We start from the raw sequence: 55,768 nt of genomic DNA on the forward strand, positions 1-55,768 counted from the left end.
CTTCGGCAAGACCGCCTATATCGAGCGCGCGCGCAGCGTCTATCAGCGCACCATGGGCTCGGTGCTGTCGCCGTTCAACGCCTTCCTGCTGCTCCAGGGCATCGAGACCGTGGCGCTGCGCATGGAGCGCCATGTCGAGAACGCCCGCAAGGTCGCCGAATTCCTCCGCGTCGATCCGCGCGTGGCCTGGGTCAACTACACCGGTTTTCCGGACAGCCCCTATTATCCCCTGGTGCAGAAATACCTGAATGGCAACGCCTCCTCGCTGTTCACCTTCGGCATCAAGGGCGGCATGGAGACCGGCAAGACGTTTTACGATGCGCTCAAGCTGATCACGCGCCTCGTCAATATCGGCGATGCCAAATCGCTCGCCTGCCACCCGGCGTCGACCACCCATCGGCAGATGTCCGCGGAGCAGCAGCGTGCAGCGGGTGTGCTGCCGGAGACGATCCGTCTGTCGATCGGCATCGAGCATGTCTCCGACATCATCGAGGATATCGACCAGGCGCTGGAAAAGGCCTGCCCGTCGGCGCGCCGCGAAGCTGCGGAGTAGGCGGCGCCGTCCATGACGATCTTGTTCGACAAGGATCAGGTCATCGCGGGCCCGACGCTGGTGCCGGCCGCGCACGAGCTCGCGCGCGATGCCGGCGCCGAGCTCACCATCGGCCTCGTCAACAACATGCCGGATGCCGCGTTGAAGGCGACCGAGCGGCAGTTCATGAAGCTGCTTCAGGCCGCAGCAGGCTCGCGCCGTATCCGTTTCCACTGCTTCTCGCTTCCCAGCGTGAAGCGGTCGCCGGAAGCGAAGTGGCATGTCGAGAGTGAGTATTCCAGCCTTTCCGATCTCGAGCGCGGCAAGTTCGACGGGCTGATCGTAACAGGCGCAGAGCCGATCGCGCCCGAGCTCGAGCGGGAGCCGTACTGGCGCGACCTCACGAACCTGATCGACTGGGCCAAGGCCAACACGCGTTCGACGATCTGGTCCTGCCTTGCCGCCCATGCCGCGGTGCTGCACCTCGACGGCATTGAACGGCAGCGGCTGCCGGCCAAATGTCACGGCATTTTCGCTTGCGACGTCGTGGCGGACGATTCACTGACGCGCTCTGCGCCTGCGCCGCTGAAGGTCTCGCATTCACGTCTGAACGAGATCGCCGAAAGCGACATCGTGCAGGCCGGTTATCAGGTGCTGACACGCTCGGAGGAGGCCGGCGTCGACGTCTTCGTTCGCCAATATGCCAGCCGCTTCGTGTTCTTCCAGGGCCACCCGGAATATGACGCGCTGTCGCTGCAGCGCGAATATCTGCGCGACATCGGCCGCTACCTCGCGCGGGAGCGGGAGAACTATCCGCGCCTGCCGGTGAGTTATTTTGACGCAGCGACGGAAGAGAAGCTGGCTCGCTTCGAGCGGAAGGCGGCACACCAGCGCCATCCGGCGCTCACCAACGAACTGCCCGCGCTGAACCTGCGCGCCGATATCGGCGCAGGCGAGGCGGCGGCAATACTCTTCCGCAATTGGTTGCGTTATCTCGGCGCGGACGCCGACGCGCCGATGTCGGTGCGCTAGCCGAGGCGGTCTTGGTTCAGCGTTAGGATTACCCGGGCGTTAGGCTTGTCTCGACCTGCGCACGAATTTTTCAGTAGAGCAAGAAGGCATCACGGGAAACGCAGTCGTGTGGTCGGCACTCCAGGGACGCGTGATCAATCGGCTGGCCCGGCATTTCCGCGCCGCGCCGCACCGGCTGCCTGCGCATGCGCCGATGGTGAGCTTCACGTTCGACGACGCCCCCGATAGCGCCGCAGGCGAGGGCGCCCAGCTTCTGGAGCAACATGGCGGCCGCGGCACTTATTACCTCGCCGGCAGCCTGATCGGTCAGCCGTCGGAGCATTGGCATGGCCTGTCGGATGACGCCATCGTCCGGCTCCACCGCGCCGGGCACGAGATCGCCTGCCACACCTTCTCGCATCAGAGCTCGGCCACGCTCGACGAGGCCGCGATGGCGCGCGAGATCGAGCGAAACCGCAGCCATCTCCACGGCATCGATGCCTCGATCACGCTGCAGAATTTCGCCCATCCCTATGGCATCGCCTCGGTGTGGCGCAAGCCGCAACTGGCAAAAGCCTTCCGTTCCGCGCGCGGCATTCTTCCCGGCGTCAATAGCGGCATCATCGACCTCCAATTCCTGCGCGCCTCGCCCTTGATCGATTGCGAGATCGACGAGGCGGGGGTCGATCGCTATTTCGACGAGGCGGTCGCAAGCGGCGGCTGGCTGATCTTCTACGGCCACGACGTCACCGACAGGCCGAGCCCCTATGGCTGCACGCCGCATCTGATGCGTCACGCGCTCGACGCCGCCGCCAAGCGCAACATGCCGATCGTGACCGTCGCAGAAGCGCTGCGACGGATCGGGGCGTAGAGGGTTTAACCTCTCCCCGCTTGCGGGGAGAGGTCGGATCGCTCTTGCGATCCGGGTGAGGGGGTACAGGCCCATCGGCATTCTCATGCGCGGAGAGAAGCCCTTCACCCCAACCCTCTCCCCGTAAGAACGGGGAGAGGAGAAGAAGCAACGGTACAAGCCCCCGCAAACAGTCTTGCCACGCCCGCCCCAGCGTGCGACTGGCCTTGCGACGAATCTCACGGCCTGATCTGCTCCGCCCATGTCCGCTCCCTCCAACGCTCCGCTGCCTGCGCCGACCAACGGCCGCGACGCCCTGTCGGTGCTGCATTCGGTGTTCGGCCTGCCGGGATTCCGCGGCGCGCAGGGCGAGATCATCCGCCACGTCACAGACGGCGGCAATTGCCTGGTCTTGATGCCGACCGGCGGCGGCAAGTCGCTGTGCTATCAGCTGCCATCCCTGCTGCGCGAAGGCTGCGGCATCGTGGTCTCGCCGTTGATCGCCTTGATGCGCGACCAGGTCGCCGGCCTGATCGAGGCCGGCGTCAACGCCGCCGCGCTGAACTCGTCGCTGACGCCGCAGGAGGCGTCCGACATCGAACGGCGCCTGCTCGCCGGCGATCTCGACCTGCTCTATGTCGCGCCGGAACGGCTGGTCACGCCGCGCTGCCTGTCGCTGCTGGCGCAGGCGAAGGTGGCGTTGTTTGCGATCGACGAGGCGCATTGCGTCTCGCAATGGGGCCACGACTTCCGGCCTGAATATGTCGGCCTTTCCGTCATCGCCGAGCGCTTTCCCGACGTGCCGCGGATCGCGCTGACCGCGACCGCCGACGAGCTGACGCGCAAGGAGATCGTCGAGCGGCTTCAGCTGACGGGCGCGCCGCAGTTCGTCTCCAGCTTCGACCGGCCCAACATCCGCTACGAGATCGTCGACAAGCGCAATGCGGTGTCGCAGCTGAAGGAATTTATCCGCGAGCGCCACATGGGCGATGCGGGCGTGGTCTATTGCCTGTCGCGCAACCGCGTCGAGGAGGTCGCCGCCGCGCTTGCCGAGGGCGGCATTGCAGCGCTGCCCTACCACGCCGGGCTCGACGGCAGCGTTCGCTCGCGCAACCAGGACCGCTTCCTCAACGAGGACGGCATCGTCATCGTCGCGACCATCGCCTTCGGCATGGGCATCGACAAACCCGACGTGCGCTTCGTGGCCCATCTCGACCTGCCCAAGAGCATCGAGGCCTATTACCAGGAGACCGGGCGCGCCGGCCGTGACGGCAAGCCGTCGGCGGCATGGATGGCCTATGGCCTCTCCGACATCGTGCAGCAGCGCCGCATGATCGACGAGTCGGCGGGATCGGAGGATTTCAAGCGGGTCTCGATCGGCAAGCTCGACGCGCTGGTCGGCCTCGCCGAGACGCCGCATTGCCGGCGCCGGCGCCTGCTCGCCTATTTCGGCGAGATCGTGATGGGCGAGAGCTGCGGCAATTGCGACAATTGCCTGACCCCGCCGAAGATGCGCGACGGCAAGGTGCTGGCGCAGAAGCTGCTCTCCTGCGTCTATCGCACCGGGCAACGCTTTGGCGCCATGCATTTGATCGACGTGCTGATCGGACGCCTGACCGAGAAGGTCACGCAGTTCGGTCACGACAAGCTGTCGGTTTTCGGCATCGGCCGCGAGCTCAACGAGAAGCAGTGGCGCACGGTGCTGCGGCAATTGGTGGCGATGGGCCATTTGCGGAGCGACAGCGAAGCCTACGGCGCGTTGAAGCTGACCGAGTCCTCGCGCGGGGTGCTGCGCGGCGAGACCGAGGTCTGGCTGCGCGAGGAGGCGCCCGGCACGCGTGTTCGCGCCAGCCGCGCCAAGTCGCGACGCGGCGATCTCGCGCCCGCGGCCAGCGCGCCGCAAGGCGACGTCGACCCTGAATTGCGCGCGCGCCTGCGCGCCTGGCGCTCAGAGGTCGCGCGCGAACGCGGCGTGCCGGCCTATGTGGTGCTGCACGATGCAACGATCGACGGCATCGTCCGGGCCTGGCCGACGACGCTGGACGAGCTTCGCAACGTGCCGGGGATCGGCGACAAGAAGCTCGAGCATTACGGAGATGAGCTGCTGCAGATCGTCAGGACGAGGTAGAAAGAGGGAGAGGGTTGTTGCGGCGGGCAACCACGAGACTGCGCCAAACGCCTCGCTGTGGTTATGGGTCCCGGGCTCGCGACTTCGTCGCGCCCCGGGACGACAGTGATGTATGACGCGTGAGAGTGACGCCCTCACTCACCCATTTCGAAACGCATACGCATAGCCGTTCAGCGCGGGCGCGCCGCCGAGATGGGCGTAGAGGATCTTCGCGCCCTTCTCGAAATAGCCCTTCTTTGCGAGATCGATCAGGCCCTGCATCGACTTGCCCTCGTAGACGGGGTCGGTGATCATGCCTTCGAGACGCGCGGTGAGGCGGATCGCCTCCTTGGTCTCCTCCGACGGCACGCCGTAGGCGGGGTAGGCGTAGTCCTCGATCAGCACGACGTCCTCAGTGACGAGGTCCTTGCCGAGCTCGACGAGCTTGGCCGTGTTCTGCGCGATCTCGAGCACCTGCGCCTTGGTCTGGGCGGGCGTGAAGGAGCCATCGATACCGATGACCTTTCGCGCACGGCCGTCCGCCGCAAACCCGACCAGCATGCCGGCATGGGTGGAGCCGGTGACGGTGCAGACGACGATGTAATCGAACTTGAAGCCGAGCTCGGCTTCCTGCTTGCGCACCTCCTCGGCAAAGCCGACATAGCCGAGGCCGCCATATTTGTGCACGGAGGCGCCGGCGGGAATGGCGTAGGGCTTGCCGCCCGCGGCCTTCACTTCCTCGATCGCCTGCTCCCAGCTCCTGCGGATGCCGATGTCGAAACCGTCGTCGACCAGGCGCACGTCGGCGCCCATGATGCGCGAGAGCATGATGTTGCCGACGCGGTCATAGACGGCGTCCTCGTGCGGCACCCAGGCTTCCTGCACCAGGCGGCACTTCATGCCGAGCTTGGCCGCGACGGCCGCGATCATGCGGGTGTGGTTGGATTGCACGCCGCCGATCGAGACCAGCGTATCGGCATTGGAGGCGATCGCATCGGGGATGATGTATTCGAGCTTGCGCAGCTTGTTGCCGCCATAGGCGAGACCGGAATTGCAGTCCTCGCGCTTGGCATAGATCTCGACATTGCCGCCGAGATGTTTTGACAGCCGCTCCAGTTTCTCGATGGGCGTCGGGCCGAAGGTCAAAGGATAGCGCGGAAATTTGTCCAGCTTCATGGGTCATCCCGAGTGGCGTTGGTGTTGGCGGCTCCCTAGCATCGCTTTGGGAAAATGTGCTCTCGAATGTTGCGTCAATATGCGCAACTTCTTGCGAAAATGGCGCTGGCAGCTAATATTCCTTCCAGAATAGTTCACATTTGTGAAAGTTTCTTTCATGGCTACCCGGCTCGACCGCACCGACCTCAAGATCTTGAGATTGCTGCAGAATAATGGCCGGCTCAGCAATGCCGAGCTGGCCGAAACGGTCGCGATCAGCCCCGCCACCTGCCATCGTCGCACCCAGCGCCTGTTCGAGGACGGCTTCATCGCCACTGTCCGCGCCATGGTCGCGCCGAAGAAAGTGGCCAAGGGAACGCTGGTGATGGTCGGGGTCGTGCTCGACCGCTCGACGCCGGAGAGCTTTGCCACCTTCGAGCAGGCGATCGCAAAACTGAAATTCGTGCTCGACTGCCATCTCGTCGCCGGCGACTTCGACTACTTCCTCAAGATCCGCGTCGGCGACATGGAGGATTTCAACCGCATCCACGGCGAGCAGCTAATTGCGCTCCCCGGCGTGCGCCAGACCCGCACCTTCTTCGTGATGAAGGAAGTCGTCGACAACGCGCCGCTGGAGTTTTGAACGCCGCGCCGCTACTGGACGGTGATCGAATAGGTATCGACGTCGCGGCTGCCCCTGCCGGTGATCATCTCGATGGTGAAACTATCCGGGCCGTGGTAGCCCGGATTCGACCGGTAATTGACCTCGAAGGCCTTGATCGGCCGTCCGGTACACGGCGTGCCGCCGCCGCGGGCGAAGCGGTTAATCTCGATGCGCGAGTCCACGGTGCGCGTCGTCAGCTTGCCGTGCTGCGGCTTGGTCAGCAGCTTCACCATGCCGCCATTGCCCTCGCAGTTCTTTCCCCACGAGCGGTAGTGATGCATTCTGACCGTCGTTCCGGAAGGGACCGTCCGATCGAATTGCATCGCATGTGCCGGTCCGATTGTTGCCCAGAGTAGGCCCAGCATCGCGATCCAGGCTTCAAATTTCATTCTGTGAGCTCCCCAGCATCACTGCAATGTCAGCATATCGCAGTTATCCTGCCAAGCCACCTCGGCCGCCCGCCAACTTCACTTGCCTTGCGCGCACACACGCGAGCCTCGCCGCCGGAGTTTTGAGCAGGGGCAGTTCCAGCCACTTGATGCGCGATCCGCATCATGAGAGATTCGTGCGATGCAGAAATTCCCCTTCCGCCAGCACAATCCGGCCGGGCCGGCCTATCGGCGCGGCTGGGTCGACGAGGCCGTGGCCGCGATCGAGGCCGACCAGTGCCGCACCGCCGACACGCATCTGATCCGGCTGATCGTGCCGGCGCTGTCGGGCATCGACATCTATCTGAAGGATGAGTCCACGCATCCGACCGGCAGCCTGAAGCATCGCCTCGCGCGCTCGCTGTTCCTTTATGCCCTCTGCAACGGCCACATCCGCGAAGGCACGCCCGTGGTCGAGGCCTCGTCGGGATCGACGGCGGTGTCGGAAGCCTATTTCGCGCAGATGATCGGCGTGCCCTTCTACGCCGTGATGCCGCGGACGACCTCGGCGGAGAAGATCGCCGCGATCGAGCATTATGGCGGCAATTGCCATTTGATCGACGATGGCCGCGCGCTCTATGCGGAAGCCGCCGCGCTCGCCGGCCGGCTCGACGGCCATTACATGGACCAGTTCACCTTCGCCGAGCGCGCTACCGACTGGCGCGGCAACAACAACATCGCCGAATCGATCTTCACGCAGTTGCAGGGCGAGCCGCGCCCGCTGCCGGACTGGATCGTGATGGGCGCCGGCACCGGCGGCACCTCGGCCACCATCGGACGTTATCTGCGCTATCGGCAATATCCGACGCGGCTGTGCGTCGCCGATGTCGAGCATTCCGCCTTCTTCGACTGCTTCCGCACGCAGGATCGTTCGCATGTTTGCGAACGCCCCTCGCTGATCGAGGGCGTCGGCCGACCGCGCTGCGAGCCGTCCTTCGTGCCCGGCGTGGTCGACCGCATGATGAAGATCCCGGATGCGGCGACGATCGCGGCGATGAACGTGCTGTCGCGCCGGCTGCGTCGTCCGGTCGGCGGCTCCACCGGCACCAACTTCCTGGCGCTGTGCCGGCTCGCCTCGGAGATGCGCCAGGCGAACGTCACGGGATCACTGGTGACGCTGATCTGCGATTCCGGCGAGCGCTACCGGCAGACCTATTACGAGCCCGCTTGGCTCGCCGCACGCGGTCTCGATCCGGCGCCGTTCGAAGCGGCGCTGTCGTCGTTCCTCACCACAGGTGAGCCACTGACGCTGGACGTCGACGATGTCGTCAATCCGCAAAGCGTGCTAGGCCCCACGGCGTGATAGCCGAGATCTCCCTGGGATTTGCGAAAGGGCAAGGTCGTCACGGCAACTTCACTTGCCTTGCGGTCTCCTGCGGGTGACGGTTGCCTCTTCTCAATGAGGAGATCCCGCCGTGCGCCTTCCCATTCTCGATCCGAAAGACCTGAGTGCTGAGCAGAAGCCGCTCTATGACGACATGCAGGCCGGCATCAAGGACCACTTCAAGGGCTTTGTGAACATGCGCGAGGACGGCGCGCTGCTCGGGCCCTGGAATCCCTGGATCCGCGAGCCGCGCTTCGGCAAGCCGGTGTGGGAGCTGGTCAAGGCGATCGCGTCGAACCCGCTGCTGCCGGCCGCCGTGCGCGAGGTCGCGATCCTCGTCACCGGCTCGCATTTCCGCTCCGGTTACGAGCTCTATGCCCATGTGCTGGTGGCCGAGCAGCGTGGCCTCTCCGACGAGAAGCTCGCGACCATCGTCGCCGGCCAGCGGCCGGTCGATCTCACCAAGCAGGAAGCAGTCGCCTACGACATGGCCTCGGCCCTGGTGAGCGGCGGCGTGCTGCCCGAGCTGACTTATCGTGCGGCCGTGAAGGAATTCGGCGAGCACGGTGCGGCCGAGCTGTCCTATCTCGTCGGCGTCTACTGCATGGTCTCGGTCACGCTCAACACGTTCGACGTGCCGGTGCCCGAGTAGACGGCAACTGCTGCCGTCACTCCGCTGCCTTGTTTGCAGGGGGCGGGGGCATCCAGGCTATGCAGCGGTTGCGGCCCTCGGCCTTGGCCTGGTAGAGGGCATGATCGGCCGCGACCATCAGCGCATCGATGCCGGACATGCTGACGGTGGCCTCGGCAATGCCGATGCTAACGGTGAGGCCGAACTGCACCTTGTCGGCAAAGACCTGCGTGCTCATCACGCGCTTGCGGATGCGCTCGGCTACCGTTCTCGCCCTGGACAGGCTGGTTTCGGGCAGCAGCACGGCAAATTCCTCGCCGCCGAGACGGCCGACGATGTCCGATTTCCGCTTGCCCTCAAGGCAGGCGGCCGCAACCGCCTTGATCGCCGCATCGCCCACGGCATGACCGTGGCGATCGTTGACCGACTTGAAGTGATCGATGTCGAGCATCAACACGGAGACCGAGCGATAATAGCGTTGAAAGCGACTCCATTCCGCTTCGAGGTTGTGGAGGAAGTGGCGGCGATTGTGGAGGCCGGTGAGCGGATCGGTGGTGGCGAGCGTCTCCAGCATTGCGGCCTTTTGCGTCAGATCGGTGATGTCGACATAGGTCAGCATGCGCCCGCCATTCGCCATCGTGGTGCAATGGGCCCGGATGCGGCGTCCGTCCGGCGTCTGCAGGTCGCGTACGTGATCGCCGGCCTTGACCTCCTCTACGCGACGCGCCGGAAACTTCGCGAGCTCGCTGTTCGGAAGATTGGGCGCGCTGGCGCGATGCAGACGTCGGACCAGCGAGGAATAGGCCGGGCGGCTCGCCGCCTCGTCTTCGCTGACCTCCCAGAACCGCCGCATCCGCCGGTTCATGAAGGTGGCGTGCAGGTCGGCATCGAGCAGCAGGACTCCATCCTGCACGTTCTCCAGCGCATCCCGCAGCAGCTTCAACTCGTCGGAGGTGCGCACGATATCGGTGACGGGCGTATAGGTCAGCATGCGCCCACCGTCGGGCAGCGGCGTGACCTGAACGCGTACGACATCGCCATTGGTTCGGCGCACGTCGATTGGGGTTGGATCGCCCGACTCAATCACACGGACGCGCTCCGCTATCAGTGCATCGAGGTCCGGGTCCGGCACCTCATAGGCGCCGGTATCGCGCCCGTGATGCAGCAGGGTGAGAATGGATGGATTGCTGTCGGCAACCTCGTCGGGCAGGCGCCACATCTGACGAAACGACCGGTTGATCAGCCGCGCCCTCAGGTGAGGATCGAGCAGCACGATGCCGGTCGGCACATGATCGAGTGCGGCGCGCAGCGCCAGCATCTGGCTGCGCATCAACGCGTCGGACGAGCGTTCCCGTTCCTCGCCGGCTGCTGGCTCGATGCTGTTCGGCTGCTCGAAGGCGACGCCGGCCTGACGGTTCGATCGCCAGATCACGCGGCAGGTCAGGATCTCGCGCCCCGCGAGCCGGAGCTGGAAGCGCTCGGGTACGCCCAGGCCACTCTCCATCTCGAGCGTCGCGGCCTCCTCGGTCAGGCGGCGTACCACGCAATCGATCGACGACTGGCCGAAATTGAAAAAGATCTTCCCAGCAAGGAACGTCCGTTCCGAAACCAAGCGGGACATTCGCGGCCTCCAAAGCGAATACGACCGAAGAGCCGGCGTAATTTCGCGCAAGCTTCTTTGCGGCGATGTAACGCAATCGATGTTCCGGAATGAGGATTAATGATCGGTTGACGGCGATGCGGAATGCTGTCCGGCCGGTCAAGCGCTGCCGCCGTGCCTGAGCGAAAATTCCTTGCGAATGCAGTCAGTTGCGCACCGCATAGAGCGGCGTTCGCAACGTCAGCTGGTACGACGGCTTCGGCATCCAGGCGATCTGCGCGGTGATGCCGAACAGGCGGTTGTCATTGTCGTCCATGCGATCGAGGTCGAGCCGCAGGACCGGCTGGGTGAAGGATTCCGCGAGCGTCCGGCCCGCGAGCTGGGCACCGGCGAACGACTGCATGCCGAGGCGCCCGGTGAACTTCCAGTTGCTCGGCCATTGGTAATAGCCGCCGGCATAGAGGATCGTGTTCGGCCGGATCGTGGCGAAGGGGCTGGCGACGGAGGCGGTGGTGTATTGCAGGCCGGCCAGCCAGCCCCGTGTCTCGTCCTCGTCGAGCGCGTAGTCGAATTCCAGGATGTTGTTGAAGGAATTCGTCATGCCCTGCTCGTTGGGCACCGACTGCGTCAGGGTCGATTGCAGCGTGATGGTCGGGATCTTGCCGCCATTCTGCTGGTAGAGATCGGCCTGCACGCCGATGTTCCAGCTCGTGATGTCGAAGGACGACCAGCCGCCACCGATATCCGTCGTCGTACCGGATACGCCGCCGTAAAGCGAGACGCGGTCGCTGACGTCGACGGTCAGCGGCAGGTCGATCGCAATCGATTTCGCGGCCGGCAGTCCGTTCGGCAGCGTCGTGCCTCGTTGCGCCGCCAGGGCTTGGAATGCGGCGGACAGCGAGGTGTTGCCGAAGCCGAGCGCGAGCGTGCCTGCGGGGATCGTCGCATAGATGGTGCGGAGATCGAGATAGATGTTCGGGACGGTCGGCTTTGCAGGCTCGTCCTCCTCATCGTCGGCGGCGAAGGCGCCGCCAGCCGGGATCGCCAGACACAGCAATCCCACCGCGGCAGCGCGCAATGCCGGACGACGGGATTGGCGGCTAAGAGGCACGTGACGATCCGACGCGTGGCGATTTGGGGGCAAGACCGTTGTTAGATGGAACGTGATCGCTCGCTTGGTCAAGCGCTATCCGCAAGCAATGGACGGCGTGGACGTGTGCGGTTACCCTGCCGTGATCGCACTGACACACTCGCCCGCCACAGTGCTGGCCGAACAATGGAGGAGACAGCCATGAACACGTCACGCCGCATCCTGCTCACCGGTCTGGCGGGGCTCGCCGTTGCTCCCACTGCTGCGGCGGCTGTACCCACGGCCGAGCCCGGCGAAGTGACGGTTGCGGAGGAGCGCTTCGCGCGCACGATCGCGGCGGCGCATGCGCCCGACCTCACCTGTGCATGGCAGGCGGAGCGTTATGCGGACGCGCACTGGCCGGAATATGTCGGGGCAGCGCGCGCGGTGATCGGCGCGCGCGTGTGATTGGGCTCTCACCTCTTCACCGCCCGCCGCACCTGCTCGCCGATCTGCGACAGCACGAGCTGTGACTGCGGCAGGACTGCGCCCATGGCGTGGAAATTGTGGACCATCCCCTCGTGGCAGACATGCTCGACCGCCACCCCCGCGGCGAGCAGCTTGCGCGCATAGGCATTGCCCTCGTCGCGCATCGGGTCGTACTCGGCGGTGTGGATGATCGCGGTCGGCAGGCCCGTGAGGCGTGTCGCGCGCAACGGAGAGACGCGGGGATCGGCAGTATCGATGCCGTCAGGCAGATAATCGGAAAGATCGGCTTCGATCGTGACGCGATCGATCAGATGGCCGTCGGCAAAGGCCTCGCGCGAAGGCGAGGTCTCCTCGAAATCCAGCACCGGACAGATCAGGCACTGGGCGGCGATGGAGAGGCCGGCGGTCTGCGCCGCATTCTGGCAGACGATCGCCGCGAGTGTAGCGCCGGCGGAATCGCCGCCGATGACAAGGCGGTCAGCGTCGATGCCGAGCGATGCCGCCTCGCGCGCCACCCATTCGGTGGCGGCGATGGCGTCCTCGACGGCTGCGGGGAACCTGTGCTCGGGCGCGAGCCGGTAGTCGACCGACACGAGGCGGCAGCCGGTGGCATGCGCCAACGCCGCTGCGATGCGCTCATGCGTGGCAATGCTGCCGGCGACGAGCCCGCCGCCATGAAAGAACACGAAGCCCGGTGCGGGCACCTCGGCGCCTGCCGGCGTGTAGAGGCGATAGGGCAACTCGCCGCCGGGGCCGGGCAGCATGCCGTCGGACGTCGTCACATCCGGCGCCTCGGCGCGGGCGAACTGCATCAGCTTGGCCAGCGATTGCCGCCGCACCTCCACGCTCGGCCGGCTCCGCGCCTGCGGCGCAGCCACGGCCATCATGGTCAACAGACGCTTTGCGAGCGGATCGAGCGGCATGGGGCACTCCATATCGTGGTCAGCATTATAGCGGGTTTGCTCTGTCTTACCCTTTCCTCCGGAGAGGGGTGGCTAGCCCCGCAGCAAATCGTTTAGAAATTGGGACAATAGTGCCCGCATCTTTGCAAGGGGAGGCCGGTCATGGCCGAGATCAAGAAGCCCATCGACTACTCGCCGAGCTGGACCTTCTTCGAGGGCAAATGGCACGACGGCAACGTGCCGATCATGGGCCCGCGCACGCATGCGGCCTGGCTCGGGTCCGTCGTGTTCGATGGCGCCCGCGCTTTCGAGGGTGTTGCGCCCGATCTCGACCGTCACGTCGCTCGCGCCAATCAATCCGCGATCAATTTCGGCCTGAAGCCGGCGGTCGATACCGACGCCTGGCTGACGCTCGCGAACGAAGGCATCGCGCGCTTTGCGGCGAATGCCGAGCTCTATATCCGTCCGATGTACTGGGCGCAGAACGGAAGCGGCGGCGGCGTGCTGTTCGACCCCGAGACCACCAATTGGTGCCTGTGCATCTACGAAGCGCCGATGCCAAAACCCGTCGGCAACGCCATCACCTTATCGCCGTTCCGCAGGCCGACGGCCGAATGCGCGCCGGTCGAAGCCAAGGCCGCCTGCCTCTACCCGAACAATTCGCGCGCGCTCGCCGAAGCTGCTTCGCGCGGCTTCCAGAACGCGCTGATGCTCGACATGCTCGGCAACGTCGCCGAGTTCGGCAATTCCAACGTGTTCATGGCCAAGGACGGCGTGGTGTTCACACCGGTGCCGAACGGCACCTTCCTCAACGGCATCACGCGCCAGCGCGTCATCAGCCTGCTTCGCGCCGATGGCGTCACCGTGGTCGAGAAGACGTTGCGCTACGCCGACTTCCTGGCCGCCGACGAGATCTTCTCCACCGGCAATTTCGCCAAGGTCGCGCCCGTGATCCGCATCGACGAGCGCGAGCTGAAGCCGGGCCCGTTCTACACCAAGGCGCGCAAGCTCTACTGGGACTTTGCGCATGCCGTGAAGATGGCGGCATAGGAGCCAGTCCCTCCGTCATTGCGAGCGCAGCGAAGCAATCCAGAGTCTTTCCGCGGGCAGTCTGGATTGCTTCGCTGCGCTCGCAATGACGAGTTGTGGAAGCATCGCAAACCCGCCAATGCCAAGCTTGTGTCGCGTGCTTATCAGCCGCGCCGCCGAAACCGGCTGAACTGAAACGCCTGGCTCGAACCCCACGGCGTGTGATGCGTCTCGCTTCGCGTCTCGACCAGCTCGAAGTCCGGCCCGAGCTCGGCCCCAAGGCTCGCGCTGTCATGGCGCTGCACCGGCAAGCCGCTGCATTTCTCGGGACCGTCGGGTGCAAACGTCGCAATGATGACGTGGCCGCCAGGCTTGACCGCCGACCGCAGGCGCTCCACGTAAGCCGCCCTGTCGCGCGGATCAGTCAGGAAGTGAAACGCTGCGCGATCGTGCCAGACATCGTAGGTCCTGGCCGGATGCCATGTCGTGGCATCGGCAACGATCCAGTCGACGGTCGAAGCGGCCTGACCGATGCGCTTCTTCGCCGCCTCGAGCGCATTGGCAGAAAGATCCAGGACGGCGACGTCGCGATATCCGTCCTGCAACAGCGCAGCGGCCAGCCGCGATGCGCCGCCGCCGATGTCGATGATGGCCGTGTCACGATCTGAGCCGGCTGCGCGAATCATCGCGAGCGAGATCGCGGGGCTATCCTGATACCAGCTGACCTCGGCCTCGCCCTTGGTGGCGTAGACATGGTCCCAATGCGTGCTTCGGTCAGACATGGCTCGCCCTCCCGCATACAGGGGGCCGGCGTGAATGAAAGACTATTCGTCCTTCTTCGACATCCGCTCGAGGCGCTCCTGCATTTCCTTCATCTGCTGGCGCAGCTCGTCGATGTTGCTGTCCTTCGGCGCCTCGGCATTCGCATCGGGCTCCGGCTCGGGAGTGGTCGCCGGGCGGGGCGCAGCGAACGGCTTGAACATCGAGAAGGTCTGCTGGAACAGCTCCATGTTGCGGCGGACTTGCTCCTCCAACGGAGCAAAAGGAGTGCCGGACAGCGTATTGGCGATCTGCTTGCGGAACTTCTCCTGCTCCTGGGTCAGGGTCGCGATCGACTGCTCCAGATATTTCGGCACCACCATCTGCATGCTGTCGCCATAGAAGCGGATCAGCTGGCGAAGGAAGGTGGTCGGCAAGAGGTTCTGGCCGGCCTTGTTCTCCTGCTCGAAGATGATCTGGGCGAGCACGGAGCGGGTGATGTCGTCGCCTGTCTTGGCGTCATAGACCAGGAAATCTTCGCCGTCCTTGACCATGGCGGCGAGGTCTTCCAGCGTCACATAGGTGCTCGTTCCGGTGTTATAGAGCCGGCGGTTCGCGTATTTCTTGATGGTGGTGGGTTGGTCTGATTTCGCCATGGGCTCTCACTTGCAAACGCGGAGAACGGGAACCTGTCGGGCAATGCCGCAGGGCGGGAAGAGTACGCAACGCAACAAAATAAGCATTTTCAAAGGGCTCACGCTACCGTTTTGTGCGGCACGGTTAATTGCAGAGCAAGATCGTGCTTGCGAAAACGCCAAGAACGCTATTTTGAATGCGCTGCGGCATGAATTCGGTGCCCAGCCGATTGACATGCCTCAACGACGTTAACAGGATGGCTGACGAGACTGGCGATCGCTTTCCAGCCCCGCCTGCCCCCATCACAAGAACCTCAAGCCCCAGGAGATGCCCATGTCAGACGATGTCGTCATCGTCAGCGCCGCCCGCACCCCGGTCGGAAGCTTCAACGGAGCGTTCGCGACCCTTCCCGCCCATGACCTCGGCGCCATTGCCATCAAGGCCGCGCTGGAGCGCGCCGGCATCGAGCCCGGCCGGGTCTCCGAAGTCATCATGGGTCAGATCCTGACCGCCGCCCAGGGTCAGAACCCGGCCCGCCAGGCGTCGATCGCCGCCGGCATTCCGGTGGAGAGCCCGGCCTGGGGCGTCAACCAGCTTTGCGGCTCGGGCCTGCGCACGGTTGCGCTCGGCTACCAGGCGCTGCTCAACGGCGATTCCGAGATCGTGGTCGCCGGTGGACAGGAATCCATGAGCATGGCCCCGCACGCCCAGCATCTGCGCGGCGGCGTCAAGATGGGCGGCCTCGAGCTGGTCGACACCATGATCAAGGACGGCCTGTGGGATGCCTTCAACGGCTACCACATGGGCAACACCGCCGAGAACGTCGCGCGGCAATGGCAGATCACCCGCGCCCAGCAGGACGAGTTCGCGGTCGCCTCGCAGCAGAAGGCCGAGGCCGCGCAGAAGGCCGGCAAGTTCAACGACGAGATCGTTCCCGTCACCATCAAGACCCGCAAGGGTGACGTCGTCGTCAGCGCCGACGAATATCCGCGCCATGGCGCAACGATCGACGCGATGGCCAAGCTCAAGCCCGCCTTCGAGAAGGACGGCACCGTGACCGCGGGCTCGGCCTCGGGCATCAACGACGGCTCCGCCGCCGTGGTGCTGATGACCGCCAAGCAGGCCGCCAAGGAAGGCAAGAAGCCGCTCGCGCGGATCGTGTCCTGGGCGCAGGCCGGCGTCGATCCGAAGATCATGGGCTCGGGCCCGATCCCGGCCTCGCGCGCCGCGCTGAAGAAGGCCGGCTGGAGCGTCGGCGATCTCGATTTGATCGAAGCCAATGAAGCCTTCGCGGCACAGGCCTGCGCTGTCAACAAGGACCTCGGCTGGGACACCTCCAAGGTCAACGTCAACGGCGGTGCGATCGCGATCGGTCATCCGGTCGGCGCATCCGGCGCACGCGTGCTGGTGACGCTGCTGCACGAAATGCAGAAGCGCGATTCGAAGAAGGGCCTCGCCACGCTGTGCATCGGCGGCGGCATGGGTATCGCCATGTGTGTGGCGCGCGACTGATCTTACACGCAGCTGACGCGTGCGCCGCACACGTCAGCGCGTGCGTTGCACGCGACTAAAAAGGCGGCGGTTGCAAATCAAATATTCTTCGCAACCCGATAAGCCTCGACTAAAGAGAAACGCCCGGCTCGATGCCGGGCGTTTTGTTCTTGATGTCCGTCAAACCAACCGCATAATCCCTAGCTAAAAACGATCACGTCAGAAAAGTCCGAAGAGTCCAAGGAAGAGGGAAGGAATACGACATGGCACGTGTTGCACTGGTGACGGGTGGTACGCGGGGCATCGGAGCTGCGATCAGCAAGGCGCTGAAGGCGGCCGGCTACAAGGTCGCGGCAAGCTATGCCGGCAACGATGCGGCGGCGGAGAAGTTCAAGGCCGAGACCGGCATCGCCGTCTACAAATGGGACGTCAGCAATTTCGACGCCTGCGCCGAAGGCGTGAAGAAGGTCGAGGCCGAGGTCGGCCCGGTCGACGTGCTGGTCAACAATGCCGGCATCACCAGGGACGGTGCCTTCCACAAGATGAGCCTCGAGCAATGGAACGCCGTGATCGGCACCAATCTCGGCTCGCTGTTCAACATGTCGCGCCAGGTGATCGAAGGCATGCGCGGGCGCAAGTTCGGCCGCATCATCAACATTTCCTCGATCAACGGCCAGAAGGGGCAGTTCGGTCAGGTCAATTATTCCGCAGCGAAAGCCGGCGAGATCGGGTTCACCAAGGCCCTGGCGCTGGAGAACGCCAAGGGCGGCGTTACCGTGAACGCGATCTGCCCCGGCTACATCAACACCGAGATGGTGCAGGCGGTGCCGAAGGACGTGCTGGAGAAGGCGATCCTGCCGCTGATTCCGATCGGCCGTCTCGGTGAGCCCGAAGAGATCGCGCGCGCCGTCGTGTTCCTCGCCGCGGATGAAGCCGGTGCCATCACCGGCTCGACGCTGTCGGTCAACGGCGGCCAGTACATGGTGTGATGCGATCGCATCACGCAGGCTGATATTGTCCACACCGTCATGCCCGGGCTTGTCCCGGGCATAACGTCCTGTCATTCCGGGGCGCCGCGATAGCGGCGAACTATGGTGCGCAATTGCGCACCTGAGAATCTCGAGGTTCCGGGTTCGGCACTTCGAGCCATCCCGGACCGACGAGGCCTTCTGCAATGACTCCCCGCACCGCCACGCTGATCGGCTTGACCGCGATCCTGATGTGGTCGCTGCTGTCAGTGATGACGGTGGCGACCGGAAAGATCCCGGCGTTTCAGCTCGCTGCGATGACGTTTGCGATCGGGGGGCTCGTCGGTCTGCTGACCTGGATCGGGCGGAGCGAGGCGGCGAAAAGCCTTAAGCAGCCGCTCGTCGTCTGGGTCGTCGGCGTCGGTGGCCTGTTCGGCTATCACGCGCTGTATTTCCTCGCGCTGCGCTTCGCCCCTCCGGCGGAAGCCGGCCTCTTGAATTACCTGTGGCCGCTGTTGATCGTGCTGTTCTCGTCGTTCCTGCCGGGCGAGCGGCTGGCGGCGCACCACATCATCGGCGCCGTGCTCGGCCTCGTCGGCACGGTGCTGCTGTTCGCCGGCAACACCTCCGGCTTCGCCCCGGGGGCCGTGCCGGGATTGATCGCAGCCTTCATCGCGGCGTTCGTCTGGGCGACCTATTCGGTGCTGTCGCGCCGGTTGAAAGCGGTGCCGACCGACGCGGTCGCAGGCTTCTGTCTTGCCACATCAGTGCTCGCCGCCTTGATGCATGGTCTGCTTGAAACTACGGTCTGGCCGGAGACGGGCTTGCAATGGCTCTCGGTCATCGCGCTCGGCATCGGCCCGGTCGGTGCCGCCTTCTACGCTTGGGACATCGGCATGAAGCGCGGCGACATCCGCGTGCTCGGCGCGGCCTCCTATGCGACGCCGCTGCTCTCGACGGGATTCCTCATCGCTGCCGGCTTCGCCAAGGCCAGCGCCAACATCGCCCTTGCTGCGATCCTCATTGCCGGGGGCGGCCTGATCGCGGCCAAGGACATGGTGCTGCGGAAGCGCTGATTGGAGTGAAGCTACGGCTCCCAGCTGGGCGGCGCGAGCTCGAAGCCCGCGAACTCGAAAGCGGGCGCCACGGTGCAGCCGACCAGCGTCCACTCGCCCGTGGTTTCCGCCATCTGCCAGGCCAGCGCAGGCACGATCGCCTGCGGCCGCTCACCGCCGATCAGGTCGGTGCCGAGCCGCACCTCGTGCTGCGAGCAGCCGTCATGGGCAATGCGCAGCGTCAAGGGGCTGCCGGCGTAATAGTGCCACGTCTCCACTGCATCGACGCGATGCCAGTGCGAACGCTCGCCGCGCGCGAGCAGGAAGTAGATCAGAGTCGAGCGCGAACGCCCGTTGGCGTCCGTGCTCTGGTCGCGAAACGTCTCGCGATAATGTCCGCCTTCGGGATGCGGGCGGAGCTCGAGGCGTGCGATGATCTCGGCTGCAGTCGGCATCGATCCTCGTCGGGATGTGTGCTTCAGGACTTGTTCTTGCGCTCGCGCAGCTCGCCGAACACCGCAGCGGGATCCGCGCCCTTCATGTGCAGCTTGGCCGCGACCGCCGGTTCGTCGGCGCGCAGGAAGACGTTGGCGCGCTTCTCCTCACCGAGCAGGGAAGGAATGGTCGGCTTGTTCTCGGCGCGGAGCTTCGTCACCTCCGCAGCGCGCGCCTGCAGCGCCGCGTTGTCGGGCTCGATGGTGAGCGCGAACTTGACGTTGGAGGCCGTGTATTCGTGGCCGCAATAGAGCTTGAAGTCGTCGGGCAGGGCGCGCAGCTTCAGCAGCGAATCCCACATCATCGGATAGGTGCCCTCGAACACGCGTCCGCAGCCGATCGAGAACAGCGTGTCGGCCGCGAACACCGTCTTCTCGTTGTCGAACACGTAGGAGATGTGATCGAGCGTATGGCCGGGCGTCTCGACGACACGCGCCAGCAGATTGCCGATCTTGACCACGTCGGCATTGGCGACGCGCAAGTCGACATTTGCGATCTTCGTGGTCTTGTCGTGCGGCGCGACGACGCGGCAATTGTATTTCTGCTTGAGCTCGGCGACCCCGCCGACATGATCGCCATGATGATGGGTGATCAGGATGTCGGTGAGCTGCCAGCCCTCGCGCTCCAGGGCCTTGAGGATCGGGCCGGCCTCCGGCGCGTCGATCGAGGCCGTCGCTTTGGTTTCCACATCGTGGATCAGATAACCGAAATTGTCGTTTAAACAGGTGAAAGTACGAATTTCGGCGGCCATGTCATCTCCATCGCGCTCAGCCCCGTCCGACAAATATGGCGTTAACGTTGCGCAGGCAATGCAATATTCCGCGCGCAGCGGCGCCCTCGCGCATGTTACATTGCTGTCATGACCATCGACGTCGTCGACCTCCGCGAGTTCTATTCCCGCCGCCTCGGCATCGTGGCGCGGCAAATGATCAATCGCGGCATCAGGCAGCGCTGGCCCAACGCCGAGGGCCAGCGCGTGCTCGGCATCGGCTATCCCACACCCTATCTGGGGTTGTTCCGCGAGGACGCCGAGCGCTGCCTGGCCTTCATGCCGGCGGCCCAGGGTGTCCTGAAATGGCCGACGGGACGGCCAGCGCTGGCCTCGCTGGTGGACGAATTCTCGCTGCCGCTCCCCGAGGCGGCGGTCGACCGCATTCTCCTGGTGCACGCGGTGGAGATGTCGGACGATCCGGCCGCGCTGCTGCGCGAGGTGTGGCGCGTGCTGTCGCCGTCCGGGCGCGTCATCGCGGTGATTCCGAACCGGCGCGGGGTGTGGACCCGCACCGACAGCACGCCGTTCGGTCACGGCCGGCCCTATTCGCGCTCGCAGATCACCGAGCTGTTCCGCCAGACCTGGTTCACGCCGACCGCCTGGGGCGAGGCGCTGTTCATGCCGCCCTACGCCGGCGGCTGGGTGCTGAAATCGGCGCAGATGTGGGAGCGCGCCGGCGCCGCGCTGTCGCTGCCCTTTGCCGGCGTCCACATCGTAGAGGCGACCAAGCAGGTCTACCGCGCGATCCCCGCCAAGCGCGAGCGGACGCGGCTGATTCCCTCGCTCGCCAAGCCCGTGCTGGTGCCGTCCTCGACGACGGTGACGCGCAGCTAGCTTCACCTCTCCCTACGGGAGAAGTGATCCGTGCCTGCGGTTCTCGCCGATTCAGCCGATCGACATCCTCAAAAACAAATCGTCCCGGCGAGGCCGGGACGATTCAAGTCGGAAAGTCAGAAAAGCTTACTCGCCCGAGGCGACTTCGTCGCTGGAAGCGACTGGAGCGGCCTCACGCTCCGGGCGCGGGCCATGCGGCCGGCGCCGCCGGCGCGGATAGCGCTCGCCGCCACCGCCACCCTCGAAGCCGCCCTGACCGCCGTTCACCTGTGGCTGCGCGCCGGTGATGAAGGAGGGCAGACGATCGACGCCGCCGGCATCGGCGATGAGGGGCTGCGGCTGGTTGGCGGGTTGCGGCTGCGGCTGATACTGCGGCTGCGGACGGTGATCGCGTTCGCGGTGCTCGCGCGGCTGCTGATTGTCACGCTGATAGGGCTGATTGTGCTCACGCTGGTGATGATCGCGCTGGCCGTCGCGGTCGCGCATGAACGGCTGCTGCTGAGGCTGCGGGACGAAGCCGGGCTCCTGGCCGAAGGCCGAGAAATTCTCGCCGTCGTCGTCGCCGTCCTCGCTGCTGGCGACGGGCTCATCGCCGCGCGGCTGCTGATTCTGACGGAACTGCTCCTGGGCCGCCGCGATCAGGCGGAAATAATGCTCGGCGTGCTGGTAGTAGTTCTCGGCTGCAACGGGATCGCCGGAGGAGCGCGCGTCACGCGCAAGCTGGAGATACTTTTCGGCGATGTGCGAAGCGGTGCCGCGAATCTTGATGTCGGGTCCATTGGACTCGTAGACCCGGGTCATCGGGTTCTGGCCGCGCCGGTTGTTGTTGTTATTGTTGTTGCGGTTGCGCATCCGCTGCTTGTTTTGACCGTTTCTCATGTCCTGCCTTTAATTCCAGCCCTAAAGGTTGCACGCATTACTGATTGCTAGGAGTGACCTGGTGACAGCGGTTCACACGACTCGCGCGCACCGCACGCCAGCGGATCCAACCCTGCCGATGTTCGTCGACCATCGCGTTCAACAAAGACGCGTTCCCCACCCGCCAGCATTCATCGCCAGCGAACCCATTCATTTCGCCTGCCGAAACAAGCCCAGCTTTCTTGCGTTAGTCTTCAGGCGCAATATCAGGCTTTCGTTCACGTTGCGGTCGGAGAGCAGCGCAGCTCACTGGCCAATCGCGCTCAACAGGACCTGCGGCTTGGAACCTGTAAATCAGTAAAGCTCTCGCCCGAGAGCCCGGCTTTCACCCGTAGGTCTACGGGGCCGGCACCGATGTGTTGACCGGAACGTAGTCGTTCCCACGGGATATTCCAAGAGCTTTTTGCGGGCCAATCCGGCTTTTATGGGGGCATTTTTCGGGCCGAAACGGCCCGCGGAATGCCCGCCAGGTCTGGCTTGGGTGGCCTGTCCAATGACAACGCGGCGGCCCTCATCAAGGTTTCAATATTTTGGGCCTGGCCCTGTCCGGCCTCGACGACCAGGGCGCCGCCGGGGGCGAGGCGCTCGCTCGCCTGCGGGATCAGGGTGCGGTAGGCATCATATCCGTCGTTGCCGCCGTCGAGCGCCAAATGCGGGTCGTGCTCGCGCACCTCGACACTCAATTTCGGAATTTCAGCCGAGGGAATATAGGGCGGGTTCGAGACGATGAGGTCGAACGGGCCACGGAGCGCCGCTGCGTAGGAGCAGGCGATGAAGGCGGCGCGGGCGGCGAGGCCGAGCGCGGCAGCATTGTTCCTGGCGGTTATGAGCGCGTTCTGGCTGAGATCGGTGCCGACGCCGAACGCATCCGGGATTTCGTGCAGCAGCGCCAGCAGGATCGCGCCGGAGCCGGTGCCGATGTCGGCGATGCGCGGCGGGTGAGATGCTTGTCGTTCGCGAAGAATTTCGAGCGCAAGCTCGACCACGGTCTCGGTATCGGGGCGCGGGACCAGGGTTGCTTCCGACAGGCGGAACGGCAGGCCCCAGAATTCGCGCGTCCCGAGAATGCGCGCCACCGGCTCGCCGGCGATGCGGCGCTGTGCATGTTGCGCGAGCCGCGACGCTTCGGCCGCAGTGAGGGGACGAGCCGCCTGCGCGATCAGGCCGGTGAGGTCGAGACCGAGTGCCGCACTGATCAGGATGCGTGCGTCGAGCTCGGCTTCGTCGAGCCCTGCCGATCTCAGTTGCGCAGCCAGCGCGCGCCGCGCGCTCTCGATGGATTGTCCGGTGAAGGGGTTGCTCACGCCTCAGACCGCCGCGCCTTGCGCAGCGAGCTGTGCGGCCTGGTGCTCCGTCGTCAGTGCGTCGATCAATTCGCCGAGCGCTTCACCCGCGATCACCTGGGGCAGCTTGTAGAGCGTGAGGTTGATGCGATGATCGGTGACGCGCCCTTGCGGAAAATTGTAGGTGCGGATGCGCTCGGAGCGGTCGCCGGAGCCGACCTTCTCCTTGCGTTCGGCCGAGCGCGCCGCCTCGACGCGTTGCCGCTCGGCGTCATAGATGCGCGAGCGCAGGATGTTCATGGCGGAAGCGCGATTCTTGTGCTGCGAGCGGCTGTCCTGCATCATCACCACGATGCCGGTCGGGATGTGGGTGATGCGGATCGCCGATTCGGTCTTGTTGACGTGCTGGCCGCCGGCGCCCCCTGCGCGCATGGTCTCGATGCGCAGGTCGTCGTTCTTGATATCGACGTCGACGTCCTCGACCTCGGGCAGCACGGCGACCGTCGCCGCCGAGGTGTGGATGCGTCCCTGCGTCTCGGTGTCGGGCACGCGCTGTACGCGGTGCGCGCCGGATTCGAATTTCAGCTTCGAGAACGCACCGCGGCCCTGGATCTCGGCGATGATTTCCTTGTAGCCGCCGACGGTGCCTTCGCTGGCCGAGATCACCTCGACCTTCCAGCCCTGCAAGCCGGCGAAGCGCTCGTACATCCGGAACAGGTCGCCGGCGAACAGCGAAGCCTCGTCGCCGCCGGTGCCGGCGCGGATTTCCAGCATGACGTTGCGATCGTCCATGGCGTCCTTGGGCAGGAGCGCGACGCGGATCTTCTGGACCAGTTCCTCGATTTTCGGCGCCAGCTCGTCGCGTTCGGCTTCCGCCATGCCGCGCATCTCGGCATCGGTTGTGGGATCGGCGATCAGCGCCTCGGTGTCGGCGAGCTCCTTGACGGCGGCGCGATAGGCCTTCACCGCCTCGATCAGCGGTGTGAGCTCGGCGAGCTCGCGCGTGATCTGCACGTAACGCTCGGAGGCGAGCTGGCCGAGCGATTCGGCCTCGAGCGAGGCGTGATGCGCGAGCAGGACGTCCAGTTTGGCTTCGGGAAGTGACGACATCGGTTCAGTCTCAAAGGGCGGAAGGAGGCGAGGGCGGCGGGAAGCGGGCGACAGGCCCGCTACAACGCAAGGCCCTCGGCCTCGGCAAATTCCGTCAGCTTCTGCCGGATCGAGACGCTGCCCGCGGGTGCATCCAGCAGAGGGCCCAGCATCGCTTCGGCCTTCTTGGCGTCGAGGTCGAGCACCATCGCCTTGACCGGGCCGAGCGCGGTCGCCGAGAGCGAGAGCGAGCGGTAGCCCAGCGCAATGAGCGCCAGCGCGCCGATCGGCTTCGACGCCATCTCGCCGCAGAGCGAGAGCGATTTCTGCGCAGCGTGGGCTTGGCGTGCGATGTCGCGCAGCGCGCGCAGGATCGGTGCCGACATGGTGTCGAAGCGCTCGGAGACCTTGGCATTGCCGCGGTCGACCGCGAACAGGAACTGGAACAGGTCGTTGGAGCCGACCGAGATGAAGTCGACTTTCTTCAGGAGCTCGTCGAGCTGGTAGAGCAGCGCGGGCACCTCGACCATGGTGCCGATGTCGATTCGTTCAGGCAGCGTGTGGCCGTGCTGGCGCAGATATGTCAACTCGCGCTCGACCAGCGCCTTGGCCGAGTCGAATTCGGCGACCTCCGAGATCATCGGGAACATGATGCGCAGCGCGCGGCCGCCGCCGGCGCGCAGCAGCGCGCGGATCTGGCCGCGCAACAAGCCGGGACGATCGAGCCCGAGCCGGATCGCGCGCCAGCCGAGCGCGGGATTTTCCTCGATCACCGCTTCCATATAGGGCAGCGCCTTGTCGCCGCCGATGTCGAGCGTGCGGAAGGTCACGGGCTTAGGTCCGGCGGCATCGAGCACGGTGCGATAGAGCGCGAGCTGGTCGCTGGTGCGCGGCAGGCTCTGGCCCACCATGAATTGCAGCTCGGTGCGGAACAGGCCGATGCCGGCGCTCCCGGTGTCCTCGATATGCGGCAGGTCGATGGCAAGACCTGCGTTGATCATCAGCTCGACCTTCTGGCCGTCCCGGGTGACGCAGGGCAGGTCGCGCAGCGCGAGGTATTGCGCCTGGCGGCGGGCGCGGAAGCGCACGCGCTCGGCGAAGGCCGCCTCGATCTCCTGCGACGGGCGCACATAGATCGAGCCCGAGGTGCCGTCGACAATGATGGCATCGCCGGGATCGGCGATGCCGGGCGCGTTCGGCACCTCGCCGACCGCAGGGATACCCAGCGCCCGCGCCACGATCGAAACGTGCGAATTGGCGGTGCCTTCCTCCAGCACGATCCCGCGGAGGCGCTTGCGGTCGTAGTCCAGCAGCGCCGCCGGACCCATCGCGCGGGCGATGACGATGGCGTTGTCGGGCAATTGTTCGCGCGAGGGTGCGTGATCCTGGCCGACCAGCTGCCGCATCAGGCGGTAGCCCAGGTCTTCCAGGTCGTGCAGTCGGTCGCGCAAATACGGGTCGGTCGAGCGCAGCATGCGCGCGCGGGTGTCCGACTGCACGCGCTCGACCGCCGCTTCCGCGGTCAGGCCGGTCGCGACCGCCTCGTGCAGCTTGTGCGACCAGCCCTGGTCGTTGGCGAACATGCGGTAGGCTTCCAGCACCTCGCGATGCTCGCCGCCTTCGGCGACGTCGCCGCGCTCCAGCATGCGGTCGAGATCGGCACGCAGCTTGGCGAGCGCGGTGTCGAGCCGCTTGATTTCCTTCGGCAGGTCCTCGGCGATGTAGTCCTTGATGACGACGCGCGGCTCGTGCAGCACGACATGGCCGAGCGCAATGCCCTCCGACAGGATGGCGCCGACTTTCTGCGCCGAATGGCGCGCCGCCGGTTCCTGGCCCGGCTGGGCCAGCGCGGACAATTCGCCCGAGGCGATCAGCTCGGCCAGCACCATCGCAGTGGTCTGGAGCGCCTCGAGCTCCTCCTCGACGTAATTGCGCTTGGCGCGGTTCTGCACCACCAGCACGCCGAGCGTGTTGCCGGCGCGCAGGATCGGCACGCCGAGGAAGGAGTGATAGATTTCTTCGCCGGTCTCGGGCCGGAACGAGAAGGCCGGGTGGCTCTGCGCATCGCTCAAATTGAGCGGCGTCGCCTCGCTGGCGACGAGGCCGACCAGGCCCTCATGGGCGCTGAGCACGGTGTGGTGCACCGCCTCGCGGTTGAGACCTTCGGTGGCGTAGAGCTCGAGCGTGTTGTCGATGCGCAGCACGTAGACCGAGCACACCTCGGCCACCATGTTGGCGGCGATCAGCACCACGATCTTGTCCAGCCGCTCCTGGGCCGAGACCTGCTCCGCCATGGTCTCGCGGAGCCGTCTCAACAAGACGCGGGGACCTCCCGACGCGCTCCGCATGAACCGTCAATCTCCTCCGTCTGCCGGGCCCGGCGGTATCGGCCGGCGGCTGGACCAAAATTCCAGAAAAACAATCAAATTGTTTGTCCGGCGCAGGCACAAGCCCAAAATCCACGGGAGATTTAGCGCTCGTACCGAATCAGCGCCGCCTGAACTGGGACACAGTCTGCGGCAGCCCACCCTGTCCGCCGTATAGCGAATTGAGGCTTGTTTTGCCAAGCAAAACGCCTGCCAAACGCGAAGGTGTTGTATACCTTCGCGTTTGCTGCGACCGCTAAGAGAAAATTAGCCTAAGCATGGTCCGGAAAAGTGCGAAGGGGTATTCCGGAAAGACCATGCTCAAACGGCAATCTGAAGCGCGACGAGGGTCGCGCTTTAGGCTTGGTCGAGGCCGTAGAGCGTGTGCAGGGTGCGCACCGCAAGCTCGGTATAGGCGGTATCGATCAAAACCGAGAATTTGATCTCGGAGGTTGTAATGGCCCGGATGTTGATGTTCCGTCGGGCGAGCGCCGAGAACGCCTGGGCGGCGACGCCGGCATGGCTGCGCATGCCGCTGCCGATTACCGAGATCTTGGCGACGTCGGTGGCGGTATCGAGCCGCGCATAGCCGATCTTGGCCTTGGCGGCGGTAATCGTGTCCTTGGCACGGGTGAAGTCCGCGGCCGGCACGGTGAAGGTGAGGTCGGTGGTCTTGCCGTCCTCGGAAACATTCTGCACGATCATGTCGACGTTGATGTTGGCATCAGCCAGCGGGCCGAAAATCGAGGCCGCAACGCCGGGCTTGTCCTCGATCTGGCGCACCGAGATCTGAGCCTCGTCCTTGGAGAAGGCGATGCCGGTGACGATGTGGTTTTCCATGATCTCCTCCTCGCCGCAGATCAGGGTGCCGGGCGGCTGGTTGGCATGCGGGTCGATATCCTCGGGCTTGTCGAAGCTCGAACGGACGAAGATCGGCATGTTGTGGACCATGCCGAGTTCCACCGAGCGGACCTGGAGCACTTTGGCGCCCTGCGAGGCCAGTTCCAGCATGTCCTCGAACGCGATCTTGTCGAGCCTCTTGGCCTTCGGCACGATTCGCGGGTCGGTGGTGTAGACGCCGTCGACATCGGTGTAGATGTCGCAACGGTCGGCCTTGACGGCGGCGGCGATCGCCACGGCCGAGGTGTCGGAGCCGCCGCGGCCGAGCGTGGTGATGCGACCCGTCTCGGGATTGATGCCTTGGAAGCCGGCGATGACCGCGACCTCCTTGCGCTCCCTGAAGCGCTTGATGATCTCGCCGCCGTCGATGTCCTCGATCCGGGCCGAGGCATGGGCGTCGCTGGTCTTGATCGGGATCTGCCAGCCCTGCCAGGAGCGGGCCTGGATGCCCATGCCCTGGAGCACGATGGCAAGAAGACCGGACGTCACCTGTTCGCCCGAGGCGACCACGGCGTCATATTCGCGCGCGTCGTGCATCGGCGAGGCCTCGGTGCACCAGGCGACCAGCTCGTTGGTCTTGCCGGCCATCGCCGAGACGACCACGGCCACTTCGTGGCCGGCATCGACCTCACGCTTCACATGGCGTGCGACGTTGCGGATACGTTCGATGTTGGCGACGGACGTGCCGCCGAATTTCATCACGAGGCGGCTCATGACGACGCGTGCATTCCTTCATAAGGATCAGTATGGTGGCCCGCACTGGACGGGTGCCTCGCGGACACCGACCGCGCGTATACAGAGCGGCGGGGCCGGGGGCAAGCGGGTTCCTGCGGGGGCCGGGGCGGGGGTAGTGGGTTAACCGAGGTCATGGCGCGTTACATCGACGAGATCCTGCAGCCCGGCGAGCGGGTGCTGTATTCGACCAATGCGCACTGGATCTTCTACTTTCCGGCCATCGTGGCCTGGATCGCGGCGCTGGCCCTGCTCATCCTGTCGCGACAGGCGACCGTCGACTGGCTCGTTCTGCTTTGCCTCGCCGCCGCAGCTCTCGCGGCGCTGGCGGGCCTGTATTGGACCGTGAAGGGCTGGTTCCATCGCTTCACCACCGAGACCGACGTCACCAATCTCAGGGTCGTGCACAAGACCGGCTTCATCAAGCGCCGAACCTTCGAGATGGCGCTGGACAAGGTCGAGAGCGTCGACGTCGACCAGACTATTCTTGGACGTATTCTCAACTACGGCGACGTGACGATTCGCGGCGTCGGCGAGGGGATCGAGACGATCAAGACCATCGCCTCGCCGCTCGCCTTCCGTAGTTCGATCACCACGCGGTAGGACCGCGCCCAACCATGAGCATGCAGCAAAATACTTCCCTCTCCACCCAGCCGGGCTCGACCGTCGACGCCGCCGAGATCGCGAAATTCTCAAAGCTCTCGGCGGAGTGGTGGGACCCGAAGGGCAAGATGGCGCCGCTGCACCGGATCAACCCGCTGCGGCTCGGCTATATCCGCGACGCCGCCTGCCGCAAGTTCGAGCGTAATGTACGAAGCCTGAACTGCCTGGCCGGCCTGCGCGTGCTCGACATCGGCTGCGGCGCCGGCCTGCTCTGCGAGCCGCTGTCGCGCCTCGGAGCGCAGGTCATCGGCATCGATCCCTCCGTGAGCAACATCGCGGCGGCGAAGCTGCATGCCGACAAGAGCCATCTGGCGATCGACTATCGCTGCACCACGGTCGAGGAGATCGACCCGCGCGAGCGCTTCGACATCGTGCTGGCGATGGAAGTGGTCGAGCACGTCACCGACGTCGGCGTCTTCCTGAAGCGCTGCGCCGCGATGCTGAAGCCGAACGGCCTGATGGTGGTCTCGACGCTGAACCGCAACTGGAAGAGTTTTGCGCTCGCCATCGTCGGCGCCGAATACGTGCTGCGCTGGCTGCCGCGTGGCACGCATGAGTGGAACAAGTTCGTCACGCCCGACGAACTGACGAAATACCTGCTCGACAACCGTCTCGTCATCACCGAGCAGACCGGCGTCGTCTACTCGCCCTTCGCCGACAAATGGTCTCTGTCGTCCGACATGGACGTGAACTACATGGTGGTCGCGGAAGCGATGGTGTGAGGCCATCGGTCGGCGCGAGCATCGCTCCTATGACGTGGGCGTGATTGACCTGCTTGAGCGCAGGCGGCAGGTTGACTGTCTCTTCCTCGCGCCCGCCATCCCATGTTCACCATCGCCAGCCTCTGGATTCCCTTCACCATCATTGCCGCGCTCGGGCAGGTCGCGCGCAATGCGATGCAGCGGTCGTTGACCAAGCCGCTGGGGACCTGGGGCGCGACCAATATCCGCTTCCTGTTCGGCTTTCCGTTCTCGCTGCTGTTCTTGGGGTTGGTGCTGCTCGCGACCGGCGATCATCTGAGCGCGCCGCCGACCGTGTTCTGGCCGTGGCTGCTATTGGGCGCGCTCAGCCAGATCGTCGCCACCGGCCTGATGCTGCTCGCGATGAACGACCGTTCCTTCGTCGTGACGACGGCCTACCTGAAGACCGAGGCGATCCAGACCGCGATCTTCGGCTTCGTCTTCCTCGGCGATCACCTGACCTGGCTGAAGGTACTGGCAATCGTGATCGCCACCATCGGCGTCGTCATCACCGCGCTCCGTCCCGGCGGCGAGAAGAGCTTTGCCGAGCTGAAGCCGACCATCACCGGCCTCGTTGCCGCGGCGGCCTTCGCGCTCTCCGCAGTCGGCTTTCGCGGCGCCATCATCAATGTTCCGAATGTCTCCTTCGTGACCGCGGCGTCGATCACGCTGGTGCTCGGCCTGTTCGTGCAGACGCTGGTGCTGACGATTTATCTGCTCTGGCGCGCTCCAAAAGTGCTGCAGGCGATCCTCGGCCTGTGGAAGCCCTCGATGCTGGCGGGCTTCACGGGCGCCTTCGCCTCGCAATTCTGGTTCCTGGCGTTCGCGCTGACGGCGGCCGCCAATGTGCGCACGCTCGCTTTGGTCGAGGTGCTGTTCGCGCAAGCCGTGGCCTACTACTCGTTCAAGCAGCCGGTCGCGCCGCGCGAGATTCTTGGCATCGCGCTGATCGTGATCGGCGTGGCGGTGCTGGTGGGGGCCTAGTTCCGGTCTTCCGGCAGGGTCGGCAGCGGCAACACCTCGATGCCTTCCTCGATCAGCGACTTCGCCTCTTCGGGCGAGGCCTCGCCGTAGATCGGGCGGTGCTCCTTGTCGCCGTAATGCATGGCGCGGGCTTCGTTTGCAAAGCGCTCGCCGACATTGTCGGCGTTCTTGACGATGTGGTCGCGCAATTCCTTCAATTTCGTGCGCAGCTCGCGCTCCTGCGCCATCAGCAGCGAGGTCGGCCCTGACGGCGCGGCCTCTGGCGTGGTCGCAGCCACGGGCTCCGGCGGCGGCGTGGCGCGCCCGCGCCCCTTCTTGCCGACGATGCGCGGCGCCATGATGGCCTTGTCGACCTTGGCGGAGCCGCAGATCGGGCAGGTCACGAGCTTCCGCCTCACCTGCGAATCATAGGCCGACGAACTCTGGAACCAGCTCTCGAAGTCGTGGTCGCGGTCGCAGCGTAGCGCGTAGCGGATCATGCCGATCCCCGCACGAGGTGCAAATGGTCCGGCCCCGCCTTGGGATCGGAGACGCCGAAGCGGCGGCCGTGCTGGAGCGAGGGAATCGCCCGGCGCGCGGTCTCGACCTTGGCCGGATCGATCTTGGCCATGATGATGCCGGGCTCGACGTCGCCCTCGGCGAGGATCTCGCCCCAGGGGTCGATGATCAGGGAGTGACCATAGGTCTCGCGCTTGTTCTCGTGCAGGCCTGCCTGCGCCGCGGCAAAGATGAAGCAGCCGGTCTCGATCGCGCGGGCACGCAGCAGCACGTGCCAATGCGCTTCGCCGGTCTTGCGGGTGAAGGCCGACGGCACGGTGATAAAATAGGCGCCGCTTTCGGCCAGCGCGCGGTACAGCGCAGGGAAGCGCACGTCGTAGCAGATCGTCAAGCCGACGCGGCCCCAGGGCAGATCCGAGATCACCGCGGTCTCGCCCGGCTGGTAATTGGCGGATTCGCGATAGCTCTCGCCGTCCGGCAGCTCGATGTCGAACATGTGGATCTTGTCGTAGCTCGCGAGCACGTTGCCCTCGGGCCCGATCAGGAAGGAGCGGTTGACCGCCTTCTCCGGCGAAAAGCGGAGCGCCAGCGAGCCGACATGGAGGTGAATTTTCAGCTCCGCCGCGAGCGCCCGGTAGGCCCTTAGCGAGGTGTCGTCCTCTTCGCTCTGGAGATGTTCGAACAGCGCCTTGCGGTTCAGCTGCATCATGTTGCTGACTTCGGGCGTCTGCACGTAATCGGCGCCATTGGCCGCAGCCTGCCGGATCAGCTTCGTGGCCTGCTCGAGGCTCGGCCCGGGCATCAGGCCGGTGCGCATCTGCACCATGGCGGCCGTGAACGTGCGGTTCTCGCTCATGACGTAGCCTTCACGCTCTCGAGCATGCCATCGAGCTTGCCTTCGCGATCGAGCGCATAGAGGTCGTCGCAGCCGCCGACATGGGTGCCGCCGATCCAGATCTGCGGGAAGGTCGAACCTTGGCCGGCGCGGCCGTACATTTCCTGGCGCCAGGACGGGTTCTTGGCGACGTCGAATTCGGTGAAGGTCGCCTTCTTGCGGGTCAGCAGCGACTTGGCGGCGGAACAATAGCCGCAGCCCGGCCGGGTGTAGATCTCGACAGCAGCAGTCATTTCGTCGGGCGCTCTCATGTCATGAATTCGTTGAATTATATGGGACGGGGGCCGCTCTCGACAACCCGGGCAAAGACCAGCACGTCGACCTGGGCCGCCTTGGCGCGCAGCAGGGCTCGCGCGCAGGCATCGAGCGTCGCCCCCGACGTCAGGACATCGTCGATCAGGACAACGCGGCGGCCCTGGACCTCGGCCTGCCGGTCGGGAGATACCTGGAATGCGCCCTGCACATTGGTGGCGCGCTGGGCCCGCGACAGGCCGATCTGCTGCTCGGTGGCACGCACCCGCCGCAGCACGTCGCCTCCTACCTTGACCCCGCCCTGCCGCTCGATCACACGGGCGAGCGCTCCGGACTGGTTGTAGCGGCGCCGCCAGGCCCGCCGCCAATGCAGGGGCACGGGCACCAGCATGTCGGCGCCGGTCAGCAACTCGCGACCCGCTCGCGCCATCCAGCGGCCCATGGCAGGCGCCAGATCGGTGCGGTCCTGGTACTTCAGCGCATGCACCAGCGCGCGCGCGACGTCGTCATAGCGCACCGCCGCGCGGGCCCGCTGATAGGCCGGCGGGCTCGCGATCGCCTCCATCGACAGCATGTCGGGGCCGGGGTCATAGACGAAGGGAATGCCGAGCCGCGGGCAATAGGGCCGTTCGATGAACGACAGCCGGGCCCAGCACGAGGCGCAAACGCCCTCGCCGTCGACCGGCTCGTGGCAGGATACGCACTGTGTCGGCAGCGCGATGTCGAGCGCCAGCCGCGCCGCCCGCGCCAGCACGTTGCGGCCGGCAGTCCACGCGGCCCGCAGCGGTGCGGCGATGGAACGGGAAGGGGCGGTGTTGGCTTCCATGAGGAGAGGCTAACGCTGCACGCGGCGGATTGCCAGAACCGTGGAGATCGGCGTAACCAGCGGCATGGCCCAACACCCTCAAACCCCGCCCGCTTTGTTCGATCGCGCCTTGCTGCACGCGCGGCAGCGGCGTGCGCAGGCGCAAGGTGCGGCGAGCTTCCTGCTCGACCGCGCTGATGAGGACATGTCCGACCGGTTGGCGGCAGTGATGCGGGAGTTTCACACCCCCGTCGATCTCTGGACGCCCGGCATGGGGTTGGCGGCGCTGCGCACGCGGCTTCCCTCCATCGAACACGTCGCGCTCGACGCGGCAGGTGCGGAGAAGCTTCCCTTCGCGCCGGAGAGCCTCGACCTCGTCGTCTCGGCGCTGGCGCTGCAATTCGTCAACGATCTACCGGGCGTGCTGGCGCAGATCCGGCGGGCGCTGAAGCCGGATGGCCTGCTGCTCGCCGCGATGATCGGCGGCGACAGCCTCACCGAGCTGCGGCAGGCCTTTGCCGCGGCTGAAGCCGAATGCGAGGGCGGCGTGTCGCCGCGTGTCGCACCGTTTGCGGACCTCCGCGATATCGGCGCGCTGCTGCAGCGCGCCGGGTTTGCCTTGCCCGTGACCGACGTCGATCGTCTCGTGGTGCGCTACGGCAATGCGTTCGCCTTGATGCAGGATCTCCGCCGCATGGGCGCGGCCAATGTGTTGATCGAGCGGCGCCGCACACCTAGCAGGCGCGCGACGCTGCTGCGGATGGCCGAAATTTACGCCGAGCGCTTTGCCGACGCTGATGGCCGCATCCGCGCGACGTTCGACATCGTCTGGCTCTCGGGCTGGGCGCCTCATGCGAGCCAGCAGCAGCCGCTCAAGCCGGGCTCGGCGAAAGCGAGCCTGGCGGAGGCGGTGAAGAAGGCCGGGAAGGAGTGACGTATGTCCCGGACGCGCTGCAGCGTTCTTACGCTGCTGCGCAGAGCCGGACCCAGTCTGCGGCCTGGGCCCGACTCTGCAGCGTTTCGCGCTGCGTCCGGGGCACAGTGCAATCACATCAGCAAATCGATCAGATGCGGGATCAGCGGAATATCCGCCGGCGGCATCGGGTAGTCGCGCAGCTTGTTGGCGCGGACCCAGGCAAGGTTCTGGCCTTCGCGTGCGGTGACCATTCCCTCCCAACGCCGGCAGATGTAGAGCGGCATCAGGAGATGGAAGGTCTCATAAGCGTAGCTGGCGAAGGTCAACGGCGCGAGGCACGGCTCGGCGACTTCGATGCCGAGCTCCTCATGCAGCTCGCGGATCAGGCTCTGCTCCGGCCGCTCGCCCGGCTCGAGCTTGCCGCCGGGGAATTCCCAAAGGCCCGCCAGCGCCTTGCCTTCGGGGCGCTGCGCGATCAGGACGCGTTTGTCGGCGTCGACGAGCGCGCAGGCCACCACCAGTGTCAGTTTGAGATCGGCCATGCGTGTCGTCGCTCGCTGATGATCGTCCGCAACGGTTTGTTAACCTCGACGCGGTCCAAGTTTCCAAGGTCTCCATAAGTCATATTTAATCCGCAGTTCCTAGAGTGGGAACTCCATAAACCATTCCAGGCCAACCCATGCGCGCTGCGCTTTCGGTTCTCTTCCGCAGGTTCGTCCACGATCGGCGCGGCAATATCGCGGTGATTTTCGCTCTCGCCTGTGTTCCCCTGATCAGCGCGGTCGGCTGCGCCATCGATTATTCGCGCGCGACGCTGACCCGGTCCAAGCTTCAGGCTGCCGCAGATGCCGCCAGCGTCGGCTCGATCGCCAAGGCCTCTCCGGCCTTCAAGGCCGCCGGCACCATGACTGGAGACGGCTCGATTTCGGTCGGCGTCACGGATGCCCAGAACATCTTCAATGCCAATCGCGCCAATCTGACCGGCTACACGCTGACCGGCCTCACGCCGACCGTGGTCAAGTCCGGCTCGACCGTCACCGCGACGGTCTCGTTCACCGCAACTATGAACACCATGTTTCTCGGCGTGATCGGCAAGTCCGCGCTGACCTTGAGCGGCACGTCGAAGGCGACGGCCAGCATGCCGCTCTATATCGACTTCTACCTCCTGCTGGACAATTCTCCGTCGATGGGAGTCGGTGCAACGCCGTCCGATGTGCAGACCATGGTCAACAACACCTCGGACAAGTGCGCTTTCGCCTGCCACGATCTCAAGGACAAGAACAATTACTACGACCTTGCCAAGAAGCTTGGCGTGACCACCCGGATCGACGTGCTTCGGACCGCGACGGCGTCGTTGATGGACACGGCGAGCGCGACCGAAACCTATTCAAACCAGTTCAGAATGGCGATCTACGATTTCGGCGCCTCCGCCAGCACGCTCGGCCTGCGCAGCCTGTTCGCGCTGTCCGCTTCTCTGTCCAGCGCCAAGTCGGCGGCGAGCAACATCGATCTGATGTCGGTGAACGGCCAGAACGAGAACAACGACCAGGACACTGCGTTCACCGCGATATTTCCTGCAATGAACAACGAGATCAGTTCACCCGGAAGCGGAACGTCGTCCAGTCCGCTCAAATATCTGTTCTTTGTGTCTGACGGCGTCGCCGACGAGAGTAACACCGGATGCCTAAAACCGCTCTCGGGCAGCACGCGCTGCCAGTCGCCGCTCAACCCTGCGCTTTGCAAGACGATCAAGGATCGCGGCGTCAAGATCGCGGTGTTGTACACGACCTATCTCGCGCTGCCGACCAACTCCTGGTACATGAAATGGATCGACCCGTTCAATGCCGGCCCCTATGGCCCGTCGCCGAACAGCCAGATCGCACAGAACATGGAGAGCTGCGCTTCGCCGGGCCTGTATTTTGAGGTCAGCCCGACGCAGGGCATCTCGGACGCCATGAACGCGCTGTTCAAGAAGGCGGTTGCCGACGCAAGGATCTCGGGGTGATTGCTTGGACGTCATTCCGGGTTCTCGCTTCGCGAGCCCGGAATGACGCGTGGGGCCCTACGACCTGTAATCCCCGTTGATCGCCACATATTCCTTGGTGAGATCGCAGGTCATGACGCGGTCGCGGCCCTTGCCGAGGCCGAGCGAGACCAGAATCGCGATCTCCGGCGCCTTCATCGCTTCCGACACCTGGACCTCGTCATAGGACGGATCGCGCGCGCCGCTCTTGGCGACGCGGATGCCGTTGAAGGAGATCGAGAGCTTGTCGCGATCGGCCGGCTCGCCGGCCTTGCCGACGGCCATCACCACGCGGCCCCAATTGGCGTCCTCCCCGGCGATCGCGGTCTTGACCAGCGGCGAGTTCGCGATCGACATCGCGATCTTGCGGGCGGAGGCCTTGGTCTTGGCGCCCTCGACGGTGATCCTGACCAGCTTGCGTGCGCCTTCGCCGTCGCGGGCGACCTGCTCGGCGAGATTGGCGAGCACCTGGTTGAAGGCCTTGACGAAGGTCTTCAGGCGCGGATCGCTGGCGCGGCTGATCTTCGGTGCGCCATGCGCGGCGGCAGCGCCGGTCGCAAACGACAGCAGCGTGTCGGAGGTCGAGGTGTCGCCGTCGATCGTCACCGTATTGAACGTGTCCTCGACGCCGGCCTTGAGCAGGGCCTGCAGCGCGGCGGGCGCGATCGGCGCATCGGTGAAGATGAAGGACAGCATCGTCGCCATGTCGGGCGCGATCATGCCGGCGCCCTTCGCCATGCCGTTGATGGTGACCTTGGCCTTGCCGAGCTTGACGGTCGCGGTCGCGACCTTCGGGAAGGTGTCGGTGGTCATGATCGCCCTGGCCGCGGCGAGATAATCGCCGGGCGCGGCGGTCTCCGCAAGGCGTCCGAGCACGCCGTCGAACTTGGTGGCGTCCAGCGGCTCGCCGATCACCCCGGTCGAGGCCAGGAAGATCTCGCTCTCGCTGCAGCCGACCGCCTTCGCCGCGATCTTCGCGGTCAGCGCGGTCGAGGCGCGGCCGGTCTTGCCGGTGAAGGCGTTGGCATTGCCCGAATTGACGACGAGCGCGCGCGCCTTGCCGCCCTTCAGCTTGGCGCGGCACCATTCCACCGGGGCCGAGGGGCACTTCGACCTGGTGAAGACGCCAGCGACCGCAGTGCCCTTGTCCATCACCGCCAGCAGCACGTCGGTGCGGTTCTTGTAGCGGATGCCGGCTTCGGCCGTCGCAAGACGGACGCCCGCGATCACGGGCATATCAGGGACGGTTTTGGGGGCGAGGGGAGAGACGGAGGAGGACATCGCGGGCGCCTTGGTAGGGTCTGGACATGCAGATGGCCGGGGGAGCCCCGGCCATTGCGACGTTAGATACTCTTGGCGTCCGCGAAGTGACAGCGAATTCTTACTTCTTCGCCGGCGGCGCCATCTTGCTGTCGGACGGCTTGGCGTCCTTGGAGGCATCCGCCGCCGGCTGGTCCAGCCGCTCGACCTTGGCTTCGGTGCGCAGCTTGGCGACATACTCGGCCTGGGCCTTGCGGGTCACGTACTGCTCGATCTGGGCCTTGACCTGCTCGAAATCGGGCGCCTTGCGGCTGCGCTTTTCCTCGACCTTGATGATGTGCCAGCCGAACTGCGACTTCACGGGGTCGGAGATCTTGCCGGGCTCCAGCGAGAAGGCCACGGCCGAGAATTCCGGCACCATCTGCTCCTTGGTGAAGAAGCCGAGGTCGCCGCCGTCGGCGGAGCCCGGATCCTTGGACTTCTTCTTGGCGAGCTCGGCGAAATCGGCGCCCCTCTCGAGCTCGGCCTTCACCGCCTTGGCCTCGTCCTCGGTCTCGACCAGGATGTGGCGCGCGCGCACCTCCTGCTCGCCGGTGATCTGCTTGGAAGCCTCCTCATAGACCTTCTTCATGGCGTCCGGCGTGGTGGCGGCCTTGCCCTCGTTGGCGAGCAGGCTGTCCATCAGAAGCCGGTTGCGGGCGAAGGCGAGCCGCTTCTTGAACTCCTCGCTGTCGGCGATTTTCTTGTCTTCGGCAGCCTTGCTGACGATCTTCATGTCGATCAGGAACGAAAGGACGTTCTCATCCTTGGTCGCCGGGTCCATCTGGGCGAGGCTCGGCCCGAGCTCCTCCTCGGCCATGGTGACGTCGCTCTTCTTGATTTCCGCGCCGTTGACCTTCGCCAGCACCGGATCATCGGCGGCCCGGAGCGGGCCCGCAAACGCCAGGGACAGCGCCAGGGCGAGGCTGCCAGCCAGGGCGGACGCGTTGCGGAAGCGCTGGCCGGTGATTACCGGGAACGAGGCGGTCATGGAAAATCCTTATGTTGAAGCAGGGGGCTGCTCGAGCGGGGCGGACACTCGCCCAATCAGGGGGGCTTGGCAACGCGAAAAGTCTGTCAAAATGATGAATTAGCCGCAATGCGCCCGCCGTTGACAAGGCCCTGACCGGGCCATATCTCTGCCCGGTCGCGACCATGGCGATGGCGTTTATTTTGCTGCGTTTTTGGTTGTTGAACCCAGACTTGCCCAATTCCCACCCATATGGCGGATGACCCCGCGGTCCGGGCTCTGACGCCGCGAAGCGTCACGGTGAGTTGATAGGCAGGCGGGGAACAACTTCTTGGGCCCAACGCGGTTATATCGCGAACACAGGAACTAGGCATGATCGGCGCGCTCGCCCGCAAGTTTTTCGGCTCCGCCAACGACCGGCGGGTGAAGGGATATCAGTCCCGCGTCAACGCGATCAACGCGCTGGAGCCTGAGCTCGCCAAGCTCTCCGACGAGGCACTCAAGGCCCGCACCGCGGAATTCAAGCAGCAGCTCGCGAACGGCAAGACGCTCGACGACTTGCTGGTCCCCGCCTTCGCCACCGTACGCGAGGCCGCCAAGCGCACGCTCGGCCAGCGGCATTTCGACGTCCAGCTGATCGGCGGCATGGTGCTGCACGAGGGCGACATCGCCGAGATGAAGACCGGCGAAGGCAAGACGCTGGTCGCAACGCTTGCGGTGTATCTGAACGCTCTCGCCGGCAAGGGCGTCCACGTCGTCACCGTCAACGACTACCTCGCCCGCCGCGACTCCGGCTGGATGGGTCAGATCTACAGTTTCCTCGGCATGACCACCGGCGTCATCGTGCACGGCCTCGACGATGCCGAGCGCAAGGCGGCCTATGCCTGCGACATCACCTACGGCACCAACAACGAATACGGCTTCGACTATCTCCGCGACAACATGAAGTACCGGCTCGAGGACATGGTCCAGCGGCCGCACTTCTTCGCCATCGTCGACGAGGTCGACTCCATCCTGATCGACGAAGCGCGCACGCCGCTGATCATCTCCGGTCCGCTCGACGATCGCTCCGACTTCTACAACACCATCGACGGCTTCCTGCCCAAGCTCGACAAAGCCGACTACGAGGTCGACGAGAAGCAGCGCACGGTGACGCTGACCGAAGGCGGCATGGAGAAGATCGAGACGCTGCTGCGCGATGCCGGCCAGCTCAAGGGCGAATCGCTCTACGACGTCGAGAACGTCTCCGTCGTGCACCACATCAACCAGGCCCTGCGCGCCCACACGCTGTTCACGCGCGACAAGGACTACATCGTCCGCGACAACGAGGTCGTCATCATCGACGAATTCACCGGCCGCATGATGCCGGGCCGCCGCTATTCGGAAGGCCTGCACCAGGCGCTGGAAGCCAAGGAGCACGTCCAGGTTCAGCCCGAGAACCAGACGCTGGCCTCGATCACCTTCCAGAACTACTTCCGCATGTACGAGAAGCTGGCGGGCATGACCGGCACCGCCGCGACCGAAGCGGATGAATTGTTCGACATCTATAAGCTCGAGGTCGTGGAGATCCCGACCAATCTGTCGATTGCGCGCCTCGACGAGGACGACGAGGTCTATCGCACCCACAAGGAAAAATATCAGGCCATCCTCGCCGAGATCGAGCGGGCCAATGCGCGGCTGCAGCCGGTGCTGGTCGGTACCGCCTCGATCGAGAAGTCGGAAGTGCTGGCCGAATTCCTCAAGAAGAACGGCTACAAGCAGATCGATTTCGGCAAGGAGGGCGCGCTCGACAAGCTCTATGCCGCCGCCCGCGCCGGCAAGCCGGCCAAGCTGTTCGCGGTGCTGAACGCGCGCTTCCACGAGCAGGAAGCCTATATCGTCGCCGAGGCCGGCGTGCCCGGCGCGATCACGATCGCCACCAACATGGCCGGCCGCGGCACCGACATCAAGCTCGGCGGCTCCCTGGAGATGCGCATCCAGCAGGAAACGGCCGGCATCACCGACGAAGCCGAGAAGGCCAAGAAGATCGAGCAGATCAAGGCCGACATCGAGCATTTCCGCGACATCGTGCTGAAGGCCGAGGAGACCGTCGAGGTAGAGCCGGCCAAGGGAAGCAAGCCCGCCAAGACCGTGAAGAAGCCCGGCGGCCTCTACATCATCGGCTCCGAGCGCCACGAATCCCGCCGCATCGACAACCAGCTGCGCGGCCGTTCCGGCCGTCAGGGCGACCCCGGCCGCTCGAAGTTCTTCCTGTCGCTGGAAGACGATCTGATGCGCATCTTCGGCTCGGATCGCCTCGACAGCATGCTGCAGCGTCTCGGCCTGCAAGAGGGCGAGGCCATCATCCATCCCTGGATCAACAAGGCGCTGGAGAAGGCGCAGCAGAAGGTCGAGGCGCGCAACTTCGACATCCGCAAGAACCTGTTGAAGTTCGACAACGTCCAGAACGACCAGCGCAAGGTGATCTTCGATCAGCGCGTCGAGCTGATGAAGGACGAGAGCGTCGCTGAGACGGTCGCCGACATGCGCCACGCCTTCATCGACGACCTCGTCGCCAAGCACGTGCCCGAGCATGCTTATGCCGAGCAGTGGGACGTCGCGGGTTTGAAGGACGAATTGAAGCGCGTGCTCGATCTCGACCTGCCGGTCGACGAATGGGCCAAGGAAGAGGGCATCGCCGACGAGGAGCTGCTCAACCGCATCGAGACCAAGGCCGACGAGCACATGGCGGCGAAGGTCGCGCAATGGGGTCCCGACGTGATGCGTTACGTCGAGAAGACCATCCTCTTGCAGACGCTCGACCATCTCTGGCGCGAGCACCTGATCATGCTCGACCATCTGCGCCAGGTCATCGGCCTGCGCGGCTACGGCCAGCGCGATCCCTTGCAGGAGTACAAGACCGAAGCCTTCAATCTCTTCCAGGAGATGAGCGCTCACTTGCGTGAGGCGGTCACGGCGCAGCTGATGCGCGTCGAGATCGTCCCGCCGGAGCAGGAAGCCCCGGTGCTGCCGCCGATGGAGGCGCACAAGTTCGATCCGAACACCGGCGAAGATGAGATGGCCCTCGCCAGCGTCACCCTCGGCGCCCAGGCTACCGACGCTGCGCTGCGCGATCCGAAAAACCCGACGAGCTGGGGCAAGGTCGGCCGCAACGAGGACTGCCCGTGCGGTTCCGGCAAGAAGTACAAGCACTGCCACGGGCGGTATGCTTAGCGGCTAGCTACGCGGGCGCGAGGCGCGATTCTCGCGCCTCATTCTCCACTGTCGTCGTCCGGCTCGACCGGGCGACCCGGTACGCCGCGGCTCCTCGGCCCAATCACATCCGTCTCTGGAATACTGGATCGCTCGATTTTGATCCGGCGATGACAGCTATGGGCGTGGCGCAAAGCGCGCGCCAGATCGTCGGCTGGTTGCGTTACTCTCAGGCGAGAGCCGCGCCCCTCAATTCGAGCTATCGATCAAGCTCTCCAGCAGCCGCTTCAATTCGCTCGTCGATTTGTCGCCGTAGCTCTCCAGGATGTGCTCCTCCTGGTCGACCGCGAGCGAGTTGAGCTTCTTGCACAGCACCTTGCCGCGGTCGGAGATGAACATCAGCACCTTGCGGCGGTCGTTCGGGTCCTGCACGCGATAGACCAGCGTGTCGGAGACCATGCGGTCGATCATCTTGGTCAGCGTCGGATGGTTGAGCAGCACGGCGTCAGCAAGCTCGCCCATCGAATGGCCTTCGCCGTCCGACAGCACTTTCAGGATGCGCCATTGCTCGACCGGCACGCCTTCCTTGCTCAACCGCAATTCGAGCTGCCGGTTGATCTCCCGGTTGGCTTGCGCGAGCAGGTAGGCGAGATGTTCGGTGATCGGGGAGTTTTCTTTCGACGGTTTTGCCACGGCTAAGACTTCGTCTTGACCCAAATGAGTGAATGTCTTGCAAACAATGCTGCATCTATATGCACTTCAATTCTTGAATATTCAATATTTTCAAAATAGGATCATTGCCCAACAAAAGGGCGGAAGCCGCGGCCGCCTGCTCAATGTGCTTTCAAGTCTGGTCTCAGACAGGAGTTGGCGTGCACGCGACGGTAAACTTCCCGGCTCACGGCGGTCCGGCGTTGCCGCCGTCCTTGCTGTTCAGGAATTTGTCGTCATCGGCGGCGGATTTCGACCTGTCTCCGGTCGATGCGCATTTCATGAGGCGGCGCGGCGCGCGCAGCAAGCTGCGCATCGGCAATTTCCTCACCTTCACCGGCTCGCCCGGGATCTGGGGCCCGACCTCCACCAACAGCGCGATGCTGGCGGTTGCCGAGATCAACAAGCGCGGCGGCATTCTCGGCCGCGAGCTCGAACTGTCGATCTACGATTCCGGCGGACCGATCGAGGAGGTGGTGCGCCGTGCCGAGCAGGCGATTGCACTCGACGAGGTCGACCTCATCATGGGCTCGCATATCAGCGCAGTCCGCGTCGCGCTGCGCAAGGTCACCGGCAACCGCATCCCCTACATCTACACGCCTGTCTATGAGGGCGGCGAGCGCACGCCGGGCGTCATGGCGATCGGTGAGACGCCGCGCTGGCAGAGCCGGCCGGCGATCCATTGGCTCGCGGACGTCAAGAAGGCGGCGCGCTGGTACCTGATCGGCAGTGATTACGTCTGGCCCTGGCAGTCGCATCGCGCGGTCAAGCGCTACATCAAGGAGGCGGGCGGCCAGGTCGTCGGCGAGGAGTTCGTACCCGTAGGCGAGGACAATCACGAGCCGCATCTGGCGCGCATCCGTGCCGCCAAGCCGGATGTGGTGCTGATCTCGCTGATCGGCACCGACAGCATCACCTTCAACCGCGCCTTCGCCGAAGCGGGCCTTGCCACCTCGACGCTGCGGCTTGCAGGTGCGATGGACGAGACCGTGCTGCTCGGCATCGGCGCCGACAACACCGAGAATCTGTTCTGCGCCTCCGGCTATTTCAACGGCCTGGTCTCGCGCGCCAATGACGAGTTCCTCGGTGCCTATTATTCCATGTTCGGTGCCAACGCGCCGCCGGTCGGCTCCGTCGGTCAGTCGAACTATGAGGGGCTGCGCTTCCTGGAATCCGTCGCCAACCGTGCCGGATCATTGGCCTTTCGTCCGCTGCTGAAGGCCGCGCGGAACACCGTCTACTCGGCGGGTCGCGGTCCCGTAACGCTTCGCGACGGCCGTGCCGAGATGCCGATGTACCTCGCTGAAGCCGACGGTCTCGACTTCAGGATCATCAAGACGCTTTGAGAGGCGCCTGCAGATACGCCGCAGCGGACTTGCGAAATAATACTTGAAAAGGAAAATATTTCCGTCTGTAATATCGATGTGAAGCCGGTTGGCCCGCGCCGTGAAGGCGCGAGCGAGAGGCTTCCGTCCAATGCCAGGGATCAAGAAGCCTTCAAGGAGAGCGCCGTGACAGTTGCCCTTCCCACGCCAGCCCAACTTCGCAGTGTCGCCGAGCAGTGCGGACTTTCGCTCACCGATGATGACGTCGCCTCGTTCCGCGGTCTCATGCAGGGCTCGATCGAAGCCTACAATCTCGTTGCCGCGATGCCAGACGAATTGCCCGAGGTGAAATATCCGCGCACGCCGGGCTATCGGCCCTCGGCCGAAGAGAACCCGCGCAATGCCTGGTATCGCAAGTCGACCGTGAAGGGCGCCGCCAGCGGCAAGCTCAAGGGCAAGACCGTTGCACTGAAGGACAACATCATGCTGGCTGGCGTGCCCATGACCAACGGCTCGTCGACGCTGGAAGGCTATGTGCCCGATTTCGACGCCACCATCGTCACGCGCATGCTGGATGCCGGCGCCGAGATCAAGGGCAAGGTGCATTGCGAGCATTTCTGCCTGTCCGGCGGCAGCCACACCGGCTCCTACGGGCCGGTACACAATCCGCACAAGATGGGCTACTCGGCCGGCGGCTCGTCGTCGGGATCGGGCGTCGTGGTCGCGCTCGGCGAGGTCGACATGGCGATCGGCGGCGACCAGGGCGGCTCGATCCGCATGCCGTCGTCGTTCTGCGGCATTTACGGCATGAAGCCGACCTGGGGCCTCGTTCCCTACACCGGCATCATGCCGATCGAGATCTATGTCGATCACACCGGCCCGATGACCGCGACCGTCGCCGACAACGCCCTGTTGCTCGAAGTGCTCGCCGGTGACGACGGCTACGATCCCAGGATCAAGGCCCCGAAGGTCGAGGAATACACCAAGGCGCTCGGCCAGGGCGTCAAGGGCATGAAGATCGGCATCCTCAAGGAGGGTTTCGAGCAGCCGACCGCCGAGTCTGCGGTGAACGAAAGCGTGCGCGAGGCCGCAAAGCGCTTCAAGGATCTGGGCGCCACTGTCGAGACCGTCTCGATTCCGATGCACCTCATGGGCGGAGCGATCTGGACTCCGATCGGCACCGAAGGCCTGACCCAGACCATGATGTTCGGCGATGGCTACGGCCTCAGCCGCGGCGATCTCTATTCGACCTCGCTGATGGATTTCCATCGCGGCTGGCGCCGGCAGGCCGACTCGCTGTCCGAGACCACGAAGCTGTTCATGATGCTCGGCACCTACATCAACAACAATTTCGGTCCACGCTTCTACGGCAAGGCGCTCAACATCTCGCGCCGGCTGACGGCGGCCTATGACAAGGCCTTTGCGGATTACGATCTGCTGCTGATGCCGACCACGCCGATGAAGGCGACCAAGCTGCCGGAGCCCAATGCCAGCCGCGAGGACTACGTCGCCCGTGCGCTCGAGATGATCTCGAACACCGCGCCGTTCGACATCACCCATCATCCCGCGATGTCGCTGCCCTGCGGCATGGTCGACGGCCTGCCGGTCGGCCTGATGCTGGTCGGCCGCATGTTCGAGGAATCCACCATCTACCGCGCCGCCCATGCCTTCGAGCAGATCGGCGACTGGAAGAAGATGTGAACGAGGGACTAGTCCAGACGAACGGAACACCACCACATGGCTAACGCGTTCGTCGCAGCGTTCGAAATCCTGAGCTTCGGTGCGATCATCGTCCTGATCGTGCTGGGGCTCGGGATCATCGCCAGCATGATGGGCATCTTCAACTTCGCGCAGGGCGAGTTCGTCCTGCTCGGGGCGTACATCACCTATCTCGCTTATGCCAAGGGCCTGCCGATCTGGGCGGGCATGGTGGCAGCGCCCTTCGTGGTCGGCGCTCTCGGCTTCGTGCTGGAGGCGCTGATCATCCGGCGATTCTACGCCGCGCCGATCGTTGCCATGCTCGGCACCTATGCGCTCGGCCTGATCATCCGCGAGATCGTTCGCGGGCTGATCGGCGGCTTCTATCTGACCGTGCCGGAGCCGATCGGCGGCTCGATTGACATCGGCGCCATGCACATCTCGGCCTGGCGCTTCACCATCATCGTCATCACGCTGCTGGTGATGGGCCTCTGCTATCTGCTGCTGTCGCGCACCAGCTTCGGCCTGCGCGTGCGGGCGACGCTGGAGAACCCGTCGCTGGCGCGTGCCTCGGGCATCTCAACGCCGCTGATCTACGGCGCCACCTTTGCCTTTGGCGCGGCGCTCGCCGGCCTTGCCGGCGCGCTGATCGTGCCGGTGTTCAGCCTGTTTGCCGATCTTGGCCTGCGCTTCCTGATCCAGGGCTTCGTCGCGGTCATGGTCGGCGGCGTCGGCTCCTTCATCGGCCCGGTCGCCGGCGCCGGCGTCATCGGCACGCTGAGCGCGGCGCTGCCCTGGGTGATGGCGCCCGTCGTCGCCGACGTCCTCGTCTTCGTCCTTGCCATCGTCTTCATCAAATTCCGTCCGCAAGGTCTCATCGCTGGAAAAGGGGTTTAGTCATGTTCGATCGTACGCAGCTTTCACGCCGCCGCTTTCTCTCCAATTTCGCCTTTGCATCGGGCGCGGTCGCAACCGGCGTCGGCAGCTGGGTGATCCCGGCGCCCTGGGCCAATGCGGCCGAGACGCCGATCAAGGTCGGCATCGCCACCGACCTCACCGGCCCGATCGCCTATGCCGGCAACGCCGATGCCAACGTCGCGAAAATGGTGATCAAGGAGATCAACGGAGCCGGCGGCCTGCTCGGCCGCCCGCTCGAGCTCTACATCGAGGACACCGCATCCAACGAATCCGTCGCCGTCGGCAACGTCCGCAAGCTGATCCAGCGCGACAAGGTCGACATGGTTCTGGGCGGCATCACCTCGTCGATGCGCAACGCGATCAAGGACCCGATCGTGGCGCGCGGCAAGACGCTCTACATCTATCCGCAGCTCTACGAAGGCAAGGAGTGCACGCCCTATCTGTTCTGCACCGGCCCGACCCCGGCGCAGCAATGCGACGAGTTCATCCCCTGGCTGATCAAGAACGGCGGCAAGAAGTTCGCGCTGCCTAGCGCCAACTATGTCTGGCCGCATACCCTCAATGTCTACGCCCGCAAGGTGATCGAGGCGAGTGGCGGCGAGGTCGTGTTCGAGGAATATTACCCACTCGACCAGGTCGACTTCTCCGCGACCGTCAACCGCATCATCTCCAACAAGGTCGACGTCGTCTTCAACACCGTCATCCCGCCCGGCGTCGGACCGTTCTTCAAGCAGCTCTATGAAGCCGGTTTCCTCAAGAACGGCGGACGTCTCGCTTGCGTCTACTATGACGAGAACACGCTCAACATCAACCAGGCTGCCGAAATCGAGGGCCTCGCCAGCTGCCTCGATTATTTCAAGGTGCTGACCAAGGAGAACCCGTTCGACGCCAAGATCCAGGCGGCCTATGAGAAGGATTTCCCGGGCAACTTCCTGTTCGCGGCCGGCAGTGCCGCCACCGGCACCTATCGCGGCCTCAAGCTGTGGGAAGCCGCAGTGAAGGAAGCGGGCAAGATCGACCGCGACTCGGTCGCCGCAGCGCTCGACCACGCCAAGATCGCCGAAGGTCCGGGCGGACCCGCCGAGATGGTCCCCGGCAAGCGGCACTGCAAGATGAAGATGTACACCGCCGTCGCCAAGAGCGGAAACTACGAGATCGTCGGGCGCAGCAACGGTCTCGTCGATCCCAAGGAATGCTGAATCTTCACTCTCCCCGCTGGGGAGAGTGAACCCGCCGTCATTAACGTGGCTGACTCTCACGATGTTTAACTCGGAATGCTGAAGCCGATGAGTGTGGTAAGAGAGGCCATCGTCGCCGACGCGGACGACGAAGCGGATGGTGCGATGGCTGAAGGCGCAGCGGCGGAACAGGCCAATGGCCGCGTCAAGGCAGGACGAAAAATCCTGCCCATCGTCGAGGGCATTGTGCTCGTTGCGGCGCTGTTCGCGCCGCTGGTGCTGCAGGACTATCTCACGGTATTCGCGACGCGCGTGGTCATCCTCGCGCTGTTCGCGCTGTCGTTCGACCTGGTCTGGGGCTATGCCGGCATCATGAGCTTCGGCCAGGCCCTGTTCTTCGGCTCGGCCGGCTACGGCGTCGCCCTGCTCGCGCGCGACCTCGGCATCACCAACATCTTCCTGGTGCTGCCGGCGGGCACGCTGATCGGCCTCACCTTCGCGCTGCTGCTCGGCGGCTTCCTGCTGCTGGGACGGCACCCCTCCAGCGTGATCTTCGTCTCGCTGGGCACGCTGACCGGCTCCTACGCCGCCGATCGTCTGGCGCGCGGCTGGTATTATCTCGGCGGCCAGAACGGCATCCCCTCGATCGCGCCGATGTCGCTTGGGTCTTACGACTTCACGGAAGGACCGGCCTTCTATTATCTCGTGCTCGGCATCCTCGTCGTGGTCTATCTGCTCTGCCGCTTCCTGGTGCGCTCGCAGTTCGGTCTGGCGCTCGCAGGCCTGCGCGAGAACGAGCAGCGCATCGCCTTCTTCGGCTACAAGGCGCAGCACCTGAAAGCGATCATCTTCACCATCGGCGGGGCCATCGCCGGTCTCGCCGGCAGCCTCTATGCCTTTCACGAAGGTTTCGTCTGGCCCAACATGGTCGGCGTCGTGGTTTCGACCCAGGTCGTGCTTTACGTCCTGTTCGGCGGCTCCGGCACGCTGATCGGCGCCGTCATCGGCACCGTGATCGTCGAGGGCGTCAGCTTCTGGCTCTCGGACAACTACCGCGACATCTGGCCGATCATCCTCGGCCTGCTGCTCCTGCTCGTGATCCTGTTCCGGCCGCTCGGCCTGATCAGTTTTGTCCTTGGCGAGCGCGAACGGGTCGGCAGCTTCGGCTCCCGGATCAAGGAGAAGCACAATGCTCCTTGAAGCCGCGGGTATCAAGAAAGTCTTCGGCAAGCTCACCGCGCTCGACGGCGCGGCCCTCACGGTCGGCGTGAACGAGTTTCACGGCCTGATCGGCCCGAACGGCTCGGGCAAGAGCACATTGATGAAGTGCATCGCCGGCGCCGAAGTGCCGACCCAAGGCAAGGTGTCCTTCGTCAACACCGATATCACCGCGTTCACGCCGACCGAGCGCGCCCGCGCCGGCATGAGCCTGAAATTCCAGATCACGTCCGTGCTGCCGTCGCTGACGCTCTACGACAACATCCTGCTCGCGCTGCAGGCGCAGTGCTCGCTGTTCGACCTCGTGTTCTCGCGCACGCGCGGCGCGCTGCACGATCAGGTCATGACCATGCTGAGGCAGTTCCGCCTCGCCGACCGCGCCTTCGATGCGGCCGCCGCGCTGTCGCACGGTCAGCAGCAATGGCTGGAGATCGCAATGGCGCTTGCCGGCAAGCCGAAGCTCCTGCTGCTCGACGAGCCCACTGGCGGCATGAGCCTGGAGGAGCGCCGCGTCACCGGCGAGCTGCTGCAGCCGATCAAAAAACATTGCTCGCTCGTCATCGTCGAGCACGACCTCGATTTCATCCGCGACATCTGCGACCGCCTCACCGTGCTCGACCAGGGCAGGGTGCTGGCAACAGGCACGGTGTCCGAGATCCAGGCCAACACATCCGTCCAGGAGATCTATCTGCGCCGTGCCTGAATTTTTGGACATCAAGCATCTCGACGCCGGCTACGGCCGCAGCCAGGTCCTGTTCGACGTCAACCTCGGCATTCCCTGGCGCGGCGGCGTCGCCGTTCTCGGCCGCAACGGCGCCGGCAAGACCACGCTGATGAAGACCATCGTCGGCGAGCTGCCGGCATGGAAGGGCGAGGTCGCCTTCGATGGCCGTGACATCAGTCGCCGCGCCACCCAGGAGCGCGTCCGCGCCGGCATCGGCTACGTCCCGCAGGAGCATTCGGTATTCGCGCGCCTGTCGGTGCGCGACAATCTCGCGGTCGGCTCGCTCGCCAGCAAGGACGCATCCGCAATCGACCGCGTGCTGGCCATCTTCCCGAAGCTCGGCCAGCGCCTCGACCAGCCCGCCGGCACGCTCTCCGGCGGCGAGCGCAAGATGCTCGCGATCGGCCGCGCCATGCTGGGCGATCCAAAACTGCTGCTGCTGGACGAGCCGACCGAAGGCGTCTGGATCGGCGTCATCGAGGAGATCACCGAGCGCCTGATCGAACTCGCCAAGACCATCGCCGTCATCATCGTCGAGCAGCACCTCGACCTCGCGCTCCGCGTCGCCGACTACGCCTATGTGCTCGACCGCGGCCGCGTCGCGCTGCAGGGCGAAGCGGGCGAGGTGCGGGGCAATCCGGAGCTGATGCGCTATCTGGCGCCATAGGGAGGCGCGTGAAGCGCTCTCACATCGACCTCGCCTGTCATGCTTCGCGAAAGCGGGGCATCCAGTACGCCGCGGCCTCTCGATCGATAACGACGGCCTCTGGAATACTGGATTCCCCGCTTTCGCGGGGAATGACAGCGGAGACTGGTGGTGGCGTCGAATCCCCGATTCAATTGTCAAACAACCGAACGTGACATCGCGATCCCGCAGCGCATTGCGCCCGGGTTTTGCTTAGCTTCTGGCGCCCCTTCGAGTCGGAAGGGCGCAGGGAAGGCCGGGTACCGGCTGGCACCCGCGAGCCCCTGTGCATGATGCGTAAGTAGACGCTCACAGGGGAGACACAGGTGCAGCCCGATAACCGGCCTTCCCTGCGCAGTGGTTTGACGGCTTATGTCGCGCTCTCCCCGGGGAGCGTTGCACTTTTGCCCCCGTCGCCTCGCCAGATCGCTGATGTAGGCAACCCGGTCGGGCACCCACACCACCGCGGAGACTTGACGCCAGCCTGCGGGCGCCAGGACCACACGATTTTGCCGTACGCTGGCCCTGCTTCGCCTTTCGGCCTCGCAAGGGCACGGCAGCGCCGTCGTACCACGCCCGCTGATCGCTCACGGGGACTACCCGCCCTGCGACCGCCTCTGGCGCCAACGCCGCCCGCGTCCACCGCAACCCACCCCACGAACCGTGACGATCGCGACCCGCCCCTTCCGGAGGGATGAGATGGGCGGGAGGATAGGGTGTTTCGGGGGTTCGGGTAAAGAGAATTTTTATTTATCCGAAGTGGCGTGCCTTACTTCACCGCAGAGAACCGGCTGTCGAACGAGTTCGACTGCACCACCGGCGCGGCGCCGGCCATCATCGGGGCATTGTCACCCGCGCCGTCCGAGACCGACGGCTTCAGCGCCGGGCGCGTTGCGGCAAGGCGGGCGTCTGGCTTCGGCGGCTCGGCAGGCTTGGCGGCCGCAACGGCCGGCTTCGGCGTATCCTTCGCCGCTTCCTTTACTGAATCCTTGGACTTGTCCTGCCCCGGCACGAAGCGAGTCACGGCGGCCTTGAGTCGCGAGGCGGCCGTCGCCGGCGTCGTGGACGTCTGAGCGGCCGGGGCCATGGAGGCGGTCGCCTGCGGCGCCGGCGTCGTGGTTGCGGTGGTATCGGCGGTACCGAGCCCCATCTTGCGGCCGAGATTGGAGAAGAAGCCGCCGGATTTCTCGCTCGGAGCTGCTGCGGCGACGCGGGTGCTTGAGGCAGGGGCGCTGGCGGCGACCACCGGCTCGTCCCGCGGCGCAGGTGCGCTTGCCACCGCATCGAAGTTCGGCTTGGGCGGATTGACGTGGCCGGGGATCGTGCCCGGCGCCTTCGCCATCGCCAGCATCTGCAGCGTGGTGCCTTCGGCGCCCTCGGACAAGCCGGTCGAGCCTTCCGGAATCTTGGCGGCGAACACCTTGTTCATGCCGCCATCGATGCCGGTGTTCATGCGCGCCACCGGCGTGCCCTTGGCGACCAGCCTTGCGTATTCGGTTTCGTCCTTGGCCTGCTTCTCGCGCACGGCGCTGGCGATCTCCTCGGGGATCACATAGGCCGGGCACTTGGCCGAGGCGTCGAACACCGGATCGCGCTTGGCATCCGCGGGCTTTGCGGCATCGAAGACGTACTTCTTCTCGCAAAAATCGACCTTCGGCTCCTGCCGCGTCACCTCGAAATGATCATAGCCTTCCTTGATCATCTTCCAGAAGGCCATGTTCGGATTGTTCCGGTGCTTGGCCATGTTCACCGGCGTCATCTTGAACGGATAGGCCTGCAACTGGAACGCCTTCTGGCCGCCGAAGAAGGACTCGCGGCCGAGCGAATAGATCTCCGCGATCTGCTCGTCCGTCATCGCGTAGCAACCGCGCGAAGAGCAGTCGCCGTGCACCATCAGCTGCGAGCCGGTGCGGCCCAGCGCCTTGTCGAAGGCGTTGGGATAGCCGGTGTTGAACGAGAGGTAATACGCCGATTGCGGATTCATCTGGCCCGGGTTGATCGAGTAGAATCCTTCCGGCGCCTGGCGGTCGCCCTCGCGCACCTTGGGGCCGAGATCGCCCGACCAGCGGCAGATCGGATAGGTCTTGAGCAGCGCGAACTGGCCGTTGCGGGTCTGCTTCCAGACCTCGAGCTCGGCCTCCTGCTTGAACAGGCGGACCAGGATCGGCGATTGCAGGTCCATGTCCTTCTCGGCCATCGCGGCGATCAGCTTCGGCGGCACCGGCTGATTGGCCTTGGCATTGGTTGCGAGCGAGACCTGATCGGTGTCGCAGCCGGACAGCAGAACGCCGGCCGTCATCAGCGCAACCGAAGCCAAGAGCGCGCGAGCAAGCGAACGAGAAATCAAGATGGACCCCACACCGTGCCGGGCATTGAAGCGCAAACCCCAATTCTTCCGAAGCGCAATCCGACCGGAAAACCGACCCGCCGAGACGGGCCCGGTCAGACCCCGCTCCAGCGCTTATGCCCTGAAGCCATTGATTAAAATTCTAACCTCTGGGTCATGTGGTCGCAACCCGAGCGGGGATCACGAGGGCGTTGGCCCAAAGGTGTGGTCAACAGAGACTTAAACTGGGCCGTAACTTGGACTTTGCAGCCAAACCGTCACTGAGATCGCCGATTTGGGCAAAAAAAGGGTTAATGCGGGGTTACCGGGGAGCTCTCCGAACAGTCTCGTAGGGTGGGCAAAGGCGCGAAGTGCCGTGCCCACGAGCCGTTGGTACGGTCGGGAATGGTGGGCACGCTTCGCTTTGCCCACCCTACCGTGACCGGAATCGAGGCGAATCAGCCCAGTTTGCGGCCGATATCGAGGAATTTCTGCCGCCGCTGCTTGCGGATGGCATCCCCATCAAAGTTCCGGAGCTCATCGAAGGCCTTGGCGATGGCTTCCCCGGTGGTGGCGATCATGGCGGCGGGGTCGCGGTGGGCGCCGCCGACCGGCTCCTTCAGGATGGCGTCGATCACCCCGAAGCGGAGCATGTCCTGGGCGGTGATCTTCATGTTGTTGGCGGCTTCCTGCGCCTTGGTGCCGTCGCGCCAGAGAATGGAGGACGCCGCCTCCGGCGAGATCACGCTGTAGATCGCGTGCTCCAGCATCAAGACCTTGTTGGCGGTGGTGATGGCGATGGCGCCGCCCGACATGCCCTCGCCGGTGATGATCGCGACATTCGGCACGGTCAGGGCAAGGCACGCATCGGTCGAGCGCGCGATCGCCTCGGCTTGTCCGCGCTCCTCGGCACCGATGCCGGGATAGGCCCCGGCGGAATCGGCGAGCGACAGCACCGGCAGGCCGAAGCGCTCGGCCATCTCCATCAGCCGCACGCATTTGCGATAGCCTTCCGGCCGCGCCATGCCGAAATTGTGCCGGATCCGGCTGTCGGTGGAATCGCCCTTTTCCTGGCCCATCACGCAGATCGGCTCGCCGCGGAAGCGGCCGAAGCCGGCGACCAGCGCCTCGTCCTCGCCGAACTTGCGGTCGCCGGCGAGCGGGGTGAACTCGGTGATCAGGCCCTTGATGAAGTCGTTGAAATGCGGCCGCTGCGGATGCCGCGCGACAAGCGTCTTCTGCCACGGCGTCAGGTTCGCATAGAGGTCGGCCAGCGCCTGCGCCGCCTTGTCCTCGATCCGTCCGACCTCGTCGCTGATGTCGGTGCCGGTGGCGGCAAGCGCGCGCAATTCGTCGACCTTGGAGTCGAGCTCGGCGACGGGCTTTTCGAAGTCGAGGTAGCTGCGCATCTGGTCTTGCATCAACTCAATATAAGGGGACGGGGCTCGAGAAGCGAAGCGAGTTGGAGCTGCGGAAAGAAGTGTAGCGTCTTCAAGGAGTTGGCTTGTGTGCTCGTGGCGGTCGGCCAAATCAGTCGAGGCCCCGGCTCTTTCCGCGGAGATCTGGCCGAAGTCAAGGCGGTTCGTTTACCTCTCCCGCTTGCTGGAGAGGTCGCGCCGAAGGCGCGGGTGAGGGCTATCTCCTCTTGGGGAGTGTCCCTTCGTGGAGACACCCTCTCCCCAACCCTCTCCCGCAAGCGGGAGAGGGAGCGCACCTCCCGAACCTACTTCTCCGCCAGCGGGTGCAGGTCGCGCACCAGGCTCTTCAGCCGCTCCTCGACCACATGGGTATAGATCTGGGTCGTCGAGATGTCGGTGTGGCCGAGCAGGGTCTGCACGATGCGCAGGTCCGCGCCGTTGTGCAGCAAATGGCTGGCAAAGGCGTGGCGCAGCACGTGCGGGGAGACCAGCCGGGCCTGCAGACCGGAGGCGACCGCAAGCTCCTTCAAGTCGCGGGCAAAATGCTGGCGCGTCAGATGTCCGCTCTCGCCGAACGAGGGGAACAGCCATTTCGAGGCTGCCACGCTGTTCTTCTTGTCGGCCTTTGCCGCTTCCGTCGCGGCGAGATAATCCGCCATCGCCTGCCGCGAGGCGTCGTTGAGCGGCACCAGTCGTTCCTTGTTGCCCTTGCCGCGCACCACGATCATGCGGGCGTCGCGCTTGGCCGCCGAGCGCGGCAGTGCCACCAGCTCGGAGACGCGCAGGCCCGTGGCGTAGAGTACCTCGAGCAGGCAGTAGAGCCGCAGCGCCCGCAGCCGCCTGGAGGGCGAGACATCTTCCGCCTCGCTCAATTCCTTGGCGCGGCGGAGCATGCGGTCGACGTCGGCGATCGACAGCACTTTGGGCAGGCCGCGGCCGCGCTTCGGACCTGACAGGATCGCGGCGGGATCGTCGGTGCGGATGCGCTCGTTCAGCAGGAAACGATAGAGGTGCCGCATCGCGGACAGCCGGCGGGCGACGCTGGTGGACTTGAAACCGCGGGTGTCGAGGTCGGCGAGATAGTCGCGCAGCGTCTGGGTCTGAGCATCGAAGAATGTATGGCCGACCCGGCCCAGAAATTCGGAGAAGTCGGTGAGGTCGCGGCGGTAGGCGTCGAGCGTGTTGGGGCCGGCGCCCTGTTCCGCTGCGAGCATGTCGAGGAACAGGCCGATGAGCTTGGCGTCTGAGGGCGGGTTGCGCATGCCCTGGAGGCTAGCTCCTATTTCTTGAGAAATTTGTCCGGCGGGATCGTCACCGTCATTTCCCGCGGCTTCGGATTGACGAAGTTCGCCAGCGCGAAGACCACGCCATAGACGATGCCGGCGATCACAGCAACGACCGTCAGGAAGCGGAACAGGCTCGGCATCGTTCGGGAGTCTCGGGTAGGGGCTCGGCAGCCAAATTAACCAATGAAATCATCCAACATGTTCGCCGTTTCGTGGCAAGAGTCCTCTGGCGAGGGCCCCCATGGGGTCGTATAGGTGGCCAAAGCGTGCCGCATCTGGCGGCAGTTTGAGCGAGATCCAGTCGAGCGAGACAATGTCCGACGCCGCGTTGCCGCTTCCAGCATCGCCCGAGGCCGACATCCTGTCGGCGCTCGGGGCGCGCTCGATCGTGCTCGTCGGCATGATGGGGGTGGGCAAGTCCACCATCGGCCGGCGCCTCGCGGCCCGACTCAAGCTGCCCTTCGTCGACGCCGACACCGAGATCGAGGCGGCGGCCGGCATGACCATACCAGAAATCTTCGAGCGTTACGGCGAAGCGCATTTCCGCGAGGGCGAGACACGGGTGATCGCGCGGCTGCTCGACGACGGACCCGTGGTGCTGGCAACCGGCGGCGGCGCCTATATGCGCGAGGAGACGCGGTCCCGCATCGCCGCCAAGGCGGTCTCGATCTGGCTCAGGGCGGACCACGACGTCATCATGCGCCGCGTCCGCCGCCGTGCCGACCGTCCGCTGCTCCAGACTGCCGATCCGGAAGGGACGGTGACGCGCCTGCTCACCGAGCGCGAGCCGGTCTATGGCAAAGCCGACCTCACCATCGCCTCGCGCGACGTGCCCCACGACAAAATCGTCGAGGAGTGCATCGAGACGCTGCGTGCTCATCTCTGCGGCGAGCAGTCCGCCCCACCACCTCAAGACGTCGCGAGTGCGTTAAGATGACGGTGCCGTTGCATTCCG

General features: G+C 64.9%; 54 protein-coding genes (2 of these 54 running past the window's edge). 28 read left to right on the plus strand and 26 right to left on the minus strand.

The genetic code is table 11. From position 1 onward, the window contains the following. The 4 genes from XI05_RS00685 to recQ form a co-directional block, all read left to right on the plus strand. Window positions 1-553: the 3' portion of an O-acetylhomoserine aminocarboxypropyltransferase/cysteine synthase family protein gene (locus XI05_RS00685; RefSeq protein ID WP_271497910.1), read on the plus strand. The gene continues 749 nt to the left of window position 1, outside the view; 553 of the gene's 1,302 nt are visible here — the last part of the coding sequence; its start codon lies off the left edge, out of view; its stop codon occupies window positions 551-553. Between the two features lie 12 nt (window positions 554-565). Further along, entirely contained in the window at window positions 566-1,564 is a 999-nt protein-coding gene (gene metA / locus XI05_RS00690; RefSeq protein WP_271497912.1) for a homoserine O-succinyltransferase MetA, read from the plus strand. 106 nt (window positions 1,565-1,670) lie between these two features. Then, window positions 1,671-2,414, plus strand: coding sequence for a polysaccharide deacetylase family protein (locus XI05_RS00695; protein WP_271497913.1), 744 nt, complete (start codon window positions 1,671-1,673; stop codon window positions 2,412-2,414). Window positions 2,415-2,655: 241 nt separating this feature from the next. After that, on the plus strand, window positions 2,656-4,521 hold the full coding sequence (gene recQ, locus XI05_RS00700) for a DNA helicase RecQ (protein ID WP_271497915.1): 1,866 nt from the start codon (window positions 2,656-2,658) through the stop codon (window positions 4,519-4,521). A gap of 138 nt (window positions 4,522-4,659) precedes the next feature. Here recQ and XI05_RS00705 read toward each other — a convergent pair whose 3' ends face one another. Then, the gene (locus tag XI05_RS00705; RefSeq protein ID WP_271497917.1) at window positions 4,660-5,676 is read right to left on the minus strand and encodes a 1-aminocyclopropane-1-carboxylate deaminase; all 1,017 of its coding nucleotides are present in this window, start codon (window positions 5,674-5,676) and stop codon (window positions 4,660-4,662) included. A 157-nt stretch (window positions 5,677-5,833) separates the two neighbouring features. Between XI05_RS00705 and XI05_RS00710 the strand changes: the two genes are divergently transcribed. Next, entirely contained in the window at window positions 5,834-6,298 is a 465-nt protein-coding gene (locus XI05_RS00710; protein WP_271497919.1) for an Lrp/AsnC family transcriptional regulator, read from the plus strand. Window positions 6,299-6,309: 11 nt separating this feature from the next. Here XI05_RS00710 and XI05_RS00715 read toward each other — a convergent pair whose 3' ends face one another. Next, window positions 6,310-6,708, minus strand: coding sequence for a hypothetical protein (locus XI05_RS00715; protein WP_271497921.1), 399 nt, complete (start codon window positions 6,706-6,708; stop codon window positions 6,310-6,312). A gap of 181 nt (window positions 6,709-6,889) precedes the next feature. Here XI05_RS00715 and XI05_RS00720 point away from each other — a divergent pair, with 181 nt between their 5' ends. Both XI05_RS00720 and XI05_RS00725 read left to right on the plus strand, forming a co-directional pair. Next, on the plus strand, window positions 6,890-8,050 hold the full coding sequence (locus XI05_RS00720) for a PLP-dependent cysteine synthase family protein (RefSeq protein ID WP_271497922.1): 1,161 nt from the start codon (window positions 6,890-6,892) through the stop codon (window positions 8,048-8,050). 112 nt (window positions 8,051-8,162) lie between these two features. Beyond that, window positions 8,163-8,723, plus strand: coding sequence for a carboxymuconolactone decarboxylase family protein (locus tag XI05_RS00725; RefSeq protein WP_271497924.1), 561 nt, complete (start codon window positions 8,163-8,165; stop codon window positions 8,721-8,723). 16 nt (window positions 8,724-8,739) lie between these two features. Here XI05_RS00725 and XI05_RS00730 read toward each other — a convergent pair whose 3' ends face one another. Together XI05_RS00730 and XI05_RS00735 are read right to left on the minus strand one after the other, a co-directional pair. After that, window positions 8,740-10,323 carry a sensor domain-containing diguanylate cyclase gene (locus tag XI05_RS00730; RefSeq protein WP_271497925.1) on the minus strand — a complete coding sequence of 528 codons (1,584 nt, stop codon included), beginning with the start codon at window positions 10,321-10,323 and terminating at the stop codon, window positions 8,740-8,742. Between the two features lie 184 nt (window positions 10,324-10,507). Continuing rightward, complete coding sequence (locus XI05_RS00735; RefSeq protein WP_271498040.1) at window positions 10,508-11,380, minus strand: hypothetical protein; 873 nt, start codon at window positions 11,378-11,380, stop codon at window positions 10,508-10,510. A 213-nt stretch (window positions 11,381-11,593) separates the two neighbouring features. Between XI05_RS00735 and XI05_RS00740 the strand changes: the two genes are divergently transcribed. Continuing rightward, window positions 11,594-11,839 carry a hypothetical protein gene (locus XI05_RS00740; RefSeq protein WP_271497927.1) on the plus strand — a complete coding sequence of 82 codons (246 nt, stop codon included), beginning with the start codon at window positions 11,594-11,596 and terminating at the stop codon, window positions 11,837-11,839. A gap of 8 nt (window positions 11,840-11,847) precedes the next feature. Here the strand turns inward: XI05_RS00740 and XI05_RS00745 are convergent, their stop codons facing one another. Continuing rightward, window positions 11,848-12,783: an alpha/beta hydrolase gene (locus tag XI05_RS00745; RefSeq protein WP_271497929.1), complete on the minus strand. Its 936-nt coding sequence runs from the start codon at window positions 12,781-12,783 to the stop codon at window positions 11,848-11,850. A gap of 141 nt (window positions 12,784-12,924) precedes the next feature. Here XI05_RS00745 and XI05_RS00750 point away from each other — a divergent pair, with 141 nt between their 5' ends. After that, window positions 12,925-13,812 (plus strand): branched-chain amino acid aminotransferase, encoded by an 888-nt coding sequence (locus XI05_RS00750; RefSeq protein ID WP_271497930.1) that lies wholly within the window; start codon window positions 12,925-12,927, stop codon window positions 13,810-13,812. A 143-nt stretch (window positions 13,813-13,955) separates the two neighbouring features. Here the strand turns inward: XI05_RS00750 and XI05_RS00755 are convergent, their stop codons facing one another. Together XI05_RS00755 and phaR are read right to left on the minus strand one after the other, a co-directional pair. After that, on the minus strand, window positions 13,956-14,573 hold the full coding sequence (locus XI05_RS00755; protein WP_271497932.1) for a class I SAM-dependent methyltransferase: 618 nt from the start codon (window positions 14,571-14,573) through the stop codon (window positions 13,956-13,958). A gap of 42 nt (window positions 14,574-14,615) precedes the next feature. Then, on the minus strand, window positions 14,616-15,206 hold the full coding sequence (gene phaR, locus XI05_RS00760; protein WP_172788304.1) for a polyhydroxyalkanoate synthesis repressor PhaR: 591 nt from the start codon (window positions 15,204-15,206) through the stop codon (window positions 14,616-14,618). Window positions 15,207-15,519: 313 nt separating this feature from the next. Between phaR and XI05_RS00765 the strand changes: the two genes are divergently transcribed. The 3 genes from XI05_RS00765 (at window position 15,520) to yddG (ending at window position 18,721) form a co-directional block, all read left to right on the plus strand. Beyond that, on the plus strand, window positions 15,520-16,698 hold the full coding sequence (locus XI05_RS00765; protein ID WP_271497934.1) for an acetyl-CoA C-acetyltransferase: 1,179 nt from the start codon (window positions 15,520-15,522) through the stop codon (window positions 16,696-16,698). A 242-nt stretch (window positions 16,699-16,940) separates the two neighbouring features. Beyond that, window positions 16,941-17,666, plus strand: a complete 726-nt coding sequence (gene phbB, locus XI05_RS00770) for an acetoacetyl-CoA reductase (RefSeq protein WP_271497935.1) — start codon at window positions 16,941-16,943, stop codon at window positions 17,664-17,666. 185 nt (window positions 17,667-17,851) lie between these two features. Next, a complete protein-coding gene (yddG, locus tag XI05_RS00775) occupies window positions 17,852-18,721 on the plus strand; it encodes an aromatic amino acid exporter YddG (RefSeq protein ID WP_271497937.1) in 870 nt (289 codons plus the stop codon). An 11-nt stretch (window positions 18,722-18,732) separates the two neighbouring features. Here yddG and XI05_RS00780 read toward each other — a convergent pair whose 3' ends face one another. Both XI05_RS00780 and gloB read right to left on the minus strand, forming a co-directional pair. Next, window positions 18,733-19,155, minus strand: coding sequence for a cupin domain-containing protein (locus tag XI05_RS00780; protein WP_172788308.1), 423 nt, complete (start codon window positions 19,153-19,155; stop codon window positions 18,733-18,735). Window positions 19,156-19,178: 23 nt separating this feature from the next. Beyond that, entirely contained in the window at window positions 19,179-19,946 is a 768-nt protein-coding gene (gloB, locus tag XI05_RS00785) for a hydroxyacylglutathione hydrolase (protein WP_271497939.1), read from the minus strand. A 108-nt stretch (window positions 19,947-20,054) separates the two neighbouring features. Between gloB and XI05_RS00790 the strand changes: the two genes are divergently transcribed. Then, window positions 20,055-20,801: a methyltransferase domain-containing protein gene (locus XI05_RS00790; protein WP_271497941.1), complete on the plus strand. Its 747-nt coding sequence runs from the start codon at window positions 20,055-20,057 to the stop codon at window positions 20,799-20,801. Between the two features lie 126 nt (window positions 20,802-20,927). Here the strand turns inward: XI05_RS00790 and XI05_RS00795 are convergent, their stop codons facing one another. The 5 genes from XI05_RS00795 to XI05_RS00815 form a co-directional block, all read right to left on the minus strand. Continuing rightward, window positions 20,928-21,680 (minus strand): DUF4167 domain-containing protein, encoded by a 753-nt coding sequence (locus XI05_RS00795; RefSeq protein WP_271497943.1) that lies wholly within the window; start codon window positions 21,678-21,680, stop codon window positions 20,928-20,930. 461 nt (window positions 21,681-22,141) lie between these two features. Next, window positions 22,142-23,023 carry a peptide chain release factor N(5)-glutamine methyltransferase gene (gene prmC, locus XI05_RS00800; RefSeq protein WP_271497945.1) on the minus strand — a complete coding sequence of 294 codons (882 nt, stop codon included), beginning with the start codon at window positions 23,021-23,023 and terminating at the stop codon, window positions 22,142-22,144. Between the two features lie 3 nt (window positions 23,024-23,026). Then, window positions 23,027-24,112, minus strand: a complete 1,086-nt coding sequence (gene prfA, locus XI05_RS00805; protein WP_271497948.1) for a peptide chain release factor 1 — start codon at window positions 24,110-24,112, stop codon at window positions 23,027-23,029. A 59-nt stretch (window positions 24,113-24,171) separates the two neighbouring features. Then, window positions 24,172-26,439 carry a phosphoenolpyruvate--protein phosphotransferase gene (gene ptsP, locus XI05_RS00810; RefSeq protein ID WP_271497951.1) on the minus strand — a complete coding sequence of 756 codons (2,268 nt, stop codon included), beginning with the start codon at window positions 26,437-26,439 and terminating at the stop codon, window positions 24,172-24,174. A gap of 375 nt (window positions 26,440-26,814) precedes the next feature. Then, a complete protein-coding gene (locus XI05_RS00815; RefSeq protein WP_271497954.1) occupies window positions 26,815-28,071 on the minus strand; it encodes an aspartate kinase in 1,257 nt (418 codons plus the stop codon). A 153-nt stretch (window positions 28,072-28,224) separates the two neighbouring features. Between XI05_RS00815 and XI05_RS00820 the strand changes: the two genes are divergently transcribed. The 3 genes from XI05_RS00820 (at window position 28,225) to XI05_RS00830 (ending at window position 30,476) form a co-directional block, all read left to right on the plus strand. Continuing rightward, window positions 28,225-28,692, plus strand: coding sequence for a PH domain-containing protein (locus XI05_RS00820; protein WP_212258935.1), 468 nt, complete (start codon window positions 28,225-28,227; stop codon window positions 28,690-28,692). Window positions 28,693-28,706: 14 nt separating this feature from the next. After that, window positions 28,707-29,474 (plus strand): bifunctional 2-polyprenyl-6-hydroxyphenol methylase/3-demethylubiquinol 3-O-methyltransferase UbiG, encoded by a 768-nt coding sequence (gene ubiG, locus XI05_RS00825; RefSeq protein WP_212258934.1) that lies wholly within the window; start codon window positions 28,707-28,709, stop codon window positions 29,472-29,474. A gap of 102 nt (window positions 29,475-29,576) precedes the next feature. Next, a complete protein-coding gene (locus tag XI05_RS00830; protein WP_271497957.1) occupies window positions 29,577-30,476 on the plus strand; it encodes an EamA family transporter in 900 nt (299 codons plus the stop codon). On the opposite strand, the gene XI05_RS00835 is transcribed toward XI05_RS00830, so the two are convergent. Genes XI05_RS00835 through XI05_RS00850 form a run of 4 tightly spaced genes read right to left on the minus strand, consistent with a single transcriptional unit; the run spans window position 30,473 to window position 32,947 of the window. Then, on the minus strand, window positions 30,473-30,955 hold the full coding sequence (locus XI05_RS00835; RefSeq protein ID WP_271497960.1) for a DUF1178 family protein: 483 nt from the start codon (window positions 30,953-30,955) through the stop codon (window positions 30,473-30,475). The two genes, XI05_RS00830 and XI05_RS00835, sit on opposite strands and share 4 nt — an antisense overlap. After that, a complete protein-coding gene (locus tag XI05_RS00840) occupies window positions 30,952-31,830 on the minus strand; it encodes a carbon-nitrogen hydrolase family protein (RefSeq protein ID WP_172786522.1) in 879 nt (292 codons plus the stop codon). The genes XI05_RS00835 and XI05_RS00840 overlap by 4 nt, the downstream gene beginning before the upstream one ends. Next, window positions 31,827-32,102: a glutaredoxin 3 gene (grxC, locus tag XI05_RS00845; RefSeq protein WP_172786523.1), complete on the minus strand. Its 276-nt coding sequence runs from the start codon at window positions 32,100-32,102 to the stop codon at window positions 31,827-31,829. Before grxC ends, XI05_RS00840 begins: the two co-directional genes overlap by 4 nt. Window positions 32,103-32,137: 35 nt before the next feature. After that, a complete protein-coding gene (locus XI05_RS00850) occupies window positions 32,138-32,947 on the minus strand; it encodes a ComF family protein (RefSeq protein WP_271497963.1) in 810 nt (269 codons plus the stop codon). 64 nt (window positions 32,948-33,011) lie between these two features. On the opposite strand from XI05_RS00850, the gene XI05_RS00855 reads away from it, so the two are divergent. Continuing rightward, entirely contained in the window at window positions 33,012-33,860 is an 849-nt protein-coding gene (locus XI05_RS00855) for a methyltransferase domain-containing protein (protein ID WP_271498043.1), read from the plus strand. 113 nt (window positions 33,861-33,973) lie between these two features. Here the strand turns inward: XI05_RS00855 and XI05_RS00860 are convergent, their stop codons facing one another. After that, window positions 33,974-34,384 carry a (deoxy)nucleoside triphosphate pyrophosphohydrolase gene (locus XI05_RS00860; protein WP_271497966.1) on the minus strand — a complete coding sequence of 137 codons (411 nt, stop codon included), beginning with the start codon at window positions 34,382-34,384 and terminating at the stop codon, window positions 33,974-33,976. Window positions 34,385-34,521: 137 nt separating this feature from the next. Here XI05_RS00860 and XI05_RS00865 point away from each other — a divergent pair, with 137 nt between their 5' ends. Continuing rightward, window positions 34,522-35,847 carry a TadE/TadG family type IV pilus assembly protein gene (locus tag XI05_RS00865; RefSeq protein WP_271497969.1) on the plus strand — a complete coding sequence of 442 codons (1,326 nt, stop codon included), beginning with the start codon at window positions 34,522-34,524 and terminating at the stop codon, window positions 35,845-35,847. Between the two features lie 57 nt (window positions 35,848-35,904). Here the strand turns inward: XI05_RS00865 and argJ are convergent, their stop codons facing one another. Both argJ and XI05_RS00875 read right to left on the minus strand, forming a co-directional pair. Beyond that, complete coding sequence (argJ, locus tag XI05_RS00870; RefSeq protein WP_271497972.1) at window positions 35,905-37,146, minus strand: bifunctional glutamate N-acetyltransferase/amino-acid acetyltransferase ArgJ; 1,242 nt, start codon at window positions 37,144-37,146, stop codon at window positions 35,905-35,907. Between the two features lie 100 nt (window positions 37,147-37,246). Next, window positions 37,247-38,155 carry a peptidylprolyl isomerase gene (locus XI05_RS00875; protein ID WP_271497975.1) on the minus strand — a complete coding sequence of 303 codons (909 nt, stop codon included), beginning with the start codon at window positions 38,153-38,155 and terminating at the stop codon, window positions 37,247-37,249. Between the two features lie 351 nt (window positions 38,156-38,506). On the opposite strand from XI05_RS00875, the gene secA reads away from it, so the two are divergent. Then, on the plus strand, window positions 38,507-41,347 hold the full coding sequence (gene secA, locus XI05_RS00880; protein ID WP_271497979.1) for a preprotein translocase subunit SecA: 2,841 nt from the start codon (window positions 38,507-38,509) through the stop codon (window positions 41,345-41,347). Window positions 41,348-41,575: 228 nt separating this feature from the next. On the opposite strand, the gene XI05_RS00885 is transcribed toward secA, so the two are convergent. Next, on the minus strand, window positions 41,576-42,019 hold the full coding sequence (locus tag XI05_RS00885; protein WP_172786530.1) for a MarR family winged helix-turn-helix transcriptional regulator: 444 nt from the start codon (window positions 42,017-42,019) through the stop codon (window positions 41,576-41,578). Between the two features lie 179 nt (window positions 42,020-42,198). Between XI05_RS00885 and XI05_RS00890 the strand changes: the two genes are divergently transcribed. From XI05_RS00890 to XI05_RS00920, 7 genes are all read left to right on the plus strand, one after another. Beyond that, entirely contained in the window at window positions 42,199-43,383 is a 1,185-nt protein-coding gene (locus XI05_RS00890) for a substrate-binding domain-containing protein (protein WP_271497982.1), read from the plus strand. 165 nt (window positions 43,384-43,548) lie between these two features. Continuing rightward, window positions 43,549-45,063 carry an amidase gene (locus XI05_RS00895; protein ID WP_271497985.1) on the plus strand — a complete coding sequence of 505 codons (1,515 nt, stop codon included), beginning with the start codon at window positions 43,549-43,551 and terminating at the stop codon, window positions 45,061-45,063. Between the two features lie 36 nt (window positions 45,064-45,099). Next, the gene (locus tag XI05_RS00900; protein ID WP_271497989.1) at window positions 45,100-45,957 is read left to right on the plus strand and encodes a branched-chain amino acid ABC transporter permease; all 858 of its coding nucleotides are present in this window, start codon (window positions 45,100-45,102) and stop codon (window positions 45,955-45,957) included. 2 nt (window positions 45,958-45,959) lie between these two features. After that, window positions 45,960-47,177 carry a substrate-binding protein gene (locus XI05_RS00905; protein ID WP_271497992.1) on the plus strand — a complete coding sequence of 406 codons (1,218 nt, stop codon included), beginning with the start codon at window positions 45,960-45,962 and terminating at the stop codon, window positions 47,175-47,177. Window positions 47,178-47,252: 75 nt separating this feature from the next. After that, window positions 47,253-48,356: a branched-chain amino acid ABC transporter permease gene (locus XI05_RS00910; RefSeq protein ID WP_271497995.1), complete on the plus strand. Its 1,104-nt coding sequence runs from the start codon at window positions 47,253-47,255 to the stop codon at window positions 48,354-48,356. After that, window positions 48,346-49,077: an ABC transporter ATP-binding protein gene (locus XI05_RS00915; protein ID WP_271497998.1), complete on the plus strand. Its 732-nt coding sequence runs from the start codon at window positions 48,346-48,348 to the stop codon at window positions 49,075-49,077. The genes XI05_RS00910 and XI05_RS00915 overlap by 11 nt, the downstream gene beginning before the upstream one ends. After that, window positions 49,070-49,765, plus strand: a complete 696-nt coding sequence (locus XI05_RS00920) for a branched-chain amino acid ABC transporter ATP-binding protein (RefSeq protein WP_271498001.1) — start codon at window positions 49,070-49,072, stop codon at window positions 49,763-49,765. Before XI05_RS00915 ends, XI05_RS00920 begins: the two co-directional genes overlap by 8 nt. 787 nt (window positions 49,766-50,552) lie before the next feature. Here the strand turns inward: XI05_RS00920 and XI05_RS00925 are convergent. The 4 genes from XI05_RS00925 to XI05_RS00940 form a co-directional block, all read right to left on the minus strand. Next, the gene (locus XI05_RS00925; protein WP_271498003.1) at window positions 50,553-52,082 is read right to left on the minus strand and encodes a L,D-transpeptidase family protein; all 1,530 of its coding nucleotides are present in this window, start codon (window positions 52,080-52,082) and stop codon (window positions 50,553-50,555) included. A gap of 485 nt (window positions 52,083-52,567) precedes the next feature. Further along, window positions 52,568-53,530 carry an acetyl-CoA carboxylase carboxyltransferase subunit alpha gene (locus tag XI05_RS00930; protein ID WP_271498006.1) on the minus strand — a complete coding sequence of 321 codons (963 nt, stop codon included), beginning with the start codon at window positions 53,528-53,530 and terminating at the stop codon, window positions 52,568-52,570. A 302-nt stretch (window positions 53,531-53,832) separates the two neighbouring features. Next, the gene (gene xerD, locus XI05_RS00935) at window positions 53,833-54,789 is read right to left on the minus strand and encodes a site-specific tyrosine recombinase XerD (protein WP_271498009.1); all 957 of its coding nucleotides are present in this window, start codon (window positions 54,787-54,789) and stop codon (window positions 53,833-53,835) included. Between the two features lie 17 nt (window positions 54,790-54,806). Further along, entirely contained in the window at window positions 54,807-54,953 is a 147-nt protein-coding gene (locus XI05_RS00940; protein WP_035669499.1) for a hypothetical protein, read from the minus strand. 173 nt (window positions 54,954-55,126) lie between these two features. Here XI05_RS00940 and XI05_RS00945 point away from each other — a divergent pair, with 173 nt between their 5' ends. Further along, the gene (locus XI05_RS00945; RefSeq protein ID WP_172786751.1) at window positions 55,127-55,750 is read left to right on the plus strand and encodes a shikimate kinase; all 624 of its coding nucleotides are present in this window, start codon (window positions 55,127-55,129) and stop codon (window positions 55,748-55,750) included. Then, window positions 55,747-55,768 carry the beginning of a 3-dehydroquinate synthase gene (aroB, locus tag XI05_RS00950; protein ID WP_271498011.1) on the plus strand. It continues 1,118 nt past the right edge of the window, so only the first 22 of its 1,140 coding nucleotides appear in the window; the start codon lies at window positions 55,747-55,749; the stop codon falls past the right edge of the window. Before XI05_RS00945 ends, aroB begins: the two co-directional genes overlap by 4 nt.

Origin of the sequence: Bradyrhizobium sp. CCBAU 11357, from assembly GCF_028128865.1 — a bacterium.
Lineage (GTDB): Bacteria > Pseudomonadota > Alphaproteobacteria > Rhizobiales > Xanthobacteraceae > Bradyrhizobium.

What these genes read in the sequence shown, in the direction of transcription:
- XI05_RS00795 (WP_271497943.1), bottom strand. Translation starts at nt 21,680, where the DNA reads ATGAGAAACGGTCAAAACAAGCAGCGGATGCGCAACCGCAACAACAAT.
- yddG (WP_271497937.1), top strand. Translation starts at nt 17,852, where the DNA reads ATGACTCCCCGCACCGCCACGCTGATCGGCTTGACCGCGATCCTGATG.
- XI05_RS00940 (WP_035669499.1), bottom strand. Translation starts at nt 54,953, where the DNA reads ATGCCGAGCCTGTTCCGCTTCCTGACGGTCGTTGCTGTGATCGCCGGC.
- phaR (WP_172788304.1), bottom strand. Translation starts at nt 15,206, where the DNA reads ATGGCGAAATCAGACCAACCCACCACCATCAAGAAATACGCGAACCGC.
- XI05_RS00780 (WP_172788308.1), bottom strand. Translation starts at nt 19,155, where the DNA reads ATGCCGACTGCAGCCGAGATCATCGCACGCCTCGAGCTCCGCCCGCAT.
- XI05_RS00745 (WP_271497929.1), bottom strand. Translation starts at nt 12,783, where the DNA reads ATGCCGCTCGATCCGCTCGCAAAGCGTCTGTTGACCATGATGGCCGTG.
- XI05_RS00720 (WP_271497922.1), top strand. Translation starts at nt 6,890, where the DNA reads ATGCAGAAATTCCCCTTCCGCCAGCACAATCCGGCCGGGCCGGCCTAT.
- xerD (WP_271498009.1), bottom strand. Translation starts at nt 54,789, where the DNA reads ATGCGCAACCCGCCCTCAGACGCCAAGCTCATCGGCCTGTTCCTCGAC.
- XI05_RS00820 (WP_212258935.1), top strand. Translation starts at nt 28,225, where the DNA reads ATGGCGCGTTACATCGACGAGATCCTGCAGCCCGGCGAGCGGGTGCTG.
- argJ (WP_271497972.1), bottom strand. Translation starts at nt 37,146, where the DNA reads ATGTCCTCCTCCGTCTCTCCCCTCGCCCCCAAAACCGTCCCTGATATG.
- XI05_RS00730 (WP_271497925.1), bottom strand. Translation starts at nt 10,323, where the DNA reads ATGTCCCGCTTGGTTTCGGAACGGACGTTCCTTGCTGGGAAGATCTTT.
- ptsP (WP_271497951.1), bottom strand. Translation starts at nt 26,439, where the DNA reads ATGCGGAGCGCGTCGGGAGGTCCCCGCGTCTTGTTGAGACGGCTCCGC.
- XI05_RS00830 (WP_271497957.1), top strand. Translation starts at nt 29,577, where the DNA reads ATGTTCACCATCGCCAGCCTCTGGATTCCCTTCACCATCATTGCCGCG.
- grxC (WP_172786523.1), bottom strand. Translation starts at nt 32,102, where the DNA reads ATGACTGCTGCTGTCGAGATCTACACCCGGCCGGGCTGCGGCTATTGT.
- XI05_RS00750 (WP_271497930.1), top strand. Translation starts at nt 12,925, where the DNA reads ATGGCCGAGATCAAGAAGCCCATCGACTACTCGCCGAGCTGGACCTTC.
- XI05_RS00705 (WP_271497917.1), bottom strand. Translation starts at nt 5,676, where the DNA reads ATGAAGCTGGACAAATTTCCGCGCTATCCTTTGACCTTCGGCCCGACG.
- XI05_RS00905 (WP_271497992.1), top strand. Translation starts at nt 45,960, where the DNA reads ATGTTCGATCGTACGCAGCTTTCACGCCGCCGCTTTCTCTCCAATTTC.
- XI05_RS00925 (WP_271498003.1), bottom strand. Translation starts at nt 52,082, where the DNA reads ATGACGGCCGGCGTTCTGCTGTCCGGCTGCGACACCGATCAGGTCTCG.
- XI05_RS00855 (WP_271498043.1), top strand. Translation starts at nt 33,012, where the DNA reads ATGGCCCAACACCCTCAAACCCCGCCCGCTTTGTTCGATCGCGCCTTG.
- gloB (WP_271497939.1), bottom strand. Translation starts at nt 19,946, where the DNA reads ATGGCCGCCGAAATTCGTACTTTCACCTGTTTAAACGACAATTTCGGT.
- XI05_RS00900 (WP_271497989.1), top strand. Translation starts at nt 45,100, where the DNA reads ATGGCTAACGCGTTCGTCGCAGCGTTCGAAATCCTGAGCTTCGGTGCG.
- XI05_RS00930 (WP_271498006.1), bottom strand. Translation starts at nt 53,530, where the DNA reads ATGCAAGACCAGATGCGCAGCTACCTCGACTTCGAAAAGCCCGTCGCC.
- recQ (WP_271497915.1), top strand. Translation starts at nt 2,656, where the DNA reads ATGTCCGCTCCCTCCAACGCTCCGCTGCCTGCGCCGACCAACGGCCGC.
- XI05_RS00790 (WP_271497941.1), top strand. Translation starts at nt 20,055, where the DNA reads ATGACCATCGACGTCGTCGACCTCCGCGAGTTCTATTCCCGCCGCCTC.
- XI05_RS00910 (WP_271497995.1), top strand. Translation starts at nt 47,253, where the DNA reads ATGCTGAAGCCGATGAGTGTGGTAAGAGAGGCCATCGTCGCCGACGCG.
- ubiG (WP_212258934.1), top strand. Translation starts at nt 28,707, where the DNA reads ATGAGCATGCAGCAAAATACTTCCCTCTCCACCCAGCCGGGCTCGACC.
- XI05_RS00755 (WP_271497932.1), bottom strand. Translation starts at nt 14,573, where the DNA reads ATGTCTGACCGAAGCACGCATTGGGACCATGTCTACGCCACCAAGGGC.
- XI05_RS00815 (WP_271497954.1), bottom strand. Translation starts at nt 28,071, where the DNA reads ATGAGCCGCCTCGTGATGAAATTCGGCGGCACGTCCGTCGCCAACATC.
- XI05_RS00840 (WP_172786522.1), bottom strand. Translation starts at nt 31,830, where the DNA reads ATGAGCGAGAACCGCACGTTCACGGCCGCCATGGTGCAGATGCGCACC.
- metA (WP_271497912.1), top strand. Translation starts at nt 566, where the DNA reads ATGACGATCTTGTTCGACAAGGATCAGGTCATCGCGGGCCCGACGCTG.
- XI05_RS00835 (WP_271497960.1), bottom strand. Translation starts at nt 30,955, where the DNA reads ATGATCCGCTACGCGCTACGCTGCGACCGCGACCACGACTTCGAGAGC.
- XI05_RS00850 (WP_271497963.1), bottom strand. Translation starts at nt 32,947, where the DNA reads ATGGAAGCCAACACCGCCCCTTCCCGTTCCATCGCCGCACCGCTGCGG.
- XI05_RS00945 (WP_172786751.1), top strand. Translation starts at nt 55,127, where the DNA reads ATGTCCGACGCCGCGTTGCCGCTTCCAGCATCGCCCGAGGCCGACATC.
- prfA (WP_271497948.1), bottom strand. Translation starts at nt 24,112, where the DNA reads ATGTCGTCACTTCCCGAAGCCAAACTGGACGTCCTGCTCGCGCATCAC.
- XI05_RS00710 (WP_271497919.1), top strand. Translation starts at nt 5,834, where the DNA reads ATGGCTACCCGGCTCGACCGCACCGACCTCAAGATCTTGAGATTGCTG.
- XI05_RS00875 (WP_271497975.1), bottom strand. Translation starts at nt 38,155, where the DNA reads ATGACCGCCTCGTTCCCGGTAATCACCGGCCAGCGCTTCCGCAACGCG.
- XI05_RS00915 (WP_271497998.1), top strand. Translation starts at nt 48,346, where the DNA reads ATGCTCCTTGAAGCCGCGGGTATCAAGAAAGTCTTCGGCAAGCTCACC.
- XI05_RS00715 (WP_271497921.1), bottom strand. Translation starts at nt 6,708, where the DNA reads ATGAAATTTGAAGCCTGGATCGCGATGCTGGGCCTACTCTGGGCAACA.
- XI05_RS00860 (WP_271497966.1), bottom strand. Translation starts at nt 34,384, where the DNA reads ATGGCCGATCTCAAACTGACACTGGTGGTGGCCTGCGCGCTCGTCGAC.
- XI05_RS00740 (WP_271497927.1), top strand. Translation starts at nt 11,594, where the DNA reads ATGAACACGTCACGCCGCATCCTGCTCACCGGTCTGGCGGGGCTCGCC.
- XI05_RS00865 (WP_271497969.1), top strand. Translation starts at nt 34,522, where the DNA reads ATGCGCGCTGCGCTTTCGGTTCTCTTCCGCAGGTTCGTCCACGATCGG.
- phbB (WP_271497935.1), top strand. Translation starts at nt 16,941, where the DNA reads ATGGCACGTGTTGCACTGGTGACGGGTGGTACGCGGGGCATCGGAGCT.
- XI05_RS00765 (WP_271497934.1), top strand. Translation starts at nt 15,520, where the DNA reads ATGTCAGACGATGTCGTCATCGTCAGCGCCGCCCGCACCCCGGTCGGA.
- secA (WP_271497979.1), top strand. Translation starts at nt 38,507, where the DNA reads ATGATCGGCGCGCTCGCCCGCAAGTTTTTCGGCTCCGCCAACGACCGG.